Genomic DNA, 57,671 nt, shown 5'->3' on the forward strand with positions numbered 1-57,671 from the left:
GTTCGCACGCGCCGCGCGGCCCGAGCGGCTCGCGTCCTGCGGCCGGCCGTTCCTGGAGTCACGCGTCGAGATCGTCGATGACGAAGGTCAGCCCGTCGCAGTCGGCGAGATCGGCGAGATCGTGGTCAGCGGCCCCGACGTCTTCGCCGGCTACTGGCGCGCGCCCGAACTCACGGCCGAAGTGCTGAAGAACGGCGGCTATCACACCGGCGACCTCGCGCGTGCCGACGACGACGGCTACATCTACATCGTCGACCGCAAGAAGGACATGGTGATCACCGGCGGCTTCAACGTCTATCCGTCGGAGGTCGAGGCGGTGCTTTACCAGCACTCGGCCGTCGCCGATGCCTGCGTGTTCGCAGTGCCAGACGACAAATGGGGCGAGGCCGTCGCCGCGCACATCGTGCTCAAGCCCGGCGAGGCGCCCGATGCGGCCGTGCTCGACGCCTTCTGTGCCGACCGGCTCGGCGGCTTCAAGCGGCCTCGGATGATCGAGTTCGTTTCGGCGCTGCCCAAGAACGCCAACGGCAAAGTGGCGCGCAAGACCATCCAGGCCCCGTACTGGGCCGACCGCGCGCGGCGCGTCAATTGAAGAACAGAGGACCCATGACTTCATCTACCCCGGCAACGGCCCCGTTCGAAGGCTCGGCAGAGGCCGCCGAACTCTCCGCGCGCATCGGCGATTTCATCCACGGCGAACTGGCCGCGATCGTCCGCGAGCACGGCATCAACCACGAGCGAAGCCCCGACCGCGAGACGCTGCGGCGCGTCTGGCGGCGCTCGAACGAACTCGGCTTCTACGGCATCACCTTGCCCAAGGCGATGGGCGGCCTCGGCCTGTCCGTGCTCGACCATGTGCTGATCAAGGAGGCCATCTACGCCAGCGGCTCGCCGCTCGCACCGCACGTGTTCGGCGAACTCAGCGGACCGCCCCGGGTGGGCGCGTTGGCGCGGCAGGCCACGCCCTACCAGCTGGAAGCGTTCATCCAGCCGGTGGCGAATGCAGACAAGGCCATCTGCTTCGCGTTGACCGAGGCCGAAGCCGGCTCCGACGCCGGCGCCGTCCAGACGCGCGCCGAGCGGCAGGGCGACGACTACCTGCTCACCGGCCGCAAGCGCTTCATTTCGGGATCGCCGTTCGCGGACTTCGCGCTGGTCATGGCCTCGACCGCGACCGATCCCGCCCAGCGTGAGATCTCGGCCTTCTTCGTCGACCTGGGCCAGCCGGGTGCGCGTGTGGAGTCCGGCTACAAGACCATGGCCGGGCAGTCGCACACCGGCGACATCGTGCTGGAAGCCTGCCGCGTGCCGGCGCGCAACATGATCGGCGAGCCGGGGCGCGGCCTCGCACTCGCACTCGGGCGCATCACGGTGAACCGGCTGCTTCATTGCCCCGCGATGGTCGGGCTCGCGCGCGTGGCGTTGAACGATGCGCTGGACTATGCGCGCGGCCGGCGCCAGTTCGGCCGCGCGATCTCGCAGTTCCAGGCCGTGCAGCACATGCTGGCGAACATGGCGACGGACCTTGCCGCAGCGCGCGGATTGATGATCGCCACCGCGCGCCAGATCGATGCCGGCGGCGAGGCGCGCGCCGAGGCTTCCATGGCCAAGCTCTTCTGCTCCGAAGCCGCGTTCCGCATCGCGGACTCGGCCGTGCAGATCCATGGCGGCGAAGGCATCGTGCAGGGCCGGCGCGTGGAGTTCCTGTTCCGCATGCTGCGCATGTACCGCGTGCTCACCGGCACCAGCGAGATCCAGCGCAACACCATCGCGCGCGAACTGCTGGGCGATCCAGCCGCCTGATTGCAAGCGCCGCGCCTCCTACAAGAACCAGATCGAGAGACAAGACAGACATGAATCACCAGGATCACCTCGCCACCCGGCGACAACTGTGCAAGGCACTCGCCGCGTCGCTGCTGCCCGCCGCATGGCCGGCGTTCGCCGCGGACGCCGATTGGCCCAGCCGCCCCATCAAATGGGTGCTTCCCTATCTCGCGGGCACGGGCCCCGACAACACCGCGCGTGCGCTGGCCGAGGCGGTCGGCACGCTGCTCGGGCAACCGGTGGTCATCGAGAACCGCGGCGGCGCCGCCGGCAACATCGGCGCGCGGCTGGTGGCGCGCGCGCCGGCCGATGGCTACACCTGGATCTACTCGGCCGCACCAATGGCGGCCAACATGCGCATGTACGCGAACCCCGGCTACGACGCGATCAAGGACTTCCGCCACATCATGCGATTGACGACCTCGGACATCCTCCTGATCGTCCATCCCTCGTCGGGCATCGACACCGTGCGCGATCTCATCGAGCGCACGCGCGCCAACCCGGGCAAGCTCGACTACGCGTCCGGCGGCGTGGGCACGCCGTCGCACCTGGGCATGGAGCTGTTCCTGAGCGCGGCCGGTGTGCAGGCGATGCATGTGCCCTACAAGGGCGCCTCGGAGCTGGTCAATGCGGTGCTCGGCAAGCAAGTGCTCTTCGCGATGCCGATCTTCAGCGTCGCCTATCCGCACGTTCAGGCCGGCCGGCTCAAGGCGCTGGCCGTGGCCGGCAGCCAGCGCAACCCGGCGCTGCCCGAGTTGCCCACGCTGGCCGAGGCGGGCGTGCCCGGCGTGTCGCTCACGTCGTGGGGCGGCATCTCTGTGCCGGCGCGCATGCCCGATCCGATCGTCGCGAAGATCCATGCGGCATTCGAAGAGGCGCTGCGCAAGCCGGCCGTGCGCACCATCATCGAGGTCTCGGGCGGGAGCGTCAGCCCCTCCAGTTCGCAGGAGTACGCCAAGGGCTTCGTGCAGGAGATTGCGCTGACCGAAACCATGATGAAGAAGGCGCAGCTCGCGCCGATGTGAGGCCCGATCGGACCCTCAAAGCCTTCTTGAAAATAGAAGGCTTACGCGATTTCAGGACCAAGCAGAGTTATCAATTTCCTCGGCAATGCGCTCGTAACGCCTTCTGATATTGGCAATACAAAGTACGTGCCAACCCCGATCCTGCGGCACGACTCCTGCTTCTAGACTTGCTCGCGAAACAGTCTTCAAGCAGGTACTCGATGCAGCAAAGAAAACACAGAATCGCCGTCATTCCGGGTGACGGCATCGGGATCGAAGTGGTGCCCGAAGGCCTTCGCGTGCTCGATGCGGTGAGCCGCAAGTTCGGCATCGAATTCAGCTTCGATCACTTCGACTGGGGCTCCGACCACTATGTGCGGCACGGTCTCATGATGCCGGCCGACTGGGACGAGCGCATCAAGGGCCACGACGCCATCTACTTCGGCGCCGTCGGTGCGCCCGACAAGGTGCCCGACCACATCGCCGTGTGGGGCCTCCTCATCAAGATCCGCCGCGAGTTCGACCAGTACGTGAACCTGCGTCCCGTGCGCCTGATGCCCGGCGTGCCCGGGCCGCTCGCGCACCGCAAGCCCGGCGACATCGACTTCCTCGTGGTGCGCGAAAACACCGAAGGCGAATACACCTCGGTCGGCGGACGCCTCTTCGAAGGCACGCCGCGCGAAATGGCGATCCAGGAGGCCGTGTTCACGCGCCATGGCGTCGACCGCATCCTCAAGTACGCCTACGAGCTCGCGAGCAAGCGCCCGCGCAAGAACCTCGTGGCGGCGACCAAGTCGAACGGCATCTCGATCACCATGCCGTACTGGGACGAGCGCCTGGCCGAGATGGCCAAGCGCCATCCCGACATCGCGACGAGCAAGTACCACATCGACATTCTTTGCGCGCACTTCGTGCAGCACCCCGACTGGTTCGATGTGGTCGTGGCCTCCAACCTCTTCGGCGACATCCTGTCCGACCTGGGCCCGGCATGCACCGGCACCATCGGCATCGCGCCGTCGGCCAACCTGAATCCAGAGCGCGCGTTCCCGTCGCTGTTCGAGCCGGTGCACGGCTCGGCGCCCGACATCGCGGGCAAGGGCATCGCCAACCCGATCGGCCAGATCTGGTCGGCCGCGCTGATGCTCGACCACCTGGGCAACGGCGACCCCGTGTATGCGCAGGCTTCGGCCGCCGTGCTCGCGGCCATCGAGACGGTGCTGAGCGAAGGCCCGCGCACGCGCGACATGGGCGGCACGGCGAACACGGTCGACGTGGGCCGCGCCATCGCGAGCTGCATCGGATGACGCGCCGGCTCCGCACGAAGCATCGAGACCGATAGATGGGCCTCTTCCTGCTCAAGCGCCTGGCCACGCTGGTCGGCACGCTGATCGGCGCGTCGGTCATCGTGTTCCTCGTCCTGGAGATCCTGCCCGGCAACGCCGCGCAGATGCTCATGGGCCCCGATGCCTCGCCCGATGCGGTGGCGGCACTCGCCACCAAGCTGGGCCTCGACCAGCCGGCGTGGACGCGCTACTGGCACTGGATCGGCGGCATCCTCACCGGCAACCTCGGCGACAGCTATGCCTACGGCTCGCCGGTGCTCGACCTGATCCTCGAACGCCTCGCGCTCACCGTGCCGCTGGCCGTTCTCGCGATGACGCTCACCACCGTGCTCGCGCTCGTCGTGGGCGTGACGGCGGCCGCGCGCCACAACAAGATGGGTGATGTCGGCCTCATGGGCATGACGCAGGTGGGCATCGCGATCCCGAACTTCTGGTTCGCGATCCTCTTGATCCTCGTGTTCTCGGTGAAGCTGCAGTGGTTCTCCGCGGGCGGCTTCGATGGATGGGGCGAGGGCGTGCTGGGTGGCGTGAAGTCGCTGCTGCTGCCGGCGCTGTCTCTCGCGGTGGTGCAGGCCGCGATCCTCGCGCGGATCACGCGTTCGGCGGTGCTCGAAGTGATGCGCGAAGATTTCGTGCGCACCGCCCGCGCCAAGGGCGTGTCGCAGCGCGCCGTGCTGTGGCTGCACGTGCTGCGCAACGCGATGATTCCCGTCATCACCGTGATGGGCATGCAGTTCTCCGAACTGCTCGCGGGCACCATCGTGATCGAGAACGTGTTCTACCTGCCGGGTCTCGGCCGGCTGATCTTCCAGGCCATCAGCAACCGCGACCTCGTCGTCGTGCGCAACTGCGTGATGTTGCTCGCGGCGCTTGTCGTCATCGTGAATTTCGTGGTCGACGTGCTCTATGCCGTGATCGACCCGCGCATCAAGGCGAGCGACATATGAACACCATCACCGCTCCCGCGGTTCCCAGCGCAGCCGCGCTCACCATGCCGGGCTTCTGGCGCCGTGCGCGGCACCACCGCAGCTTCGTCATCGGCGCCGTCCTCGCGCTGCTGCTGCTCCTGGCTGCGCTCGTGTCGTTCGTGTGGACGCCGTGGTCGCCGTACGAGATGGACATGGCCAGCAAGATGCAGGCGCCCTCGGCCGCGCACTGGCTGGGCACCGACGCCTTCGGGCGCGACGTGGCCTCGCTGCTGCTCGTCGGCGCGCGCGCTTCCATCCTCGTGGGCGTGATCGCCGTGGGCATCGGCCTCGTGGTCGGCACGGCGCTCGGTTTGCTGGCGGCCGCACGGCGCGGCTGGGTCGAGGAGGCGATCATGCGTTTCGCCGATTTCTCGCTGGCGTTCCCCGCGATCCTCTCGGCCATCATGATGACGGCGGTGTTCGGCGCGGGCATCGTCAACGCCATCGTCGCGATCGGCATCTACAACATCCCGACCTTCGCACGCATCACACGCGCCTCGGCGAACGCTATCTGGTCGCGCGAATACATCGCTGCGGCACGCGCCTGCGGCAAGGGTTCGTTCTCGATCACGATGCAGCATGTGCTGCCGAACATCTCGGCCGTGCTGATCGTGCAGATCACCATCCGCTTCGCCATCGCGATCCTCGCGGAGGCGGCGCTCTCTTACCTCGGCCTAGGCACGCAGCCGCCGCAGCCTTCGTGGGGCCGCATGCTCAGTGAGGCGCAGACGCTCATGTTCCAGCAGCCGCTGCTGGCGGTGTTCCCCGGCATGGCCATCGCGCTGGCGGTGCTCGGCCTCAACCTGCTCGGCGACGGTCTGCGCGACCTGCTCGACCCGCGCCTCGCACGGGCCCGCTGAACCATGCCTCTTCTCGAAGTCAACGACCTGCGCATCAGCCTGCAGACGCAGCGCGGCCCCGCCGAAGCGGTGCGCGGCATTTCCTTTTCCCTGGAGCGCGGCGAAACGCTGGGCATCGTGGGCGAGTCGGGCTGTGGCAAGTCGATCACCGTGATGTCGCTCATGGGGCTTCTGCCCTCGACCGCGAAGGTCGGCGGCAGCATCCGCCTCGACGGGCAGGAGCTCGTCGGGTTGCCCGAGAAGGCGATGTGCCAGATTCGCGGCAACCGCATCGGCATGATCTTCCAGGAGCCGATGACGGCACTGAACCCGGTGCACACCATCGCGCGTCAGGTCGGCGAGCCGCTGCGGCTGCATCGCGGGCTTTCGAAGGCCGAGGCGCGAAAGGAAGCACTGGGCCTGCTGGAGCGCGTGGGAATTCCCGACGCCGCCTCGCGGCTCGACGCCTACCCGCACCAGTTCTCTGGCGGCCAGCGCCAGCGCATCGGCATCGCGATGGCGCTCGCCTGCGGCCCCGACCTCCTGATTGCCGACGAGCCCACCACCGCGCTCGACGTGACCATCCAGAAGCAGGTGCTGGACCTGATCCAGAGCCTGGTCGCCGAGATGGGCATGGCGCTCATCCTGATTTCGCACGACCTCGGCGTGATCGCCAACAGCGTGCAGCGCATGCTCGTGATGTACGGCGGCAGCATGGTCGAGAGCGGCCCGACGAAGGCCGTGTTCGCCGAGCGCGCGCATCCCTACACGCGCGGCCTGTTTGCTGCTCGTCCGGTGCTCGGTGCGCCGCGAACCGGCCGCCTTGCCACCATCCGCGGCAGCGTCCCTGAGTTGGTGGACCTGCCGCGCGGCTGCGCGTTCGCAGGGCGTTGCAGCTTCACGGCCGACATGTGCTACACGACGAAGCCGCCGCTGGCCATGAAGCCGAGCGGCCATGCGGTGCGGTGCCTCCGTCTCGAAGAAATCGCGGCGCAAAGCGCTGTTCCTGCATGAGCAGATCCGCCACAACCCAACCGCTGCTGCAGGTGACCAACCTAGTGCGGCACTACGACCTGCCGCGCGAAAAACTCTTCGCACCGCCGCCGACCGTCAAGGCGCTCAACGGCGTGAGCTTCAAGGTCGAAGCCGGCCGCAGCCTCGGCATCGTCGGCGAATCGGGCTCGGGAAAGTCGACCATCGCGCGCTTGGTGATGGCGCTCGACACGCCCACTTCGGGCAGCGTGAAGCTGCTTGGGCGGGATCTGCACACGCTGCCGAAGAGCGAGTTGCGCAACGCGCGACGCGATTTTCAGATGGTCTTTCAAGACCCCTACGGCTCGCTCGACCCGCGCCAGACCGTCGCGCGCATCGTCGCCGAACCGCTCGAAGCATTGGCCGAGGTTTCCCGCAAGGAACAACGCGAGCGCGCCGCCGAATCGCTCGCCGCCGTGGGCCTGCGCACCACCGACATGGACAAGTACCCGCACGAGTTCTCGGGCGGACAAAGACAGCGCATCGCCATCGCGCGTGCGCTCATCACGCGGCCCAAGCTCATCGTCGCCGACGAACCCGTCAGCGCGCTCGACGTGTCGGTGCAAGCGCAGGTGCTCAACCTGATGCAAGACCTGCAGCAGCAGTTCGGCATCAGCTACCTGCTCATCAGCCACGACCTCGCAGTGGTCAACCACCTGTGCGATGACGTCGCCGTCGTCTTCAAGGGCCAGATCGTGGAGCAGGGCGCGCCAGGCCACCTGTTTCGCCACGCGCAGCACCCCTACACGCGGACGCTGCTGTCCGCGGTCTTGCAGACACCCGCCGGTTGAGCCGCGCGGGGTCGTTTCCCCTTACTTTCAGGAGAGATATCGAATGTTGAAGCGACGCACCCTCATGGGCACCGCGATGGCCGCGGCGATCCCGGGCGCCTTTCTCCCGCTGGCGCAGGCGCAGACGGGCAAGAACACGTTGAACATCGGCATGCCGCTGGAACCGCCGGGCCTGGACCCGACCGCCGGTGCCGCATCGGCCATTGCCGAGATCACGCAATACAACATCTTCGAGACGCTCACCAAGGTCAACGCCGACGGCTCGGTCACGCCGATGCTCGCGGAGAGCTGGTCGTCGTCGCCCGACATGAAGACCTTCGTCTTCAAGCTGCGCCGCGGCGTGCGCTTCGAGAACGGGCAGCCCTTCAACGCCGCCACGGTCAAGTTCTCGTTCGACCGTGCGGGCGGCGCCAAGAGCACGAACAAGGACAAGCGCTTTTTCAGCGAGATCGGCACCGTGGTGCTCGACGAATACACGGTGGGCGTCAACAGCACGCTGTCGAATCCCGACCTGCCGTTCATGCTGGGCCAGTCCACGGCCTGCATCGTCGAGCCCAAGAGCGCTGAGACGAACGCGACCGCGCCCATCGGCACCGGCCCCTACAAGCTGGCCGCATGGCAGCGCGGCGCCTCGTGCACGCTGGTGAAGTCGCCGACGTACCGCGACCCGGGCCTCGCGAAGGTCGAGAAGTTCGTCTTCCGCTTCATGTCCGACACCGCCGCGCAGACTGCGGCGCTGATGGCGAACGACATCGACATCTTCCCGCGCGCGGGCACCCGCTCGGTCGCGCAGTTCAAGGGCAACCCGCGCTTCCAGGTGCTGGAGGTGGGCACGCGCGGCAAGGTGATCCTCACCATCAACAACCGCAAGAAGCCGCTGGACGACGTGCGCGTGCGCCGCGCGATCCTGGCGGCGCTGGACCGCAACACGATCATCCAAGGCGCAGCCGACGGTTTCGGCAAGCCCATCGGCAGCCACTACGCGATGGGCGCGCCGGGCTTCATCGACACGACCGCGATGAACCCCTACGACATCGAGAAGGCCAAGCGCCTGCTGGCAGAAGCCGGCGTGAAGACGCCGCTCGAGTTGCGCCTGACGCTGCCGCCGCCTTCGTACGCACGGCAGGGCGGCGAGATGATCGCCGCGCAACTGGCGCAGATCGGCATCCACGTGAAGATCCAGAACGTCGAGTGGGCGCAGTGGCTGAGCGGCACCTTCGGCGGCGCGCACGACTTCGACTTGACGATGGTTGCGCACGTCGAACCCTTCGACCTGGTGAAGTACACCGAGCCCGACTATTACTGGGGCTACGACTCGAAGAAGTTCCGCGACACATTCGTCGCGATCCAGAACGAAGAGAACAAGAAGCGCCGCGCCGATCTGCTGGCCGACGCGCAACGCCAACTGGCGACCGACGCCGTCAACGGCTTTCTCTACCAGGCTGTGTTTCCCACCATCGCGCGCAAGGAGGTCAAGGGCCTGTGGGCGAGCATGCCGATCGTGGTGAACGACCTGGCCGCGATTTCCTGGAGCTGATGCCATGACGAAACCTCTGTATGCCCTGAGCGCGGCCGAGCTCGGCACGGCCTATCGCAGCAAGGAACTCTCGCCGGTCGAGGTGGTGCACGCGGTCAACGAACGCATCGCGGCGCTGGAGCCGAAGCTGCACGCGACCTGGCTCTTCCGCCCAGAGTTCGCGCTCGAACAGGCGCGAGCTTCCGAAGCGCGCTGGCTGGCCGGCACGCCGCGCGGCGCGCTCGACGGCGTGCCCGTGACCATCAAGGACAACCTCGCGACAGCGGGCGACCCGATGCCGTTGGGCACCGCGTCCTACGACCTCGTGCCGATGCCGGAGGATTCGCCGCCGGCCGCGCGCCTGAAGGAAGACGGCACGGTGCTCGTCGCCAAGACCACGATGCCCGACGTCGGCATGCTGTCGTCCGGCCTCTCGACCTTTCACGAACTCTCGCGCAACCCGTGGGACCTGTCGCGCACGCCGGGCGGCTCCAGTGCGGGGGCAGGTGCGGCCGCTGCCGCGGGCTATGGCCCGCTGCACGCGGGCACCGACATCGGCGGGTCGCTCCGCCTGCCCGCGAGCTGGTGCGGCATCTTCACGCTCAAGCCCAGCTTCGGCCGCATTCCGCTGAGCACGCCCTACATGGGCCGCTGCGCCGGGCCGATGACGCGCACGGTGGAAGACGCGGCGCTGATGATGCAGTCCGTCGCGCAGCCCGACAGCCGCGACTACTCCGAGCTGCCGCCGCCCGCCATCGACTGGCTGGCCTTTGATGTCGATGCCTCCTTCCTCGCGGGCAAGCGCGTGGGCCTCCTGATGGACGCGGGCTGCGGGCTGCCGCTCGATCCGCAGATCCGCAAGGCGGTGCTCGCTGCCGCGAAGAAGATCGAGGCGGCCGGCGCCCACGTCGAGGAAATGAAGCCCTTCATGACGCCGAAGATGCTGCAGGGCATGGACCACTTCTGGCGCATGCGTTCGCTGGGCGACCTGCGCGCCATGGCGCCCGAGCGCCGCGCGAAGATGCTGCCCTACATCGATGCCTGGGCCGAAAGCGCGGCTGGCTTCTCGGGCGAGCACATCTTCGATGCCTACACCCAGTTCGTGGCCACGCGCGCCGCCACCGTCGCCGCGACCGTGGGCTTCGACTTCGTGATCTCGCCGGTGTCGCCCAACATGCCCGCACCCGCGGAGCACGCCTCGCCGACGAACGACCCGCTGCGCTCGCTGGAGCACATCGGCTTCACCGTGCCCTACAACATGTCGGAGCAGCCGGCGTCGTCGGTCAACTGCGGCTACTCCGATGCGGGCTTGCCCATCGGCTTGCAGGTGGCGGGTCGCCGGTTCGACGACCTGGGCGTGCTGCAGTTCAGCCGCGCCTTCGAGCTGATCCGCGACGCGCAGAAGCCCTGGCCCGAATTGCAGTGATCCGCCTGCCAAGAGGAGACAAGAAATGACAGCAACCCATTACATCGACGGCGGCCGCGTGGCGTCACAAGGCACCGAAACCATCGCCGTGATCGACCCGAGCGACGGCCAGCGTTTCGGCGAGATCGCACGCGGCAACGCAGCCGACGTGGACGCCGCGGTCCGCGCCGCACGCAAGGCCATGGGCGAGAACTTCGACGGCCCCTGGGGCGCGATGACCGCGCTGGAACGCGGCCGCCTGCTCGCGAAGCTCGGCGCCGCGGTGATGCAGCACCACGAGGAGCTTGCGCAGCTCGAAGCGCGCGACACCGGCAAGGCGCTGCGTGTGGCGCGCAACGACGCGACCGCGCTCGCGCGCTACTTCGAGTACTACGCCGGTGCCTGCGACAAGCTGCACGGCGACACGCTGCCCTACGAGCGCGGCTACACGGTGCTGACGGTGCGCATGCCACACGGCGTGACCGGGCACATCATTCCCTGGAACTACCCGATGCAGATCGCGGGCCGCAGCGTGGGCGCTTCGCTGGCCGCGGGCAACGCCTGCGTGGTCAAGCCGGCGGAGGACGCGAGCCTCTCGCTGCTGCGCCTCGCGGAAATCGCGACCGAGGTGGGCTTTCCCGCCGGCGCGCTCAATGTGGTGACGGGCTACGGCAAGGAGGCGGGCGCCGCGCTGTGCGCGCATCCGGGCATCGACCACATCTCGTTCACCGGTTCGACCGTCACGGGCCGTAGCGTCGGCCTCGCGGCGGCCGAGCGGCATTGCCCCGTCACCCTGGAGCTGGGCGGCAAGTCGCCGCAGCTCGTCTTCGCCGATGCCGACCTCGATGCGGCCGTGCCCGTGCTGCTCAACGCGATCATCCAGAACGCCGGCCAGACCTGCTCGGCAGGCAGCCGCGTGCTGGTCGAGCAATCGGTGTACGAAGAAGTCGTGAAGCGGCTGGCCGAGCGCTTCTCGGCCGTGCGTTCGGGCCCGCCCGCCGACGACCTGGACATGGGCCCGCTCATCAACGAAAAGCAGTTCCGCCAGGTGCGCGACATGGTTGCGACCGCCGAGGCGAGCGGCGTGAAGGTGGCGGCGCGCGGCACGGTGTCTTCGAACGCATCTGCAAATGGCTACTACCAGGAGGCCGTGCTGTTCCGCGATGTGCCCATGGACAGCGAACTCGCGCAGCGCGAAGTCTTCGGCCCCGTGCTGGCCGTGATGCCCTTCGCCGACGAGGCCGAGGCGATTCGCCTTGCCAACGGCACCGACTTCGGCCTGGTGGCCGGCGTCTGGACCCGCGACGGCGCGCGGCAATTGCGCGTGGCGAACAAGCTGCACTGCGGTCAGGTCTTCATCAACAACTACGGTGCGGCGGGTGGCGTGGAACTGCCGTTCGGCGGCGTCAAATCGAGTGGCTTCGGTCGCGAGAAGGGTTTCGAAGCCCTGCTAGGCTTCACGACCCTCAAGACCATCGCCATCAAACACGGATGAATCCATGAACACGAACGCACAACAAGTACAAGAGCCCCGCCGCGTCGGCCTGGTCGGCGTCGGCCTGATGGGCAGCGGCATCGCGCAGAACATCGTCAAGCACGGCCACAAGCTGACCATCCTCGATCACCCCGGCAACCAGCCCGTGGGTGCGCTGCTCGCGGCGGGCGCCACTGCTGTGTCGGACGTGACGGCACTGGCCGCCGATGTCGACGTGCTGATCCTCTGCGTCACCGGCACGCCGCAAGTCGAGGCCGTGATGCTGGGCAAGGATGGAAAGGGAGGCGCGCTGACCAGCCTGCGCCCCGGCACCGTGGTGATCGACTGCTCGACCGCCGTGCCCGACTCCACCACCAAGGTCGCGCAAGCCGTGCTGGCCAAGGGCGGCAAGTTCCTCGATGCGCCGATGACGCGCACCGCCAAGGAAGCCGCCGAAGGCAGGCTCAACCTGCTGGTGGGCGGCGATGCGGATGTGCTGGCCTCGTGCCTGCCGCTCCTGCGCTGCTTTGCCGAGAACATCACGCACGTGGGCGGCATCGGCGCGGGCCATGCGATGAAGCTGCTGCACAACTTCGTCTCGCTCGGCACCGTCGCGCTGCTGTGCGAAGCGGCCGCCTGCGCGGAGCGCGCGGGCGTGGCGCCCGATGTGTTCATCGATGTGCTCGCCAAGGGCGGCGGCAACGGTGTGGCGCTGGAACGCGTCAAGCCCAAGCTGCTGACCGGCAGCACCGATTCGCTGAAGTTCTCGATGGCCAATGCCAAGAAGGACCTGGGCTACTACAACGACATGGCGCAGCAATCGTCGGCCAGCCACGGCATCGCAGAGGCCGTCGAGAAGCTTCTGACCCACGGCATCGACACCTTCGGCCCCGACCGCATGGTGCTCGACCTGGTGGAAGCGCTGAAGAAGTAAAGGACGCGCCCGTGCCTCGCGCTACGGCACGTAGCGCGAGAGCAGGTGATCGACCAGGCGGCGCTGCGGAAACGTCAGGGTCTCCTGCCGCGTGCAGAGGTACATGCGGCGCGACGCCCAGGCGTCGGACAGATTCAAAAATCGCAGGCCCATCTCCTTGCGGTAGGTGGCCGCCGCGCCCTCGGGCAGGATGCCCACGCCCATGCCGGCTTCGATCATGCGGCACACCGCCTCGAAGCTCTTGACCTTCACGCGCAGGCGCAGCACCTTGCGCGCGGCGACCGCCGCATCCTCGATGGTGCGGGCGATGGCCGAGTCGTTTTCCAGACCCACGAAATCGAAGTCGAGCAACTCCGCGAACGACACCTCGCGGTTGCGGTACGGGTGCTTGCGATGGACGATGGCCACCAGCCTGTCCATGCGGTAGGGAATGAAGTTGAGCGTCGTGTCCGCGGTGTCGCCGGTGATCACGCCGACATCGGCCTGCCGGTCGCGGATCGCCTGCACGATCCACACGCTGCGGTGCTCCTCCACGTCGACGCGAATCTCGGGATAGCTGCGGCGAAAGCTCGCCACGTCGTCGGGCAGGAACTGGCCCATGGCCGATGCATTGGCCTGCAGCCGCACGCGGCCGGTCGCACCCTGTGCGTAGTCCGAAAGATCGGCGCGCATGCGATCGACGTCGCGCAGGATGAGCCGCGCATGGATGGCCAGCGACTCGCCCGCACCGGTCACCGTCACGCCCTTGGAGGTGCGCTGGAAAAGCGGCACGCCGAACTCGGTCTCGAGGATGCGGATGCGGCGGCTCGCGGCCGACAGCACCATGTGGTGCTCCTCGGCAGCCTTCGAGAGGCTGCCGGATTCGAGGGCGCTCAGGAAGAGCGCGAGGGAATCGAGGTCGGGCCGCATTGGTCCGTTCAGTGCAGGGTGATAGCCAGCGAGTGGAAGAGGGCCTCGAACTCGGCAGGGCCGCGGACAGGGCGGTCGGCGGGCCAAAGCGCGGCCTTGTCGTAATGGGCGAGCAGGGCTTCGGGGGTCATCGAATCAGTCTACCTGCGACGAGGGGACGGTCACAACCGTGTCACGCGGCGCATGGCACCCTCGCGGCTTGGAACCACCACGCCGCATTCACCTGCGACCCGCCCTCATCGCATCGGCGGTTGCCTGCCTGATTGTCCTGGCCGCCGCATGGCACTTCACCGCGAGAACCTCGCAAGCGACAGGCCCGCCGCTCGAGATCCGATGGCACGGCAACGGCATCATCCTGCAGGGCCAGGTGAGAGACGTAGCCACGCAGCGCGCACTGGCCGAAGGCGCGGCCGCACGGCTCGGCGGGGAGGCCGACCAGGTGGTGGACTGGCTCGACATCGTGCCTTCCGCAATGCCGGTGGCGGACGCCGCGGCGCTCGCCGAACTCATTCTTCTCGGGCAGGAAGGCTGGCACCTGCAGCGGCGGCCGAAGGACGGATGGCTGGCTGTGCAGTCGCTCACCGACGAGCGCAGCGCGAAAGCTCGCACGCTGCTGCGCACTGCGTTCGGTCCCGGGGTTTCGATGGAGCTAGTGGCGCTTCCCTGAGTCCCGTAGGGACGAGGGACGGTCACGCCGTCGTCATGTCGTGTTGCCAGCATGCGCTGCATTCCAAACGGAGGAGAAGATCCATGCATGCATCGCTGAAACATCTCGCGCTCGCGGGTGTCGTCCTGGCCACCTTGTCCGCTTGTGGCGGCAGTGGCAGTTCGAGCAACTTCTTTCCCTTTCTTCCGTCGGCACCACCGCCCGCACCGGTGCCTCCGCCTGCTCCGGCCACGCCCGGCAGCATCGACGTGAAGCTCATCGCCTTCAACGACCTGCACGGCAACCTCGAGCCGCCCAAGCTCTCGATCACCGCGCCTGCTGCCGGCGGCGGCACCGTGCCGGTGCCCGCGGGCGGCGCGGCCTACCTGGCCTCGGCCGTCGCATCGCTCAAGGCGAAGAACGAGAACAACGCGGTGGTATCGGCCGGCGACATGATCGGCGCCTCGCCGCTGGTGTCGGCGCTGTTTCTCGACGAGTCGACCATCGAGGCGGTGAACGCGATGAAGATCGATTTCAACGCCGTCGGCAACCACGAGTTCGACAAGGGCCAGACCGAACTGCTGCGCATGAAGAACGGCGGCTGCGCCAAGAACACCGCGCTCGAACCGTGCCGGGTGAACAAGGCCTTCCCGGGCGCGAACTTCGGCTTTCTCGCGGCCAACACGGTGAAGACCGACGGCAAGACGCTGTTCCCCGCCACCGGCATGAAGAGCTTCACCAAGGACGGTGCCACGGTGAAGGTCGCCTTCATCGGCATGACGCTCAAGGGCACGCCCAACATCGTGACGCCCGCCGGCGTTGCGGGCCTGAGCTTCAAGGATGAGGCAGATACGGCCAACGCGCTGATCCCGCAACTGAAGGCGCAGGGCGCGGACGCCATCGTCGTGGTGATCCACGAGGGGGGCACCACCACCGTCGGCTACAACGACAAGAGCTGCGCCGGTTTGAGCGGCGACATCCTGCCGATCCTGAACAAGCTGGACGCGGCGGTCGATGTGGTGATCTCGGGCCACACGCACCGTTCGTACGTCTGCGACTACGGCAAGACCAACCCGGCCAAGCCCTTCTTGCTGACGAGCGCGGGCCAGTACGGCACGCTGCTGACCGACATCAACCTCACCATCGACACCCGCACCCGCAAGGTGACTGCCAAGGCGGCCGACAACGTGATCGTGCAAGGCGAGGCCTTCACGAGCGGCGCGAACACCGTCGCGCTGACCGACCAGTACCCCGTGTTCGGCAAGAACCAGGAAGTGGCTGCGCTCATCAGCCAGTACCTCGCGATTGCCGGGCCGCTGGTTCAGCGCGTCGTGGGATCGCTCACCGCGACGGCCACGCGCACGCAGGTGGCCTCTAAGGAAAGCGCGCTGGGCAACCTGATCGCCGATGCGCAATTGGCGGCGACCAGCCCGGCCGGCAAGGGCGCGGCGCAGATCGCCTTCATGAACCCGGGCGGTGTGCGCGCCGACCTCGCACCGGCACAGGATGGCAGCGTGACCTACGGGCAGATCTTCGCGGTGCAGCCCTTCGGCAACAGCCTGGTGGTGAAGACGATGACGGGCGCGCAGATCAAGGCGGTGCTCGAGCAGCAGTTCAACAGCGGCTCCAACACGGTGGCCGCGCCGAAGGTGCTGCTGCCCTCGCGCGGCCTGACCTACAGCTACAGCGCCTCGGCGCCCGGCGGCGCGCGCATCGGCAACCTGGCGCTGAACGGCACGGCCATCGATCCGGCGGCGAACTACCGCGTCACGATGAACAGCTTCCTGGCCACCGGGGGCGACAACTTCACCGTGTTCAACCAGGGCACCGACACGCTCGGCGGCGACCAGGACGTGGATGCGCTGGAGGCCTACATCAAGGCGAACAGCCCGCTCGCGCCGCCGGCGACCGACCGCATCACGGTGCTTCCCTGAGCGGGGACGGCCTTGGCCGGGTGATTCGTTGAAGGCGCCTCGGCGATCGCGGCATTGCCGCGACATTGCGTTTCTTGCATCGATGCTGCGGTGCAAAAATCGGGCTCCAGAGCTCTCCTTTTCACCCGGCGGAAGTGCTTGCGCAGGTACGCGGCCTGACTTCGCGTAGGCGAGATTCCCACGTCGGATTTTTCGTGTTTTGGCCGCCGTAGCATGGATCGACCTGCCGCTGCAGGCAGAGAGCTTTACCGCCGATCCATGTTCTTTCTTTTGCAAAGGAATTCATCATGCGCACCATGAACCTCCGCACGCTCGCGCTCTCGTCCGTCGTGGCAGCGTGCAGCCTTGCCTTTGTCGGATGCACCACGACGCGCCCGCAGGCCCAGGGCAGCAGCGCAAGCTCGCGCACATCGATCGATGCACAGGTCGATGCCTCGCTGTCCAAGCTGTACGACACGGTGAAGGGATCGCGCGAACTGGTCGCCAAGTCGAGCGGCGTGCTGGTGTTCCCGGCGGTGGTCGGGGCGAGCCTGGGTGTCGGTGCCGAATATGGGCGCGGCGCTTTGCGCGTGAACGGCCGCACGCAGTCGTACTACAGCACCACCGCGGGCTCGGTGGGCTTCCAGGCTGGCGCGCAATCGAAGGCCGTGATCTACCTCTTCACCACGCAGGCGGCGCTCGACAAGTTCCGCAACAGCAGGGGCTGGACGGCCGGCGCCGATGCCACGGTGGCGCTTGCCACCATCGGCGCCAACGGCAGCGTCGACACCAACACGATCCGGCAGCCGGTGGTGGGCTTCGTGCTGACCAATGTGGGGCTGGAGGCCGGCGTCTCGCTGTCGGGCGCGAAGATCACCGAGATCCAGCTGTAAGAGAGTCGATGGCGGGGCTCGCGCCCCGTCGTCAATCGGCCAACTGCACAGCCAGTTGTGCCTGCAGATCGGCGACCTGCTTGCGCAGGGCGTCGTTCTCGCGCGTGAGTTCGGCCACGCGATGCTCCAGTGCTTCGACCGCATCGGGCTTGGCGGACTGATCGTTCGATGCGGACTCGGGCGATTCTTCGCGCGGCTTGCGCTTGGCCTCGCGCACGCGCTTGGCGGCCTGCTTGAGTTCGTCCTTGCCCGCGTTCGCCGCGGAAACTTGTTCTTCGGCGGGCAGGCTTGCCACGGCCGCGGCGGTGTTGATCGAGATCACACCCGACTTCACGGCCGCCACCAGTTCGGGCGCAGCCTGCTTCTGGATCTTCTCGATCATCACGACCTGGCTGCTGCTCAGGCGCGCGGCCTTGGCGATGGACTCGCGGCTGTTCAGCGGCGCGGGCGGCGGCAGGGCGTTGGCGTTGTCGGCGGAGGATTCGCCGGCGGGTGTGTCGACATCGAAAGGCGGATCGTCCGATGACGACGTTTCCGACAGCGCGCGGGAGCGTTGGTCGTCGACGATGACTTTCTTGCGCAGTGCCAGCACGCCGCGCTGGTAGTCCGAGATGCTGCGCCGGCCGAGGTGCTGGTCGATCATCCAGAGGTGCACGTCCTCCATGGTCTTGAAGTGCGTGTTCTGCACCGTCTGGAACGGCAGGCCGTGCTTCTGGCAGATGCCGTAGCGGTGGTGGCCGTCCACCAGTACGTCGCCCCACAGCACCAGCGCGTCGCGGCAGCCCTCGGTGAGGATGCTGCGCTCCAGCGCCGCATATTCCTCCGGCGACATGGGATCGATATAGGCTTTGAGTTCTTCGTTGACGACGATGTTCATGAGGGAGGGATCGGGGAAAGGGGCGAAATTCTAGATGCGCGCGTCGTGCGGACTTCCACCTCGCGCTCCCATTGCAGGGGCGCTGTTTCGTGGCAAACGATGCGCGCGTCGGTCGAGGTGCAGAGGGCCACCATGTGGTCGGGCGTGGCCTGCAGTTGCTGGAAATGCCATGCGGCGTTGCCATGCGGATCGGCGAGCGCGAATCCGACGTCGCCGGGGGTGTCGAGCGCAAAAGCGAAACTGTCGAGCGGTATCTGCAGGCCCATGCCGCGTGCCTTGATGTAGCTTTCCTTCAAGGTCCAGAGTTCGAAGAAGCGGTGTGGCTGCAAGGCGGTTGGCAATGCACCCAGTGACTTGGCCTCGGCTGCTGCGAAGAAGTGATCGACGGCCTCGAGCACGGCGGGGCGGCGGATGTTCTCGACATCGACACCGAGCTCGATATTGCGGGCAATCGCCAGCACGATGAGGCCGGCGGTGTGGCTCACGTTGAAGTCCAGGCCGCGTGTTTCTTCGATGTCCGGGCTGACATCGATGCGGGGGCGGCCGAAGGGGCCACTGGCGAAGCGCCAGTTCTGCGCCCCGATCGGTGCGTAGCGCGAGAGGATCGTGCGCACCAGCACTCGGGTCAGCAGGTAGCGGTACCGGTCGCGCGGGAAGTGGAAGCGATCTTTTTGTTGCAGCTCCTGCGGCGTCAACAGTGCGCGGTAGGTGGCATCGAGCGCGGGATCGCCGGAGTCGCCGTGCGGGCAGAACCAGAGATGGATATCGCCCGCGGGCAGAGGAAGGAGGGGAGCGGCGCGATGCATGTTGGGCGTCGGCGCTTCGCCGCAATCTTGTTGTTCAAATGATTGCACGAAGCGCAAGTCGGCTATTATCGCGACCCCCTGTGCCGGGTTCCGCGTTCTCTCGTTGATCGCTCGGCCATCCGATTCGCCGCGGCGGATTTTCTCGGGGCTCCTCATGTCGTTTGTTTGAGTGTCGATCCGGAAGGGTCATGGAAATGCCTCAAAATCCGCCTATAAATAGCAATGATTCTTATTTCGATTTGTGCATCGAAAGTAGTAAATCGGATCTGCGGCCCGTCTCGGCTCGCTCACTGGAACTGGAGGAAGAGGTGTTGAACATGCCGTTGCCGCATTCATCCGAGCCTTCGCTCGCCGAGGTTTTCATCGCCCACCGCGCGCAGCTCTGGCGGGTAGCCCGGAAGATCGTCAACACGGCGGACCTGGCCGACGACGTCGTGCAGGACGCCTACCTGAAGATCGCCGACGGCCCCTGCGTGCGCCAGGCCGAACGTCCCATCGGCTATTGCTGCCAGGTGGTGCGCAACATGGCGCTGGACTACTGCCGTCGCCACCGCGTCGAGGCCAGCTATCGCACCTTCGACGTGGATGTGGAGCTGCTCGACATGCCGACAACCGCTTCGACACCCGACCGCATGATGTGCGAACGCCAGGTGATCACTGCCATCGACAAAGTGCTGGCCGGCCTCTCGCCCCGCACGCGGCTGGTGTTCGAGCTCTACCGTCTCGAGGGCCTCACGCAGCGCGAGATTGCGGCGCGCCTGGGCTGCGCGCTGGGCCTGGTGAACGGGCTGATCGCCGAGGCCGCCAACGCGATCAAGTCATGTGGCCACCTGCTGCTGGAGAGCGACGCGCACTAGCTGCGGCTTCTACGCAGCGGGGCCACCCCGGTTTCCCGCGAGAATGCGCGTTTGGACCGGCCGGGTCCGTTCAACAGTAACGACAGCACCCGGCCTCGACGGACAACGCGAACAGCTGGCTTCACGAATGACACAGGAAACGGGCGATCCCATCTGGAACACCGCATGGGACTGGGTGCAGCGCGAGCACGACAGCGAGAGCTTCGACGAAGCCGCGCGCGCCGAAATGACTGCCTGGCTCCTCGCCGAGCCCGCACACCGCCGGGCCTATGACAAGGCCGCCCGGCTCTGGCTCCTCGCAGGATTCGTCCCGCCAGCCAACCACTTCGGCGACGACCTGCCGGACGACGACGCCGAGCCTCGCGCCGGCAAGTAAAAAACCGCATCCAGCGCGAACGCGTGCCTCCCGCGCGCGTTTCGGCATCGGCACGCCTGCGGCGCTCGCCGTCCTGCCGTGAAAAATGAACAGATCGACCTCTGAAGCGTCCTCTTGGCAGGGGCGCTGAGATTCCGTCCGGTCCGCGACCGGCTGCGGTGCGCTCCTTTCTCTCTCTGTTCAATCACACAAGGATGCACCGATGTCGACCAGCTGTTTTGACCGCGAAGACGAGACCTTCATCGTTCTGGTCAATCAAGAAGACCAGTACTCCATCTGGCCGCACTGGAAGGCCGTCCCGGGCGGATGGACCGCCGTTGCGGGCTTGCAGGGCGACAAGAAGACTGTGCTCGCCTACGTCGAGAGCCACTGGACCGACATGCGTCCCAAGTCGCTGCGCGACTGGATGGCGCAACAGGCGGACGCAGCACCGGCCACGGAATCCGCGGCAGGTTGATGAGCGCCCCGGCGCCCTTGGTGCTGCTGTGCCTGCCCTGCGCAGGCGCCAGCGCCTCCATGTATCTGCGATGGCGGCGTTTCGTGCCGTCGTGGGTTCGCATCGTGCCGGTGGAGTTGCCGGGGCGCGGCGCGCGCATGGGCGAGGCCTTCGTCGAAGACTTCGATGCGCTGGTCGTGCGCCTCTGCGTCGAGCAGGCCGACGCGATGTGCGGCGACTTCGCAGTCTTCGGCCACAGCATGGGCGCCTTGCTCGCACACGGCGTGACTCGCAGGCTTCAGTCCTTGCATCGACCGTTGCCCCGCGCGCTGCTGGTGTCCGGCTGCGCAGCCCCCTCGCGGCGCGATCCTGAACGTTTCGATGGAGGCGAAGACGACGCCTCTCTGACTGCAGAACTGCGCAAGCAAGGCGGCACGCCCGAAGAGGTTTTCGCGAGCGAAGAGCTCATGCGCATCACCCTCGACACGCTGCGTGCCGACCGCCGCGTCTGCCGCAGCCACGCCCATGTCGCCGCCTGGCCGCCGCTTCCGCTGCCGATCCATGCCTTTGCGGGACGCCAGGACGACATCGAGATGCCTGCGATGGCGGCCTGGTCCGAAGAGACTGGTGGCACCTGCACGCTCGACTGGTTCGACGGTGGGCATTTCTTTCTCCGGCACCACGAGACCGCATTTCTCGCGGCGCTTGCATGGCGTCTGCCGACGCACTTTCATCAAGCGCCTCTTCCAGCGCATCAAGGCCAGATATGAATGAACTGCTCGCGACGGCATCCGCCGGCCGGCAACCGCGCAATTTCGTGGCGCACCTGCGCGCGTTGGCCGAGGGGCGTCCGCACGATGTCTGGCTCACCGTGGTCGACGAGGTCGATGGTGCCTACAGCGAGCTGCCTTTCACCTATGCCGTCTTCGAGCAGCGCGTGCGCGCGCTCGCGGCCCGCCTGCAGCAGCAGTTCGCCAAGGGCGACCGCGCGCTCGTCATGCTCGACAACGGCGACCACTATGCGGTGAGCATGCTGGCCTGCTTCTACTGCGGCGTGATCGCGGTGCCGGTGTTTCCACCCGAATCGACGCGACCGCAGCACCTGGCGCGGCTCACCGGCGTGGCGAGCGATTCAGCGGCGCGCTGCGTGCTCACGTCTTCTGCCTTGAGCGCCGCGATGTCGGCGGCCGGCAACCAGTTCGGCGATGTGCAGATCGTTGCCGTCGATGCGATCGACATCGCGCTCGCCGACGCCTGGCAACCCTTCGAGCCAAGCGACGACGACGTCGCCTTCCTGCAATACACCTCGGGCTCGACCTCGGCGCCCAAGGGTGTCATCGTCACGCACGGCAACCTGATGGCCAACGAGCATGCGATCCAGGTCGGTATGGGCATCGGGCCCGACGACAAGTTCGTCTCGTGGGCGCCGCTTTATCACGACATGGGCCTCATCGGCGGCCTGATGCAGCCGCTGTACAGCGGCATCCCGCTGGTGCTGACTTCGCCGCGCTATTTCCTCGAGCGTCCGGTGCGCTGGCTGGAGCTGATCTCGCGCCACCGCGCCACGCTCAGCGGCGGTCCGGACTTCTCGTTCCGCCTCTGCTTAGAGCGGGTGAAGGACGCGCAGATCGCGCAGCTCGACCTCTCGAGCTGGCGCGTGGCCTATACCGGCGCCGAGCCGGTGCGCGCCGACACCGAATTCGATTTCATCGAACGCTTCGCCCTCGCGGGCTTCGATCCCGGTGCGGTCTATGCCTGCTACGGCCTCGCCGAAGCGACCCTGTTCGTGACCGGCGGAAAGCGCGGCTCCGGCATGGTCGCGCGCGGCTTCGGCGCCGACGGCCTGGCATCCGGCAAGGGCACGCCGAGCGAAGACGGCACGCTGCTCGTCGGATGCGGCGCGGTAGCGGTCGAGCATGTAGTCGAGATCGTCGATCCCGCCACGCTGTCGGTGGTGGCCGAGCCCGGACGCATCGGCGAAATCTGGGTGAGCGGCGCGAGCGTCGGGGCGGGCTACTGGGGCAAGCCGCGCGAATCCGCCGAGACCTTCGTCGAGCGTGCGGGCCGCCGTTGGCTGCGCACCGGCGACCTGGGCTTCGTCTGCGATGGCGAGCTCTACGTGACCGGCCGCATCAAGGACCTGATCATCGTCCGCGGCCACAACATCTATCCGCAGGACATCGAGCGCGTCATCGAGGCCGAGGTCGATGCGGTGCGCAAGGGCCGCGTGGCGGTGTTCGCGGCCAGCGGGCCCGACGGTGAAGGCATCGGCGCCGCGGCCGAGGTGTCGCGCAGCATGCAGAAGCTGGTGCCGCCGCAGGTGCTGGTCGAGGCGCTCAGCGCTGCGGTCAGCGAAGTGTTCGGCGAGGCGCTGTCGGCCGTGCTGCTGCTCAACCCGGGCGGCATGCCCAAGACCACCAGCGGCAAGCTGCAGCGCAGCGCGTGCCGCGCGGGCTGGCTCGATCGCAGCGCGGATGCGTATGCGATCTACGAGCGTGGCGCATTCGTCAAGGGCGGTCCTGCCGAGGCACAGGCCGAAGCGCCGGTGCTCGATGAGACCGAGCGCGCCGTCGATGCGATCTGGTGCGAAGTGCTCCGGCCCGCCGACGCGAAGCCTTTCGCGCGCGACGCCCATTTCTTCACCCGTGGTGGCAGTTCGCTCACCGCCACCCAGGTCGCGGCCCGAATGTCGGATCACTGGGACATCGACTTTCCGGTGCGCCTGATGTTCGAGCATCCGCGGCTCTCCGAGTGCGCCGCCGCCGCGCGCCAGCGCCTGGCCGAAGGCGCGCGTGCGCGGCCCGCGCCCATCGCGGTGCTGCCGGCCGAGCGCCGGCTGCATGCGCTGCCGCTGTCCCACGCGCAGGAGCGCCAGTGGTTCCTCTGGCAGCTCGACCCGACGAGCGCGGCGTACCACATGAGCGGCGCGCTGCGCCTCACCGGTGCCTTGCAAGCCGATGTGCTGCGCGCGGCGCTGGACGATCTCGTCGTGCGTCACGAGTCGCTGCGCACCGTGTTCCGCGCGGGCAGCGACGGTGTTGCAGCGCAATGGATCCAGCCGTCCGGCACGTTGCCGCTCGAAGTGGTCGACCTGCGCGACGTGCCCGCCGATGAGCGCGACGGACGCCTCGAGAGCGAGACCCGCCGCATCAAGAGCGCGCCCTTCGACCTCACCCAGGGCGGCCTGCTGCGCGCCGCGCTGCTTCGTCTGGCGAACGACACGCAGGTGCTCGCCGTGGTGATGCATCACATCGTGTCCGACGGTGCCTCGATGCAGGTGCTGATCGACGAACTGGCCGCCGGCTACGCGGCGCGCCTGCAGGGCCGTGCCGCGGCGCTGCCCGTGCCGCGTGTGCAGTACGCCGACTACGCGGTGTGGCAGCGCGAATGGCTGGCCGCCGGCGAGGCAGAGCGGCAACTCGCCTGGTGGCAGAAGGAACTCGGCGACGAGCACCCGGTGCTCGAGCTGCGCACCGACCGACCGCGCAAGCCGCAGGCCAGCTACCGCGCCGCGCGCCACGCCTTCGAGTTGTCCGCGCCCCTGCTGGGCCAGCTGCGCGGCGTCGCGCAGGCCGACGGCGGCACGCTGTTCATGGTGCTGCTCGCTGGCTTGCAGGTGCTGCTGCACCGCTACACCGGGCAGGAAGAAATCCGCGTCGGCGCCGCGATCGCCAACCGCAACCGGGTGGAGTTCGAAAACGTCATCGGCCTGTTCGTCAACACGCTGGTGCTGCGCAACCCGATCAACGGCCGCACGCCGTTGTCGCGCGCGCTCGCGCAAGCCCACGAGGCCGTGCTGGGCGCGCAGGCGCACCAGGACCTGCCTTTCGAACAACTGGTGCAGCGCCTGCAGCCCGAGCGCAGCATGAGCCACAGCCCGCTGTTCCAGGTGATGTTCAACCACCTGTTCGAGGATCACCGCGCACTGCAGCGGCTGGACGGCATCCAGGTGCAGGACCACGCGCTGCCCGACCTGCAGACCCAGTTCGACTGGGTGCTGGAGGCCCGCGAGCGACCCGATGGCCGGCTGATGCTCGACGTGATCTATGCCCACGACCTGTTCGAGCGCGAGACCATCGCGCGCATGGCGCAGCACTACGTGGCGGTACTCGGCGCGCTCTGTGCCGACGCCGGCCGCGCGGTGGGCGACATCGCCTTGCTCGACGCCGCGGAAAGCGCGCAACTCGCAGGTTGGAGCATCAACGCGCGCCGCGAGCCGCAACCCCAACCCGTGCACCACACCATCGCGCAGCATGCGAAGCAGCAGCCCGACGCCGTCGCGCTGCTGTTCGGCGAACAAGCGCTGAGCTTCGCTGAGCTCGACCGCCGCGCCAACCGCCTCGCGCACCGCCTCGTCGCGCTGGGCGTGAAGCCCGACATGCGCGTGGGCATCGTGATGGAGCGCTCGGTCGAGATGGTGGTGGGGCTGCTCGCCATCCTCAAGGCCGGCGGCGCCTACCTGCCGCTGGACCCCGACTACCCGCTGCAGCGCCTGGCCTACATGGTGGAAGACAGCGGCATCGCACTGCTGCTGACGCACCGCGCCACGCGCGAGCACATCGCCGAACGCGCGGGCCTTGCGCGGCTGGAGGTAGACAGCACCGATCTCTCGAACGAGCTCGACACCGATCCCGGCATCGCGCTGCACGGCGAGAACCTCGCCTATGTCATCTACACCTCCGGCTCCACCGGCAAGCCCAAGGGCGCGGCCGTGCGCCACGCGGCGCTGCACAGCTGCATGGCCTGGATGCAGGACACCTACCGCCTCGGCCGGGAGAACACCGTGCTGCACAAGGCGCCGTTCGGCTTCGACGTGTCGGTGTGGGAGATGTTCTGGCCCCTGACCGCAGGCGCGCGGCTGGTGGTGGCCAAGCCCGGCGACCACCGCGATCCGGCGCGACTGGTCGAGCTGATCCGGCGCCACCAGATCACCACGCTGAATTTCGTGCCCTCGATGCTGCAGGCTTTCCTGGCGCACAAGGACATCGAGTCGAGCACGCGGTTGCAGCACATCATCTGCGGCGGCGAGGCCATGCCCGCCGAGACACAGAAAGAGACGCTGCAGCGCCTTCACGGCGCCACGCTGCAGAACCTCTACGGCCCGACGGAAACCACCATCCACGTCACGCGCTGGACCTGCCGCGACGATGGCCAGAGCCTGGTGCCGATCGGCCAGCCGATCAGCGACACCCAGTGCCACATCCTCGATGCCGAGCTCAACCAGGTGCCGCGCGGCGTGGCCGGCGAGCTGTACCTCGGCGGCGTGAGCCTGGCACGCGGCTACCTCAACAAGCCCGGCCTCAGCGCCGAGCGCTTCGTCGCCAACCCCTTCGGCGCGGGCGATCGGCTCTATCGCACCGGCGACCTCGTGCGCTGGAACACCGAGGGCCAGATCGAGTACCTGGGCCGCATCGACCATCAGGTGAAGATCCGGGGCTTCCGCATCGAACTCGGCGAGATCGAGGCGCAGATCCTCGCGCAACCCGCCGTGCGCGAGGCCGTGGTGGTGGCGCGCGAAGGCGCTGCCGGCGCCTCGCTCGTGGCCTACATTGCCGCGCATGCGCAGCAGGCGGTCGACACCGCCGCGCTGCGGGAGCAACTGGGCCAGGTGCTGCCCGACTACATGGTGCCGTGCGCCGTGGTGGTGCTCGAAGCCCTGCCGCTGAACGCCAACGGCAAGGTCGACCGCAAGGCGCTGCCCGAGCCTGAAGGCCTTGGCCGCGCGAGCACTTACGAGGCACCGCAGGGCCATGTGGCGCGCACGCTCGCGGCCATCTGGTCGGAGGTGCTGCAGGTCGAGCAGGTCGGCCTGCACGACAACTTCTTCGACCTCGGCGGGCACTCGCTGCTGCTCATCCGCGCGCACCGCCTGCTGGAAGACCGGCTGCAGGGCAGCTTCCCGCTGGTCAATCTCTTCAAGTACCCCACCGTCGAATCGCTCGCGCGCTGGATCGAGCAGGGCGGCGCGCAAGCCGCGGCCGTTTCCGCGGCAAGCGCCGACGACCGCGCGCTGCGCCAGCGCGCGGCCATGCTTCAACGCCGCAAAGTGGCAGAGAGAGTCAATTGATGACCACCGCCTTCAACGAATCCGCCGAACCGACCGGCCTGGAAATCGCCATCGTCGGCCTCTCCGGCCGCTTCCCCGGCGCCGACGATGTGGACGCCTTCTGGCGCAACATCGAGGGCGGCGTGGAATCGGTGGCGCGCTTCACCGATGAGCAACTGCGCGAACGCGGCGTGCCGCAAAGCCTGCTGGACGATCCCGACTACGTGAAGGCCGGCGTGATGTTCGAAGGCTTCGACCAGTTCGATGCCGGCTTCTTCGGCTACACGCCGCGCGAGGCCGAGAACCTCGATCCGCAGCAGCGCGTCTTTCTCGAATGCGCCTCGGCGGCACTCGAGCACGCCGGCTGCGATCCCGAGCGCTGGCCGGGCAAGGTCGGCGTGTATGCGGGCGAGGGCGCCAATGTCTACCTGATCCGCAATCTGTTGCCGTCTTTCGGCCTCGGTGCGCACACGGGCATCGCCGACCTGCTCGGACTCATGAGCGGCAACTCCGGCGGGTCGCTGTGCACGCGCGTGGCCTACAAGCTGAACCTGCGCGGCCCGGCCGTGAGCGTGCAGACCGCCTGTTCCACGTCGCTCACCGCCGTGCACACCGCCTGCCAGGCGCTCCTGAGCCACGACTGCGACATGGCCCTGGCCGGCGGCGTGTGGCTCAACCTGCTGCAAGAAGGCGGCTACCGCTACCAGGCCGGCGCGATCCTCTCGCCCGACGGCCATTGCCGCGCGTTCGATGCAGATGCCCGCGGCACGGTGATCGGCAGCGGCGCCGGCGTCGTCGCGCTCAAGCGCCTCGACGAAGCGCTGCGCGACGGCGACACCATCCATGCGGTCATCAAGGGCACCGCGGCCAACAACGACGGCTCGGCCAAGGTCGGGTTCACTGCGCCCAGCATCGACGGGCAGGCCGAGGTCATCCGCGCGGCGCAACTGATCGCGGGCGTCTCGGCCGACACCATCGGCTACATCGAGGCGCACGGCACCGGCACCACGCTGGGCGATCCGATCGAGATCGCGGCGCTCACGCAGGCCTTTCGCGCCGACACCGAGCGGCGCGGCTTCTGCGCGGTCGGATCGGTCAAGACCAACATTGGCCACCTCGATGCGGCGGCCGGCGTGGCGGGGCTCATCAAGGCGACGATGGCGCTCAAGCACGGCGTGCTGCCGCCCAGCCTGCATTTCACGAAGCCCAACCCGCAGATCGATTTCGCGAGCAGCCCGTTCTATGTGAACGCGCAGCGCCAGCCCTGGCCCGAAGGCCGCACGCCGCGCCGCGCGGGTGTGAGCTCGTTTGGCATCGGCGGGACCAATGTGCATGTGGTGCTCGAAGAGGCCCCGGTGGCCCGTCCGTCTGCACAGGCAAAGGCACCAGCCTGGCAGATCTTGCCGCTCTCCGCCCGCAACACCGATGCCCTGCAGCAGGCTGCGCAACGGCTCGCCAGCCATCTCGAAGAAGCAGGCTCCGGCACATCGCTTGCCGATGTCGCACAGACGCTGCAGACCGGCCGGCGCGCGCTGGCGGTTCGCGGCGCCGTCGTTGCCGACGGCTCGGCAACCGCCGTCGAGGCGCTGCGCGCGCCCGAGAGCGACTTCGACCAGGCGAGCGGCATTCCCGCGTCGGCACCCGAGGTCGCGTTCCTGTTTCCGGGCGGCGGCACGCAGCACGCGAACATGGGGCTCGCGCTTTACCGCGACCATCCGGTGTTCCGCCAGGAGATCGATCGCTGCTGCGACGCGCTGCGCGATGCGATGGGCATGGACCTGCGGCAACTGCTCTACCCGGCGGCCGGCGGCGAAGCTGCTGCCGACGAAAAGCTCGGCCGCATCGAATACACGCAGCCGGTGCTGTTCATCGTGGAGTACGCGATGGCGCGCCTGTGGATGTCGCGCGGCGTGCAGCCGGCCGTGATGCTGGGCCACAGCCTGGGCGAGTACGTTGCCGCGTGTCTGGCCGGCGTGTTCAGCCTGGAAGACGCGCTGCGCATCGTCGCCACACGCGGGCGGCTGATGCAGTCGATGTCGCCGGGTGCGATGACCGCCATCGCGCTTTCGGAATCCGAACTCGCGCCTTTCCTGGCCACCGGCTGCGATATCGCGGCGATCAACGGCGAGCAACTGTGCGTGCTCGCCGGACCGATGGCGGCCATCGAGGCGGCCGAGCAGCAGCTGTTCGCGCGCGGGCTGATGCCGCGCCGCCTGCTGGTCTCGATCGCTTCCCATTCGGCGATGACCGAGTCCATCGTGGCCGAGTTGCAGCAGGTGGTCGCGTCCGTGCCGCGGTCCGCGCCTCGCATTCCGTTCATCTCCAACGTCACGGGCAAGCCCATCACGGCGCAGCAAGCGGTCGATCCGGCCTACTGGGGCCAGCACCTGCGCGGCACGGTGCGCTTCGCGGACGGCGTGGCCGAGCTGCTGCGTGTCGAAGGCCGCGTGCTGCTCGAAGTCGGTCCCGGCGAGACGCTGGCCGGCCTCGCGCGCCAGCACCCGCTGGCCGATTCGGCGGCGGCCATTTTGTCGAGCCAGGCCCATCCGCAGAAGCAGGCGCAGAACGAACGCCAGATGGCGAGCGCGATCGGCCAGCTCTGGTGCGAAGGTATCGACATCGATTGGGCCGCGTGCCATCCAGGGCGGCAGGCGCGCCGCGTGCCGCTGCCGACCTATCCGTTCCAGCGCCGCTCCTATTGGACGGACATGCCCGAGGCGGGCAGCGAAGCGGCGACCTCGTCCGTGCAGAAGCCGGGCGATGCATTCCATGTGCCGGTCTGGCGGCGCACGGAGCCTGCGAGTGCGCCAGTGGCTCCCGCGCCGACCGAAGGCTGCACGCTGGTGTTCGCTGAAGCGAGCGGCTTGACCGATGCATTGATTCGCCAATTGCAGGCCGAAGCGCCCGCACACCCGGTGTTCCGCGCGACGCCGGGGAGCGGCTATGCCGAAGCGGGAGCGCGCCAGTTCACGGTACGCCCGGGCGAGCGTGCGGATCACGAAGAGCTCCTGCGCAAGGTGCAGGCCGAATCCGGGTCGGTCGCCAAGGTCTATCACCTGTGGAGCGTGGATGAGCAGCCGTTGTCTTCGGCGCAATCCGAGCAAGTCATGGAGCGCGGCTATTTCAGCCTGCTGGCGCTGGCCCAGGCCATCGACAGCACCTCTGGCGGGCGCACGCGCAAGCTCTCGATCGAAGTCGTCGCGAACCAGATGGAAGACGTCGCCGGCCTCGAGCCGCTGTGCCCCGAGAAGGCGACGCTGTTCAGCCTCTGCAAGGTGATCGCACAGGAGTATCCGCACATCGCTTGCCGGGTGACTGACATCGTCTTGCCCGTGCCGGGCAGCGCCGCCGAGGCGTGGCTGGCACGGCAGCTCGCTGCGCCGGCACAGGCGCCGCACGACGAAACGCTCGTGGCCTATCGCGGTCCGCATCGCTGGGTCAAGACCTATGCGCCGTTGCCGTCCGGCTCCGCGCCGCAACAGCGCCTGCGCTCCAAGGGCGTGTACCTGATCACCGGTGGTCTCGGCGGCGTGGGGCTCGCGGTCGCGCGGCACCTGGCCGAGTCATGGCAGGCGCGGCTGGTGCTGCTGGGGCGCACATCGCTGCCCGAACGCAGCGAGTGGGAAGCCATCGCTGCCGACGCCGCGCAGCCGCAGGCCCTGCGGACCCGACTCGCGCAACTGATCGAACTAGAAAACCTGGGCGGCGAAGTGCTCGTCGTCGCGGCCGACGTGGCCGATGCGGCCTCGATGCAGGCCGCCGTCTCAGAGGCCCGCGCCCGCTTCGGCATGGTGCAGGGCGTGGTGCATGCGGCCGGTCACGCGAACAGCGGAATGATCGCAACCCGCACCCGCGCCGCAATCGACGAAGTCTTCGCCCCCAAGCTGCAAGGCACGCGCTTTCTGCTCGACGCACTGCGCGACGAGCCGCTCGACTTCGTGCTGCTGTGCTCGTCGATCTCCAGCATGGCCGGTGGCTTGGGCATGAGCGACTACGCCGCCGCGAATGCTTACCTCGATGCGTTGGCCGCGCTGTGGCAACGCAGTGCGACGTACCCCGTCATCTCGGTCAACTGGGACGCTTGGCGCGACCTCGGCATGGCCGCGGGCCGCGTGCTGCCCGACGGCATCGGCATGGACGGACCCGAGGGCGCGCGGGCGGTGGAACGCATCGTCAACGGCCCGGCGTTCGCGCAGGTCGTGATCTCCACCACCGACCTGAACCAGCGGCTCGGCGAACTGGACAACGGCATGCTCGGCCTGCTGGAGACCGGCCCGGTCGCGAAGAAGAAGCGCCGTGAACACCCGCGCCCCGCGCTGGCCACCCCTTTCGTCGCGCCGGAAGGCGAGTTGGAGAACGTGCTCGCCGGCATCTGGCAAGACATGCTGGGCATCGCCAGCGTCGGCATCGACGACAACCTGTTCGAGCTGGGCGGCGATTCGCTGCTCGCGATCCAGATCCTGGCGCGCGCCCGCAAGGCCTACGAGGTCGAACTGCATCCGGCTGCCTTCTTCAAGGCACCCACCCTCCGCGACCTTGCGATCCTGGTCGAGACCAAGCTGATCGAGGAAATCGAGGCCGCCGCACCCCTCGATGCGCCGGCCGATGCCGAACCCGATCGCTCGCCCGCAACCGTCTGAAAAATCCATGTCCGACATCCAAGACATTTCCACGCGCCGTGCCAACCTGACGGCGGAACAACGCGCGAAGCTGGCGCAGCGCCTGCGCGGCGCGGGCGGCGCTGACCGTGCCGAGCAATCCTCGATTCCGCGGCGCCCGGCGGGCGAGCGCATCGCCTTGTCCTTCGCGCAGCAACGGCAGTGGTTTCTGTGGAAGCTGGACCCGGCGGGCACCGCCTATCACCTGAGCGGCGGCCTCGTCCTCGATGGCAGCCTCGACGCCGAGGCGCTGCGCGCCAGCGTGCAGGCGCTGGTCGATCGCCACGAATCGCTGCGCACTGTCTTCCGCGAGGCCGGCGACGGCGAGGTGGAACAGATCGTTCAAGACACGACCGACATCGCGCTGCCCTGCATCGACCTGAGCGCGCTGGCCGGCCCGGCACGCGAGGCCGCGATCCGCCAGAAGGTGCAGCGCATCCGCACCGAAGCCTTCGACCTCACGCGCGGCCCGCTGATGCGTGCCGTGCTGCTGCGCACCGGCGCGCAAAGCCACCGGCTGCTGGTCGTGATGCATCACATCGTGTCGGACGGCTGGTCGGTCCAGCTCATCCTCGACGAGCTGGCCGTGCAGTACGCGGCGCGCGTGCAAGGCCAGGCGCCTGTGCATGCCGAGCTGCCGATCCAGTACGCCGACTATGCCCGCTGGCAGAGCCAGTGGCTGGCCGAGGGCGAGGGCGAGCGCCAGCTCGACTGGTGGCGTGGTCACCTAGGCGCGGAGCAGCCGGTGATCTCGCTGCACACCGATCACCCGCGCAAGGCCGATGGCCGCTATCGCGCGGCGCACCACACCTTCGCGCTGCCCGCCGACACCATCGAGCGGCTGCGGCAGCAGGCGCAAGGGCAGGGCGCGACCTTGTTCATGGCGCTGCTCGCCGGCTTCAACGCGCTGCTGTTCCGCCACACGGCGCAGACGGATGTGCGCGTCGGCGTGCCCATCGCCAACCGCAACCGCGCAGAAACGGCGGGCGTCGTCGGCTTCTTCGTCAACACCCAGGTGCTGCGCTCGCGGATCGATGCGCGCATGACGTTGGCCGAGCTGCTGGTGCAGACCCGCGACGCCGCCATCGGCGCGCAGACGCACCAGGACCTGCCTTTCGAGCAACTGGTCGGCGCGCTGCAGCCCGAGCGCAGCCTGAGTGCCAATCCGCTGTTTCAGGTGATGTTCAACCACCTGCGCCGCGACCATCGCTCGCTGGCCGAGTGGCCCGGCGTTGCCGTGCAGCGGCTGGGCTTCGAGGAAGAGGGCGCGCAGTTCGAGCTGACCTTGCAGACGCTCGAACTCGAGGACGGCCGGGTCGACGCGACCATCCTCTATGCGTCGGAGTTGTTCGACGTGCAGACCATCGAGCGCATGGCCGGGCACTACCTGGCGGTGCTGCAGGCGCTGGCGCATGAACCGCAGCGGGCGGTGAGCGATGTCGCGCTGCTCGACACGTCCGAGCGCGCGCAGCTTGCGTCGTGGAGCGAGAACACGCGCAGGCACGACGGCGCGCAGCCGGTGCACCGGCAGATCGAGCAGCACGCGCGGCAAACGCCTGATGCGACCGCGCTGCTGTTCGGCGATGAAGCGCTGAGCTACGGCGAGCTCAACGCCCGGGCCAACCGTTTGGCCCACCACCTGATCGCGCTGGGCGTGAAGCCCGAGGCCCTCGTGGGCATCGCGGTCGACCGCTCGGTCGAAATGATGGTGGGCATCCTCGCGATCCTGAAGGCCGGGGGCGCCTATGTGCCGCTGGACCCTGAGTACCCGGCCGACCGCCTGGCCTACATGGTCGAAGACAGCGGGTTGTCGCTGCTGCTGACCCAGCGGCATCTGCGGCCTCTGCTGCCAACTGGCGAAGCCCTCCGCGTGCTCGAACTCGACAGCCTGGACGTCGGTGCCGAATCCGCGGCTGACCCCCAGATTGCACTGCACGGCGAGCACCTGGCCTACGTCATCTACACCTCCGGCTCCACCGGCAAGCCCAAGGGCGCGGCGATCCGCCACGACGCCCTGTACAGCTGCATGGCCTGGATGCAGGAGACCTACCACCTGACCGAAGCCGACACCGTGCTGCACAAGGCGCCGTTCGGCTTCGATGTTTCGTGCTGGGAGATGTTCTGGCCCCTGACCACCGGCGTTCGGCTGGTGATCGCCAATCCCGGCGACCACCGCGACCCCGAGCGGCTGGTGCAGTTGATCCAGAAGCATCAGATCACCACCCTGAACTTCGTGCCCTCGATGCTGCAGGCCTTCCTGGCCCACGAGGGTATCGAGGCCACCACGCGGCTGCGCTACATCATCTGCGGCGGCGAGGCCATGCCCGCGGCCACGCAGCGCGAAGCCCTGCAGCGCCTGAAGGGCGCCTCGCTGCAGAACCTGTACGGCCCGACCGAGACCACCATCCACGTCACGCAGTGGACCTGCCGCGACGACGGGCTGAGCCAGGTGCCGATCGGCCGGCCCATCAGCGACACGCAGGCGTACGTGCTGGATGCGCAGCTCAACGAAGTGCCCGCTGGCGCGGCGGGTGAGTTGTACCTGGGCGGGGTCAACCTCGCGCGGGGCTATCTGAATCGCGCGGGCCTGACGTCCGAGCGCTTCGTGGCCACGAACAACGGCCAGCGGCTGTACCGCACGGGCGACCTCGTGCGCTGGAATGCGGAAGGCCAGATCGAGTACCTGGGTCGCATCGACCACCAGGTGAAGGTGCGCGGTTTCCGCATCGAACTGGGCGAGATCGAGGCGCAGTTGCTGGCGCAGCCCGAGGTGCGTGAAGCGGTTGTGGTGGCCGACGAAGGTCCCTCGGGGGCGCGGCTGGTGGGTTATGTCTCGGCGCACGCGGGCCAGCAGATCGACGTGACCGCGCTGCGCGGGCGGCTGGGCCAGGCGCTGCCGGACTACATGGTGCCGGGTGTGGTGATGGTGCTGGAGCGCCTGCCGCTGAATGCCAACGGCAAGGTGGACCGCAAGGCGCTGCCCGCGGTGGAGTTCGCGAGCGATCGGGCCTACGAAGCGCCCGAGGGCGGTGTGGAGCAGACACTGGCCGCGATCTGGGCCGAAGTGCTCGGCGTGCAGCGCGTGGGTCGCAACGACAACTTCTTCGAACTCGGCGGCGATTCGATCCTGAGCCTGAAGGTGGTCGCGCGCGCCCATCGGCAGGGCATCCGGATGAGCCCGCGTCAGGTGTTCGAACACCAGGGCCTGGCGTCGATCGCCCGTGCGATCCGTGGCGACGATGCCGCGGACGTTCCCTCGATCTCGGCGCTGTCGGCATCGCAGCGCGCGGGCGGTCTCGCGCTGTCGCATGCGCAGGCGCGCCAGTGGTTCCTGTGGCAGCTCGATCCGCAGAGCACGGCCTACCACGTCAGCGGCGCGCTGCGGCTCGCCGGTGCACTGGACAAGAATGCGGTACGCGCAAGTTTGAATGAACTGGTGCAGCGCCACGAGTCGCTGCGCACGGTGTTTCGCGCCGATGCCTCGGGCATGGCCGCGCAGATGATCCGTGAAACCGGTGGCATCGATTTCTCGCTGATCGATCTCGGCAACGTCGCCGAAGAGGGGAAGCGCGAGGCCCGCGCCAGGCAAGAGGCGCGCCGCCTCAGCGACACGCCCTTCGACCTGGGCGAGGGCCCGCTGCTGCGCGTCGGCCTGATCCGCCTGGCGGCCGAAGTACATGTGCTGGTCGTCGTGATGCACCACATCGTGTCCGATGGCTGGTCGATGCAGATCATCGTGGACGAGTTCGTGGCGTGCTACCGCGCACGCGTCCTGGGCCATGCGCCCGAGCTGCAGCCCCTGCCGCTCCAGTACGCGGACTACGCGGCCTGGCAGCGGGCCTGGCTCGAAGCCGGCGAGAAGGAAAGGCAACTCGCGTACTGGGCGGCGCATGTGGGAACCGAGCAGCCCGTGCTGCAACTGCCCACCGACCATGCGCGGCGCGCGGATGGGCGCTACAGCGCCGTGCGCCACGGCTTTGCCTTGCCCGAGGCGCTCGTCAAGGCGCTGCACCGTCGCGCGCAGGGCCAGGGCGCGACGCTGTTCATGGCGCTGCTCGCGGGCTTCCAGGTGCTGCTCAGTCGCTACACGGGCCAGTCGGACATCCGCCTGGGCGTGCCGGTGGCCAACCGCCATCGGGCGGAGGTCGAAGGCGTCATCGGCTTCTTCGTCAACACGCAGGTGCTGCGGGGCGTGGTGGACGGCCGCGCGACGCTGTCGCAGGTGCTGGCACAGGCCCGCGACACGGCGCTGGGCGCGCAGGCGCATCAGGACCTGCCGTTCGAGCAGCTCGTGGAAGCGCTGCAACCCGAGCGCAGCCTCAGCACGAGCCCGCTGTTCCAGGTGATGTTCAACCACCAGCGCGGCGACTTCCGCGCGCTGCAAAGTTTGCCCGGCCTCACGCTGACGGATTACGAACTGGAAGCGCAGGCCGCCCAGTTCGAGCTGGCGCTGGACACCAGCGAGGACATGGACGGCCGGGTGCAGGCGAGCCTGCGCTATGCGGCCGAGCTGTTCGACGCAGAGACGATGGCGCGCATGGCGGGGCACTACCTCGCGGTGCTGCAGGCGCTGGCGGATGCCCCGCAGCAGGCCGTGGGCGACGTGGTGCTGTCGGGCGAGGCCGAGCAGGCGCAGCTCGCGGCGTGGAGCGAACATGCGCCGCGCGCAACGGACACCGGACCGCTGCATCGCCGGATCGAACAGCAAGCGAAGCTGCGGCCAGATGCACCCGCGCTGGCGTTCGATGGCGCGACGCTCAGCTACGGCGAGCTCAATGCACGCGCGAACCGCCTGGCCCATCGCCTGATCGCGCTGGGGGTGAAGCCCGAAGCGAAGGTGGGCATCGCGGTGGAGCGTTCGACCGCGATGGTGGTGGGGATCCTTGCGATCCTGAAGGCCGGCGGTGCCTATGTGCCGCTGGACCCGGAATACCCGGCGGACCGGCTGGCCTACATGGTCGCCGACAGCGGCATCGGGCTTTTGCTCACGCAGGGCCACTTGGACGTGCCCGGCATCGAGACCTTGCAGGTGCTCGCGCTCGACACGCTGGACACGCGCAATGAATCCGACACCGACCCGCAGGTCGCGTTGAGCGGCGAGAACCTCGCCTACGTCATCTACACCTCCGGCTCCACCGGCCGCCCCAAGGGCGCGCAGCTGTGCCATCGCAACGTGACGCGGCTGCTCGACGCGACCGCGCCGTGGTTCCACTTCGGACCCGAGGATGTGTGGACGATGTTCCACTCCTACGCCTTCGATTTTTCGGTGTGGGAAATCTTCGGGGCGCTGTGCACCGGCGGCAAGCTGGTCATCGTGCCGTTCTGGGCCAGCCGCTCGCCCGCGGACTTCCTGCAACTGCTGCGCGAGCAGCGGGTGACGGTGCTCAACCAGACGCCTTCGGCCTTCGGCCAGCTCACGAGCCTGCCGCAGGCCCATGAAGGCGGCCTCGCGCTGCGCACGGTGATCTTCGGCGGCGAAGCGCTGGAGCCGCAAAGGCTGCGAACCTGGATCGAACACCATGGCGACCAGCATCCGCAGCTGGTCAACATGTACGGCATCACCGAGACGACGGTGCACGTGACCTGGCGCCGGATCACCGCGGCCGACATCGGCCGGCAGCGCAGCCCCGTCGGCTTGGCCATTCCCGACCTGGGCCTGCGCGTGCTCGATGCGCAGATGAACCCGGTGCCGATCGGCGTGGCCGGCGAACTGCATGTGTCGGGCGAAGGCCTGGCACGGGGCTACCTGAACCGCGCGGGCCTGACGGCCGAGCGCTTCGTGGCGGCCGACCATGGGGAGCGGCTGTATCGCACGGGCGACCTCGTGCGCTGGAGCGTCGAAGGTCAACTGGAATACCTGGGCCGCATCGACCACCAGGTGAAGGTGCGGGGTTTCCGCATCGAGCTGGGGGAGATCGAGGCGCAACTGCTCGCGCTGCCCGAGGTGCGCGAAGCGGTGGTGGTGGCCAACGAAGGCCCGGCCGGCACGCGGCTGGTGGGTTATGTGTCGGCGCAGGCGGGCCTGGCGATCGACGTCGCGGAACTGAAAAGCAGGTTGGGCACGGCACTGCCCGACTACATGGTGCCGACGGCATTGGTGGTGCTCGACGGCCTGCCGCTGAACGCCAACGGCAAGGTGGACCGCAAGGCGCTGCCGGCTGCGGAGTTCGCGAGCGAGCGAGCCTACGAGGCGCCCGAAGGCGAGGTGGAAGAGAAGCTCGCCGCAGTCTGGGTCGAGGTGCTGGGCGCCGAGCGCGTGGGCCGGCACGACAACTTCTTCGAGCTCGGCGGCCATTCGCTGTTGGTCGCGCAGTTCGTGGCCCGAGTGCAGGGTCTTGCGCGCGGGCAGCTCACGATCCGCGACGTCTTCCAGCACCCGACGCTGGCCGCGCAGGCGGCGCTGCTGGCGGGCGCGCACCAGGAGGGCGCCACCGACCAGGCACTTTCGGAAATCGATTCACTGCTTGACAGCATGGAGGCTGTTTGATGGAAACAACCGCGACCCGTCGCATTGCAGAGCGCTTCTCCCGGTTGCCCACCGAACAGCGTCGTGTCGTGTACCAGGGGATTCGTTCGAAGGGCCTGACGCTCGACCAGTTTCCGATCCTGGCGCGCGAGAGCGAGACCCCGGGCCGCTGCCATGTGTCCTACGCGCAACTGCGCCAGTGGTTCCTGTGGCAGCTCGACCCGACGAGCACGGCCTATCACATCAGCGATGCGCTGCAGCTCTCCGGTGCGCTGGACGTGGACGCGGTGCGCGCGAGCTTCGAAGCGCTGGTCGCACGCCATGAGTCGCTGCGCACGGTGTTCCGCGCCAATGCCGACGGACTCGCCGAGCAGGTGATCGGCGAAGACGGCGCGTTCGACTTCTCGCTGGTGGACCTGAGCCTGGCCGATGCGGGCCAGCGCGACGCGAAGGCGCGCGAAGCGGCGCAGCGCATCGGCGGCACGCCCTTCGACCTGACGCAGGGCCCGCTGCTGCGCGTGGGCTTGATCCGTCTCGCGCCCGAAACGCATGTGCTCATGCTGGTGATGCACCACATCGTGTCGGACGGCTGGTCGCTGCAGATCATCGTGGACGAGTTCGTGGCGCAGTACCGCGCCCGCGTGCGGGGTGAGGCAGCGGCGCTGGCGCCGTTGCCGATCCAGTACGCCGATTACGCCGTGTGGCAGCGGCACTGGCTGGAGGCCGGCGAACAGGACCGCCAGCTCGGCTACTGGAAGACGCAGCTCGGCGAGACGCAGCCGGTGCTGCAGTTGCCGCTGGTCCGGCTGCGCAAGGCCGATGCCCGCTACAACGCCGTCGCCCATCGGGTCGAGCTGCCCGCGTCGCTGGTCCAGGGCCTGCAGAAGCAGGCGCAGGCACAAGGCGCCACGCTGTTCATGGTGCTGCTGGCCGGCTTCCAGGCGCTGCTCGGCCGCTACAGCGGCCAGGAAGACATCCGCGTGGGCGTGCCGATCGCGAACCGCCACCGCGTGGAGACCGAGAGCGTCATCGGCTTCTTCGTCAACACCCAGGTGCTGCGCAGCGTGGCGGACGAGCGCACCAGCCTGTTGCAATTGCTGGCACAGGCCCGCGAAGCGTCGCTGGGCGCGCAGATGCATCAGGACCTGCCGTTCGAGCAATTGGTCGAGGCCCTGCAGCCCGAGCGCATCGTCGGCGTGCATCCGCTGTTCCAGGTGATGTTCAACCACCAACGCAGCGATTTCTCGGGGTTGAAAGGCCTTTCGGGCCTCGCGCTCGAGCCCTACGACCTGGGGGGACAGGCCGCGCAGTTCGAGCTGATGCTGCTCACCGACGAAAGCCCCGACGGCCGGCTGCATGCGAAGTTCAGCTATGCGGCGGAACTGTTCGATGCCGCGACCATCGCGCGCATGGCAACGCACTACCTGGCCGTGCTGCAGGCGCTGGCCGACCGCCCGGAACAGACACTGGGCGAGATCGCATTGCTGGGCGAAGCCGAGCGCGCACAGCTCGCGGCGTGGGGCACGAACCTGCAAGGCCATGCCGATGCGACGCCGGTGCATCGCCTGATCGAGCAGCAGGTGTCGCGGCACCCCGATGCCGAGGCATTGGTTTTCGGAGAGCAGACGCTGAGCTACGGCGAGCTCAATGCGCGCGCCAATCGCCTGGCGCACCATCTGATCGCCTTGGGCGTGATGCCCGAGACCAAGGTCGGCATCGCGGTGGAGCGCTCCATCGAGATGGTCGTGGGCCTGCTGGCGATCTTGAAGGCCGGCGGCGCCTACGTGCCGCTGGACCCGGAGTACCCGGCCGAGCGGCTGGCCTACATGGTGGCCGACAGCGGCATCGCGCTGCTGCTCACGCAAAGCCATCTGAGCGTCCCCGGCCTCGAAGGCTTGCGGGTGCTGTCGCTCGACACGCTGGCGCTCGACGCCCAGCCCCCGCACGACCCGCAGGTTGCGCTGCATGGCGAGAACCTCGCCTACGTCATCTACACCTCCGGCTCCACCGGCCGCCCCAAGGGCGCGGCCAACCGGCACCGTGCGCTGCACAACCGGCTGGCCTGGATGCAGGCTGCCTATGGCCTGGACGGCGGCGACACCGTGCTGCAGAAGACGCCGTTCAGCTTCGACGTCTCGGTGTGGGAATTCTTCTGGCCGCTGATGACCGGCGCGCGCCTGGCGCTCGCCAATCCGGGCGACCACCGCGATCCGTCGCGGCTGGTGGCGCTGATTCGCGAGCACCGCATCAGCACGCTGCACTTCGTGCCGTCGATGCTGCTGGCCTTCCTCGCGCACGAAGGCGTCGAGGCCTGCGAGAGCCTGGAGCGCATCGTCTGCAGCGGCGAGGCCCTGCCGGCCGAAGCGCAGAACGCGGTGTTCCAGCGGCTGCCGCGTGCGCGGCTGTACAACCTCTACGGCCCGACCGAGGCGGCGATCGACGTGACGCACTGGCAGTGCCGTGCGGACGGGCGCAGCCAGGTGCCGATCGGTCGTCCCATCGACGGCCTCAAGACCTGCGTGCTCGACGGCGCCCTGGGCCTTGTGCCCGAGGGCGTGGCCGGCGAGCTGTACCTGGGCGGTGTCGGCCTGGGACGCGGCTATCTCGATCGTGCGGGGCTGACCGCCGAGCGCTTCGTGGCCGATCCGTTCGATGGCGCGGGTGGTCGGCTGTATCGCACGGGCGACCTCGTGCGCTGGAACGGCGAAGGCCAGCTGGAGTACCTGGGGCGCATCGACCATCAGGTGAAGGTGCGGGGCTTCCGCATCGAGCTGGGGGAGATCGAGGCGCAACTGCTGGCGCAGCCCGAGGTGCGCGAAGCGGTGGTGGTGGCCAACGAGGGCCCGGCCGGCACGCGGCTGGTGGGTTATGTGTCGGCGCATGCCGGCCAAGCGATCGACATTGCCGAACTGAAAAGCAAGTTGGGAATGGCGCTGCCCGACTACATGGTGCCGTCGGCGATCGTGGTGCTCGAAGGCCTGCCGTTGAATGTCAACGGCAAGGTGGACCGCAAGGCGCTGCCAGCAGCGGAGTTCACGAGCGAGCGAGCCTACGAGGCGCCCGAAGGAGAAGTGGAAGAGAAGCTCGCCGCGATCTGGGCCGAGGTGCTGGGCGTGGTGCGTGTGGGCCGGCGGGACAACTTTTTCGAACTGGGCGGGCATTCGCTGTTGGCGCTGCGGCTGCTCGAGCGCATGCGCGCACAAGGCTGGACGACGCAGGTGCGCACGCTGTTCCAGCAGCCCGAGCTGGGCGCTTTCGCGCAGGCGCTGGCGGTCGAGCCAGTGCGCCGCGAGGTGGTGGTACCGCCCAACGGCATTCCGGCGGATTGCCAGGCGATCCAGCCGGAGATGCTGACGCTGGTGGACCTGGATGCACGGCAGATCGCGCGCATCGAAGCGGCGGTGCCAGGCGGCGCGGCCAACATCCAGGATATCTACCCGCTGGTGCCGATGCAGGAAGGCATGCTGTTCCATCACCTGCTGCAGGCCGATGGAGACGCCTACGTCACCGAGCACGGAATGGGCTTCGACAGCCGCGAGCGGCTGGAACGCTTCATCGCGAGTTTCAATGAAGTGATCGCGCGTCACGACATCCTGCGCACGGCCGTTCTGTGGGAAGAACTCGACGAGCCGGTGCAAGTGGTGTATCGCCAGGCCGAGCTCACGCTGCAATGGCTGGATATTCCCGAAGACTCGCTGGGACTCGACGCGCTGGGTCGGCTCAACGCCTTCGCAGGACCGGACCACCACCGCATCGATGTGCGCAAGGCGCCGATGCTCAAGGCGACGGCGGTTCGCGATGTGCCCAACGGGCGCTGGCTGCTGCAGGTGCTCAGCCATCACTTGATCGACGACAACACCACGCTGCGGATGATCGGTGAGGAAATCGCGCAGATCCAGCAAGGCCAGGCGCAGGCCCTGCCCGAACCCGTGCCCTTCCGTCGCTTCGTGGCGCAGGCCAGGCTGGGCGTGAGCCAAGCCGAGCACGAGGCCTTCTTCCGCCAGATGCTGGGCGACGTGCAGGAACCGACGGCGCCCTTCGACCTGCTCGACGTGCAGGGCAATGGCGACGGAATCGAAGAAGTCAGGCTGTCGCTGGACAGCGGTTTCGCGCAAAAGCTGAGGCAGCAGGCACAGCGCCATGGCGTGAGCGCGGCGTCGCTGTTTCACCTGGCCTGGGCGCTGGTGGTCAGCCGCACCACGGGCAAGGACGACGTGGTGTTCGGCACCGTGCTGTTCGGCCGCATGAGCGGCGATGCCCATGCCGAACGGGCCATCGGCATGTTCGTCAACACGCTGCCGATGCGCGTGCGCATGGACGCGCAAAGCGTCTCGCAATGCCTGCGCCAGACGCACGCCGCCCTGAGTGCGCTGATGCACCACGAACACGCGAGCCTGGCGCTGGCGCAGCGCTGCAGTGCGCTTCCAGTCGCCACGCCGCTGTTCTCGGCGCTGCTCAACTACCGCCATGTCCCGAAGCGCGAAGAGGCGGCGGATTCCGGCGGGATGCATGGCATGGCGATGCTGAGCGAGAAGGAGCGCACGAACTTCCCCTTCACGATGTCGATCAACGACATCGGTGACGAATTCGTCCTGGTCGCGCAGATCGGCCGGCAGATCGATGCCCCGCGCATGTGCGATTTCATGCGCACTGCCGTCCACGGGATCGTCGAGGCCCTGGCCACGCGCCCCGAGCAAGCGGTGTGCGAAGTGGCGCTGCTGGGCGAGGCCGAACGCTCACAGCTCGCGGCCTGGGGCTCGAAGCCGCAGCGCCATCCCGATGCGACGCCGGTGCATCGCCTGATCGAGCGGCAGGCGGCGCAGCAGCCCGATGCCGTGGCGTTGGTCTTCGGTGACGAGACGCTGAGCTATGGCGAACTCAATGCGCGCGCCAATCGCCTGGCGCACCATCTGATCGCGCTGGGCGTGAAGCCTGAGACCAAGGTCGGCATTGCGGTGGAGCGCTCCATCGAGATGATGGTGGGCCTGCTGGGCATCCTGAAGGCCGGTGGCGCGTATGTGCCGCTGGATCCGGAGTACCCCGTGGACCGGCTGGCCTACATGGTGGCCGACAGCGGCGTGACGCTACTGCTGACGCAGAGCCACCTGGGCGCGCTGATCCCCGGCGCCGAAGGCCTGCAGGTACTCGCGCTCAACACGCTGGCGCTGAACGGGCAGCCCGCGCACGACCCGCAGGTCGCGCTGCATGGCGAGAACCTCGCCTACGTGATCTACACCTCCGGTTCCACCGGCCGGCCCAAGGGCGCGCAGCTGTGCCATCGCAACGTGACGCGGCTGCTCGCCGCCACCGATGCCTGGTTTCGTTTCGGCCGGCACGACACCTGGACCCTGTTCCATTCCTACGCCTTCGATTTTTCGGTGTGGGAGATATTTGGCGCGCTGTGCACCGGCGGCAAGCTGGTCATCGTGCCGTTCTGGGTCAGCCGCTCGCCCGAGGACTTCCTGCAACTGCTGCGCGATCGGCAGGTGACGGTGCTCAACCAGACGCCTTCTGCCTTCGGCCAGCTGACCAGCCTGCCGCAGACCTACGAGCAACCCCTGGCGCTGCGCGTGGTGATCTTCGGCGGCGAGGCGCTCGATCCGCAGCGGCTGCGCCAGTGGATCGAGCACCACGGCGACGAAAGCCCGCAGCTGGTCAACATGTACGGCATCACCGAGACGACGGTGCATGTGACCTACCGCCGGATCAGCGCGGCCGACATCGGCCAGCAACGCAGCCCCGTGGGCCTTGCGATTCCGGACCTCGGCCTGCGCGTGCTCGATTCGCAGCTGAACCTGGTGCCGATCGGCGTGGCCGGTGAACTGCATGTCTTCGGCGCCGGCCTTGCGCGTGGGTATCTGCGCCGGGCCGGCCTCACGTCGGAGCGCTTCGTTGCCGGGCCGGACGGCGAGCGGCTGTACCGCACGGGCGACCTCGTGCGCTGGAACGCCGATGGGCAACTGGAGTATCGGGGCCGCATCGACCACCAGGTGAAGGTGCGGGGCTTCCGCATCGAGCTGGGGGAGATCGAGGCGCAACTGCTGGCGCAGCCCGAGGTGCGCGAAGCGGTGGTGGTGGCCAACGAAGGCCCGGCCGGCACGCGGCTGGTGGGTTATGTGTCGGCGCATGCCGGCCAAGCGATCGACATTGCCGAACTGAAAAGCAAATTGGGAGCGGCGCTGCCCGACTACATGGTGCCGTCGGCGCTCGTGGTACTCGAAGGCCTGCCGTTGAATGTCAACGGCAAGGTGGACCGCAAGGCGCTGCCAGCGGCGGAGTTCACGAGCGAGCGAGCCTACGAGGCGCCCGAAGGAGAAGTGGAAGAGAAGCTCGCCGCGATGTGGGCCGAGGTGCTGGGCGTGGCGCGCGTAGGCCGCAACGACAATTTCTTCGAACTCGGCGGCCATTCGCTGCTGGCATTGCGGCTGCTCGAACGCATGCGTGCACAAGGCTGGACGACGCAGGTGCGCACGCTGTTCCAGCAGCCCGAGCTGGGCGCTTTCGCGCAGGCGCTGGCGGTCGAGCCAGTGCGCCGCGAGGTGATGGTTCCGCCCAACGGCATTCCGGCGGATTGCCAGGCGATCCAGCCGGAGATGCTGACGCTGGTGGACCTGGATGCACGGCAGATCGCGCGCATCGAAGCGGCGGTGCCAGGCGGCGCGGCCAACATCCAGGACATTTACCCGCTGGTGCCGATGCAGGAAGGCATGCTGTTCCATCACCTGCTGCAGGCCGAGGGCGATGCCTACATCACGCTGAACTGCGTGGCCTTCGACAGCCGCGAGCGGCTGGAACGCTTCATCGCGAGCTTCAACGAAGTGATCGCGCGCCACGACATCCTGCGCACGGCCGTGCTGTGGGAAGACCTCGGCGAGCCGGTGCAGGTCGTGTATCGCCAGGCCGAGCTCACGCTGCAATGGCTGGAGGTGGCGCCGGGCGAGGATGCGCTGGCGCGCCTCAACGCCTTCGTGGACCCGGGCCGCTACCGCATCGACGTGCGCACGGCACCGATGCTGCGCGCGGTGGCGGTCCACGATGCGGCGAACACGCGCTGGCTGCTGCAGATCCCGCAGCACCACATGGGCGTGGACCACACGACGCTGGAACTGATCGTCAAGGAGATCGCGCTGATCCAGCAGGGGCAGCGAGAGGCGTTGCCCGAGGCGGTGCCGTTCCGGCGCTTCGTCGGGCAGGCAAAGCTCGGCATGGGCCGGGCCGAACACGAGGCCTTCTTCCGCAAGATGTTGGGCGACGTGCAGGAGCCGACGGCGCCCTTCAACCTGCTCGACGTGCAGGGCGACGGCACCCAGGTCCGCGAGGCCCGGCGCGCGCTCGAGCCCGCGCTGGCGCTGCAGGTGCGGCGCGAGGCGCAGCGCCATGGCGTGAGCGCGGCGACGCTGTTCCACCTGGCCTGGGCACTGGTGGTCAGCCGCACCACGGGCAAGGACGATGTGGTGTTCGGCACCGTGCTGCTCGGCCGCATGCAGGCGGGTGCCCATGCCGAACAGGCGCTGGGCATGTTCATCAACACGCTGCCGCTGCGTGCGAAGCTGGGGCCGCGCAGCGTGGCGCAGTGCCTGCGCCAGATGCACCAGAGCCTGAGCGGCCTGATGCACCACGAGCACGCCAGCCTGTCGCTGGCGCAGCGCTGCAGCGGCGTGCCCGAAAGAACGCCGCTGTTCACCGCGCTGCTGAACTACCGCTACAGCGCCGCCGAGGACGACGCCGCGCAGGCCCCGGCCTGGGAAGGCATGCAGATCCTCGATCGGCAGGAGCGCACCAACTACCCCTTCGACCTGTCGGTGGACGACCTGGGCGAAGGCTTCGCGCTGTCGGCCCAGGTCGATGCGGCACTCGACCCCGAGCGCGTGTGCGGGCTGATGTACGCGGCCACCGAGGCGATCGTGCAGGCACTGTCGACGCAACCCGAGCGGCGGATCTGCGAGATCGAGGTGCTGCCCGACGAGGAGAGGCGCGAACTGCTGTCGTGGGGCGCCGGCGAAGCGCCGGATGCAGCGGATGCGCCGACGATGGCCACGCACGCGGTGCACCGTCTCGTGGAACGCCAGGCGCTGGCGAGTCCGGATGCGGTGGCGCTGGTGTCGCAGGGCACGAGCCTGAGCTACCGCGAAGTCAACGCGCGCGCCAATCGTCTGGCGCACCGGCTGATCGCGCTGGGCGTGAAGCCTGAGGCCAAGGTGGGCATCGCGATGGCGCGCAGCGCCGAGGTGTTCATTGGGCTGTTGGCGATCCTGAAAGCCGGCGGCGCCTACGTCGCGCTCGACCCCGAGTACCCGGCCGAGCGGCTGGCCTACATGGTGGTCGACAGCGGCGTGCGGCTGGTGCTGACGCGTTCGGACACCGGCATCGGCGAGCGGCTGGCACAACAGGTGCCGGACCTGGTGCAGCTCGCGCTAGACGGCATCGACATTGACAACGAGGCCGCCAGCCATCCCGCGAGCAACCCCGAAGTGCCGCTGCACGGCGATCATCTCGCCTACGTCATCTACACCTCGGGCTCCACTGGGCGCGCCAAGGGCGTGGCCGTCACGCACGGTCCGCTGTCGATGCACATGCGCAGCATCGTGCGCCGCTACGGTTACGGCCCGGGCGACCGACTGCTGCAGTTCGCTTCCATCAGCTTTGATGCTTCGGCCGAACAGTGGCTGGCGCCCTGGACGGTGGGTGCGGCGGTGGTGGTCGCCGCAGCCGGCCGGCAGTCGCCGCAGGAGCTGCTCGCGCTGGCGCGTGCCAGCGGCGTGAACGTGCTGTATTTCGCGCCGGCTTACCTGCGCCACATCGCGCAGGCCGCACGGGACGCGAAGGCCGAGCCGCTGGCCGTGCGCCTGTGCATCGCCGGCGGCGAAGCCTGGAGCCAGGCCGATTTCCGTGCCGCCTGCGAGGCCTTCGCGCCGGAAGAGCTGCACAACGCCTACGGGCCCACCGAATGCGTGATCACGCCCTGCGCCTGGAGCGCGGGCGTGGATGTGGATGTGGATGTGGAGGGGACGTGGCCCTATGCGCCCATCGGACGCGTCGTGGGGAATCGCAGGGCGCTCGTTCTTGGCGCCGACATGGAGCCCGTGCCTCTGGGTGCGATGGGCGAGCTGTACCTCGGCGGCGAAGGCCTGGCGCGCGGCTACCTCGACCGCGCGGCGCTGACGGCCGAGCGCTTCGTGGCCGATCCCTTCGATGACGCGGGTGGTCGGCTGTATCGCACGGGCGACCTGGTGCGCTGGAACGGCGAAGGCCAGCTGGAGTACCTGGGGCGCATCGACCACCAGGTGAAGGTGCGGGGCTTCCGCATCGAACTGGGCGAGATCGAGGCGCAACTGCTGGCGCAGCCCGAGGTGCGCGAAGCGGTGGTGGTGGCCGACGAAGGCCCGGGCGGCGCACGGCTGGTGGGTTATGTGTCGGCGCATGCGGGCCGTGCGATCGACGCCGCGGCACTGAAGGACAGGCTGGCCCGGGTGCTGCCGGAATACATGGTGCCAAGCCTTTTCGTGGTGCTGGAGGCGCTGCCGCTGAGCCCGAACGGCAAGGTCGAGCGCAAGGCGCTGCCGCAGCCGGAACTCGCGCAGCAGCAGCAGCAGGCCTACGAAGCGCCCGAGGGCGAGGTGGAAGAGAAGCTCGCGGCGATCTGGGCTGACGTGCTGGGCGTGGCGCGCGTGGGACGCCACGACAACTTCTTCGAGATCGGCGGCCATTCGCTGGCCGTGCTGCAGGTGCAGACGAAGACGCAGGTCGCGTTCGCGGTGCAGCTGCCGTTGCGCACCTATTTCGAGCGGCCGACCCTGGCCGCCATCAGCGAGGCCATGCGCGAGGCCCGATCGGCCGACACAGGCGATGAAGTGGCGGAGCTGGACCAGATGGACAGCCTGCTGGAAGCACTGGAGGATTGATGGACACCAAGAAACAGGAGATCGCGGAGCGCTTCGCCCGCCTCCCCACCGACAAGCAGAAGGCCTTCCTGGGCCTGCTGGCGCAGCAGAAGATCGACTTCGCGCGGCTGCCGATCGTCAAGGCGCAGCCCGAGCGGCGCCGCCTGCTGTCCTATGTGCAGGCCAGGCAATGGTTCCTCTGGCAGCTGGATCCGCAGAGCACGGCCTATCACATCAGCGGTGCGCTCGAACTCAAGGGCGCGCTGGACGTGGCGGCCGTACGCGCCAGCTTCGAGGCGCTGGTAGCGCGCCACGAATCGCTGCGCACGGTGTTCCAGGTCGACGCCGAAGCGCAGGTCGCGCAGCGGATCCACGAGGACGGCGAGCTCGACTTCGTGCAGATCGACCTCGCGGCTGACGCCGCCGCCGACCGCGAAAAGGCGCGGGCCGCGGCGAACGAGGCTGCGCGCCGCATCGCCAACACGCCCTTCGACCTGGCGCAGGGGCCGCTGCTGCGCGTGGGCCTGATCCGGCTGGCGCCCGAAACGCATGTGCTGGTGCTGGTGATGCACCACATCGTGTCGGATGGCGGGTCGCTGCGCATCGTGATGGACGAGTTCGTGGCGCAGTACCGCGCATGCGTGCAGGGCGAAGCGGCGGCACTGCAGCCGCTGCCGATCCAGTACGCCGACTACGCCGTGTGGCAGCGCAACTGGCTGGAGGCCGGCGAGAGGGAGCGTCAGCTCGCCTACTGGACCACGCACGTGGGCCGCGGCCAGCCGGTGCTGCAGGTGCCGGCCGATCGGCCGCGGCGCACGGACGGCCGCTACGCTGCGATGCACCATGGCCTTGTGCTGCCGGACAGCTTGGTGAAGGCGCTGCACAAGCGCGCCCATGCCGAAGGCGCGACGCTGTTCATGGCGCTGCTGGCGGGCTTCCAGGCGCTGCTGCACCGCTACACCGGGCAGCAGGACCTGCGCGTCGGCGTGCCGATCGCCAACCGCCACCGGCCGGAGACCGCAGGCGTCATCGGCTTCTTCGCCAACACCCAGGTGCTGCGCGTAGCGATCGACGATCGCGCCAGCCTCTCGCAACTGCTGGCGCAGACCCGCGAAGCGGCGCTGGGCGCGCAGATGCACCAGGACCTGCCGTTCGAGCAATTGGTGGAGGCGCTGCAGCCCGAGCGCATCCTGGGCACCAACCCGCTGTTCCAGGTGCTCTTCAACCACCAGCGCAGCGGCGCTGACGTGCTCAAGGGGCTACCCGGGCTTGCGCTGGAGGAATACGCGCTCGGCGGACAGGCCGCGCAGCTCGAGCTGGCGCTGGAGACCGTCGAGGATGCCCAAGGCCGCGTGCATGCGAGCCTGCGCTATGCGGCGGAGCTGTTCGATGCCGCGACCATCGAGCGCATGGCCGGGCACTACCTGACGGTGCTGCAGGCACTGGCGGACCATCCAGAACAGGCAGTGGGTGACGTCGACCTGCTGGGCGCCGCCGAACGCGCGCAGCTCGCCGCCTGGGGCTCGAATCCGCAGCGCTATCCGAATGAGACGCCCGTGCCGCAGTTGATCGCACAACAGGCCGCGTTGCGCCCCGATGCCGTGGCGCTGGTCTTTGGCGACCAGAAGCTGAGCTATGGCGAACTCAATGCGCGCGCCAATCGCCTGGCGCATCGCCTGATCGCGCTGGGCGTGAAGCCCGAGACCAAGGTGGGCATTGCGGTGGAGCGCTCCAACGACATGATGGTGGGCCTGCTGGGCATCCTGAAGGCGGGTGGCGCCTATGTGCCGCTGGACCCGGAATATCCGGTCGAGCGGCTGGCCTTCATGGTGGAAGCCAGCGGGATCGGCCTGCTGCTCGCGCAGCGCCACCAGACAGCGCTGGTGGCGCGCCTGGCTTTCGGTACGCACAAGCCGGCCGTGCTGCTGGTGGACGACCCCGGCGCAATGGCGCAGTTCGGGCCCGACACCGATCCGCAGGTCGAACTGCATGGCGAGAACCTCGCCTACGTGATCTACACCTCGGGCTCCACCGGCAAGCCCAAGGGCGTGATGGTTCGCCATGGCGCATGGAGCCACCTGATGGCGAGCATGCGCGAGCGGCCCGGCATGACGGCCGACGATGTGCTGGTCGCGGTGAGCTCGCTGTCCTTCGACATGGCGTCGCTCGAGCTCTACCTGCCGCTGGTGTGCGGCGCGCGCATCGTGCTGGCGCCAAGGGGCGTCGTGCGCGACGGCGAAGCCCTGGGTCGCCTGATCCGCGAGCAGGGCGTAACCGTGCTGCAGTCGACACCCGCCGGCTGGCGCCTGCTGGAAGCCGACTTCCGCGCGCACGGCCTGCCCGCCAGGTTCAAGGCCCTGTGCGGTGGCGAAGCGATGCACCCGGACCTGGCGTTGAGCCTGCGCGCGCTCGGCATCGAACTCTGGAACATGTACGGACCGACAGAGGCGACTGTCTGGGTGACGGCCGACCGGGTGGAGCGCGAGCCGAGGTTCGGCAGCGCCATCGCGGCCACGCAACTGCACGTGCTCGACGGTGCGCTCAACCCGACCCCACCCGGCGTGGCGGGTGAGCTGTACCTGGGCGGCGTCGGCCTGGCGCGCGGCTATCTCGCGCGCGCGGAGTTGACGGCCGAGCGCTTCGTCGCCAACCCGTTCGATGATGGGCAGGGCGGGCGGCTCTACCGCACCGGCGACATGGTGCGCTGGCGCGGCGACGGCCAGCTCGAATACCTGGGGCGCACCGACCACCAGGTGAAGGTGCGGGGCTTCCGCATCGAGCTGGGCGAAATAGAAACCCAACTGCTCGCGCAGCCCGAAGTGCGCGAAGCGGTGGTGGTGGCCATCGAAGGCCCCGCGGGTGCGCGGCTGGTGGGCTATGTGTCGGCGCAGCCGGACCGGGCCATCGAGGTGGCGGCGCTGAAGGACCGGCTGGCCGAGGTCCTGCCGGACTACATGGTCCCCGGAACGCTGGTGGTGCTGGACGCATTGCCGCTGAACCCGAACGGCAAGGTCGACCGCAAGGCCTTGCCCGAGCCGGAGCTTGCCCAGGTACAGGCCTACGAGGCACCCGAGGGCGAGGTCGAAGAAAAGCTCGCCGCGATCTGGGCCGAAGTGCTGGGCCTGCCGCTCGTGGGCCGCCACGACGACTTCTTCGAGATCGGCGGCCATTCGCTGCTCGCCGCGCAGGTCGCTTCGCGCGTGCGCGTTGCCTACGACGTCGCGCTGCCGTTGCGCCGGCTCTTCGAGCATCCAATGCTGCGCGCGCTTGCCGCTCATGTGCGCGAGACGTTGCTGGCTGCACAGCAGTCCGGCAAACAGGTGCCCGCGTTGCGACCGGTCGCGCGTACCGCGGACATGCGCCTCTCGCCGTCGCAGCAGCGCCTGTGGCTGGTGGACCGGCTGTTCGCCGCCTCCGATGCGCAGAGCCGCGCGGCCTACAACGTGACGGCGGCGCTGCGGCTGTCGGGTGCACTGCACGTCGATGCGGTGCGCGCCACGCTCGACGCGATCATGCAACGGCACGAGGCCTTGCGCACCAGCTTCCCCGAGAACGAGGATGGCGATCCGGTCGCACGCATCGCGCCGCGGGGCGGCCTCGTCGTCGCGCTGCACGATCTGTCCGCGCTGCCGGACGACCGCAAGGCCGCCGCGGTGCAGGAGGCGCTCGCCGCGCATGCGCGCACCGTCTTCGACCTGGCCAATGGGCCGGTGTTCGCCGCCTCCATGCTGCAGCTCGCGCCGCGAGAGCACATGCTGCTGCTGTGCGTGCACCACATCGCCTTCGACGGCTGGTCGGAGGCCGTGTTCGTGCGCGACTTCATCGCGTTCTATACCGCGCTGCGCGAAGGCCGCGAGGCGCAACTGCCGCCGCTGGCGATCCAGTACGCGGACTACGCCGACTGGCAGCACCGCAAGCTCGAAGCGACGTTCGACGAGCAGGCCGCGTTCTGGCGCGGCTACCTCGACGGCGTGCCGGCGGTGTCCACCCTCGTGCCTGATCTGGCGCGGCCGAAAGTCGCATCGACAGCGGGCGACAGCGTCAACCTCGCGCTCCCGAAGGCGCTGTCGGATGCACTCGGCGCGCTGGCGCGCCAGCACGGCACCTCGCTGTACACGATGCTGCTGGCCGTGTTCCTGCTGGTGCTGCATCGGCAGTCGGGCCGCGACGACGTGGTGGTCGGCGCCGACGTCGCCGGTCGCAACCACCCGGCGCTCGAGCCGCTCATCGGCTTTTTCGTCGGCGTGGTGCCGCTGCGCTCGCGCCTGGCGCCCGGCACGGGCTTCGCGCAATGGCTCGCCGGGGTCAAGGAGAGCACGCTGTCGGCTTTCGAGCACCAGGACCTGTCGTTCGAGCAAATTGTCGAGCTGGCGGGCGTGCCGCGCAGCCAGCAGCACAACCCGCTGGTGCAGGTGCTGTTCGTGATGCAGAACATGCCCGCGAGCCGTTTCGAGATCCCGGGCGTGACCCTCGAGAGCGTGCCGCCGCCGACGATCGCCTCGAAGTTCGACCTGGCCGTGTTCGTCACCGAGGGCGAGACCGAGCTCACGGTCAATTGGGTCTACGCCACCAGCCTGTATCGGCGCGAGACGATCGAACGGGCATCCGCCGCATGGCGCGATCTTCTGCAGCAGGTAGCCACATCGCCGACCGACGCGCTGGAGAGTTTTTTCATTTCCTCCTCTTCGTCCTCTTTGGAAAGCAAGACCATGTCTTCCTCGACGCCCGCACTGGGCAAACTGCAGAAGCTCAAGAAGATCGTGGGCAAGGAGCGCGGCGCCGCCGGGTCCGCGCCGCGTTCGCCGATCCGCATGTCGTTCCTGTCGCCGGCGCGCGAATTCCCACTCGTAATCGAAGCCACGGGCAGCGACCTCGATCCCGTGGCCTGGGCACGGGACCAGCGCGAGTTCATCGAGGCCAAGCTGCGCCAGCACGGCGGCATCCTTCTGCGCAACTTCGGCCTGGAGACGCCGCAGGACTTCGAGGCCTTCGCCGAGATGATCGAGCCCGAGTTGTACGGCAGCTACGGCGACCTGCCGAAGAAGGAGGGCGGCAAGAAGACCTACCGCTCCACGCCGTACCCCGAGCGTCAGATGATCCTGTATCACAACGAGAGCTCGCACATGGACCGCTGGCCGCGCAAGCAGTGGTTCTTCTGCGAACTGCCGTCGCCCGTGGGCGGCGCCACGCCGATCGTCGATTGCCGCGAGATGCTGCGCCGCCTGCCCGCCGAACTGGTGGCCGAATTCGAGCGCAAGGAACTGCTCTATGTGCGCACCTTCGTACCGCACTTCGACGTGAGCTGGCAGGAGTTCTTCAAGACTGAAAGCCGTTCCGAGATCGAGGTCCGGCTGGCTGCTGCCGGCATCGCTTGGCGCTGGCTGGATCAAGACACGCTGCAGACCCGCACGCGCTGCCCGGCCGTGATCACGCACCCGGTCACGGGCGATCGCGTGTTCTTCAACCAGGTCCAACTGCACCACACGAGCTGCCTCGAGCCGGAGGCACGCGAGGACCTGCTGGGCGTGGTCGGTGCGGACCGCATGCCGCGCCATGTCTGCTTCGGCGACGGCTCGCCGATCAGCGACGAGACCATGGCGCTCATCGGCCGCGCGTATGAGGAATGCGCGGTGCGCTTCGACTGGCGCCGCGGCGACGTCGTGATGCTCGACAACATGCTCGCCGCGCATGCGCGCGATCCGTACGAGGGGCCACGCAAGATCGTGGTGGCGATGGGCGCGATGTGCGATCGCGCCGCGCTGTCCGGACCTTCGCCTTCGCAGGCCGACGCCCGCGACGACTCCCTGCTTGCCGTCGAATCCTGAGGTCGGACCATGTCTGTGATTCTTGAACCCACGCCAGCCACGCTGGCACTGAGCCCCGAGCAACGGGCCGCCGGCGCGATGTCGCAGGCAGCCGGCGCGGCATTGACGCTGCGCGCCCGCATCGACGGACCGCTCGACGCCTCGCGATTGCGCGACGCAATCGAAGCAGCATCCCAGGTCCACGGCGCGCTGCGCTCGGCAGTCGTGCAGTCCGCGGGATTTCGCGGACTGCGGCAGCAGCAACTGGACGAAATGCCGGCGCTCGATTGGCGCAGCGCCGATCTCGGTGGTCGCGCCGATCGCGACGCGGCATTGGCCGGCTGGCTCGTGGCCTTCGCGCAGGAGCCGCTGGACATCGCACGCGGTCAGGTGTTGCGCGCCGGGCTCGTCCGACTCGGCGACGCGCAGCACGCGCTGGTGCTGGCGGCCAGCCCCTTTGCCGCCGACAAGGGAAGCCTGCAGAACCTGTTCGAGCAAGCCGCTGCCCGTTACCTGGGCGAGCCCTTGCCCGATGAAGACGACGTTTTCCAGTATGAGCAGTTCGTGGAGTGGCGGCTTGACCTCGAAGGCGGCGACGAGGCTCCGCAGGGGCGTGCCTACTGGGATGGGTATGTCGGCGAGGCAGTCACGCTGGCGGCACCGCAACTGCGCGTCAGGAGCGAAGGCGTTGCGACGGCTAAGGATGGGCAAGGTCGCCTGCTCGCCACCGACAGCATCGATGCCGCGCTGCTGGAGCGCGTCGACGACGCAGCCGCCAAGGCCGGCACCACGCCGCAGGTCGTTCTGCAGGCGACCTGGTGGCTGCTGCTGGCGCGCCTGACCGAACTGACCGAAGGCGGCGCCTTCGCCGGCGGCTGGCAGCACGATTGCCGACACGACTACGAGGTCATGCAGGGATCGGTCGGCGTGTTCGAGAAGATTCTTCCCGTCGTCGTGCAGGTCGCACCGTCGCAAGGGTTTTCGCACTGGCTGTCGCAATTCGGCGCGACCCTCGCCGCGCACTCCGAGGCGCAGGAATACTGGCCGATCGACGCGCCACCGACGTCCGCGCACCTCTGCGTCGGTTTTGCGTTCAACGCGCGGCATGGCGCGCGCGCGGGCTGGCAGGTGGACGCCGTGCCCGGCCCGATGCCGTGCTTCGAACTGGCATTGCAGGCCGATCGCGGCAACGACGGCGTCGGTCTCTCACTTCATGGCGACGCATCGCGTTATTCGGCGGCTGCGGCGCAGCGCCTGCTGTGGCAGTTTCACACGTTGCTCGGTGCCGCGCTGGCGCAACCCGATGCCCCTGTCTCGGCCCTGCCGCTGGTAGGAGATCGCGAACGCGTGCTGCTGCTGGCGTTTCGCGGTGCGGCGCTCGATGTGGCGGTACCGTCGCTCTCGGCGCGGATCGACCATTGGGCCGACACGACGCCCGATGCGCCCGCACTCGAAGCCGGCGACCTGCGCCTGAGCTACCGCGCGCTGCATGCGCGCATCAACCGCGTGGCGCACTGGTTCGCCGGCCAGGGCGTGGGCGCGGGGTCGCTGGTGGCGCTGAATCTTCCGAGATCGGCCGATCTGCTGATCGCGATGCTGGCGAGCTGGCGCATCGGCGCCGGCTACCTGCCGATGGACCCCGAGTGGCCCGCCGCACGCCGCGATGCGGTGCTGGCCGATGCGGCCCCCGCGCTCGTCGTGCATGCCGCGCCGGACGATGAACAGATCGACGCGTTGTCGCCCGACACGCCGACGCACGCAGCGTCGCCGCGTGACCTGGCCTACGTGCTCTACACCTCAGGTTCGACTGGCCAGCCCAAGGGCGTCGTGATCGAGCAGGGGCAATTGCTCAACTACGTGGCCGCCGCGTCCGCCGCGATGGACCTGGGCCGCTGCCGCCGCTGGGCGCTGACCAGCTCGGTGGTCGCCGACCTCGGCAACACGGCGCTGTTCGGCGCCTTCTTCAACGGCGCATGCCTCGTGGTGGCCGGGCCGGACGACACGCGCGACGCGCGGGCCTTCGCCGACTTCATGCGCACGCGTGACATCGACGCGCTCAAGATGGTGCCCTCGCACCTCGAAGCGCTGCTCGAGGACGATGCGCCCCGGCTGCCCGCCACCCTGGTGCTGGGCGGCGAGGCCACGCCGCGCGCGCTGGTCGAGCGGCTGCAGCGGCTGGCGCCGGCATGCGCGGTCTACAACCACTACGGCCCGACCGAGACCACGGTGGGCGTGATGGTGCACCGGGTGTCCGCGGGCGATGCCGCGTCGCCGGTCATGCCGCTGTCGCAGGTGCTGGCGAACAACCGGGTCCACGTGCTCGACGACGCGCTCGGCCTGGTACCCAGCGGCGGGCTGGGCGCGGTGTATGTCGGCGGGGCGCAGCTGTGCCGCGGCTACCTCAACCGCGAGCCCGGCGATGCCTTCGTGGCGGACCCGTTCCAACCGGGCGAGCGTCTCTATCGCACGGGTGACCTGGCCCACGTGCTGCCCGAGGGCGGCCTGTGCCTGGCCGGGCGCGCCGACCATCAGGTCAAGATCCGCGGCTTCCGCGTCGAGCCGGCCGAGGTCGAGGCGACGCTGCTGGGGCTACCCGGCGTGCGCCAAGCTGCGGTTCTGGCCGCGACCGGGTCCGATGGCGGGGTGCAACTGCACGCCTTCGTGGTCGGCAGCGACGAAGCGGCGCAGGTGGCTTCCGTGATCGCGCAACTGGGCACGCTGCTGCCGGCCCACATGGTGCCGGCGCATTGCACCGTGCTGGCGGAATTCCCGAGATTGCCGAACGGCAAGATCGATCGCCTCGGGCTGTTGCCGCTGGCCGCGCTCGACAGCGCGCGACCGCGACAGGCGACGGCGGCGCGCGATGCCCTCGAAGCCGTGCTGGCCGACAGCATGGGCAGGCTGCTGCAGCGCGAGAGCATCGGCATCGAGGAAGACTTCTTCGAGCTCGGCGGTCACTCGCTGCTGGTGATCAAGCTGGTGGCGCGCATCCGCAAGCTGCTGCGCATCGACGTGGCGCCGGGCGTGGTGTTCGACCACGCCAGCCCGGCCGCGCTGGCCGCGGCATTGCGCGCGCAGAGCGAGGACGTCGACGGGCTGGAACAACTCGCGTCGCAGGCACTACAGCCCGCGAGCCGGCTCGAGGCGGCCGCCGCGGCATGAGGAAATCCGCCGGCGGATGCGTTCCGTCGGCGGCGAAATGGTTGGACAACGGCCGGGAACCGGCTTGACATGTGCAAGGCAAGAAACTGATGAGCAGCATCGACAGGACAACGCCAACGCAGGCGAACACCGCATGGGACGACGAAGACGAGATCCGCCCGCAGGTGTCGGACGGCGACGAGGTGCCGTTGTCCTATGCGCAGGAACAGCTGTGGTTCCTGCAGAGCCTGGAGCCCCGGCTGACGGCGTACAACCTGCCGCGGACCTTCCGGCTGCGCGGCGCGGTCGATGCCGATGCGCTGGAGCGGGCGTTCCAGGCCGTGGTCGAGCGCCACGCTATCCTGCGCACGCGTTTCTTCGAGCGCGACGGCATCGCGCTGCAGGCCGTGCAGGCCAAGGTCGACTTCGTGCTGGAGCGCATCGACCTGTCGCAACGGCCCGAGGCCGAGCGCAAGGCCAGCCTCGACGACATCGTGCGCCGCACGACGCTGCATGTGTTCGATCTCGGCACTGCGCCGGCACTGGTCGCGCGGCTGGTCACGCTCGGCGACGACGACCATGTGCTGGCGGTGTGCATGCATCACATCGTCTCGGACGCCTGGTCCAACCCGATCCTGGCGGGTGACCTGAGCACGGCCTACGAACAGGCGGTGCGCAGCGGCGGCGCGGTGCACCTGCCGCCGCTGGCAGTGCAATACGCCGACTACGCGCTGTGGCAGCGCGAGCGTGTCCTCGGCAACGATCTCGCGCGCCAGCTCGAACACTGGAATGCGCACCTCGGCCCCGATGTGCCGCCGCTGGAACTTCCCAC

Annotated in this window: 30 protein-coding genes (2 of these 30 cut by a window edge); 26 read left to right on the forward strand and 4 right to left on the reverse strand. The window is 68.4% G+C overall.

Going from position 1 to position 57,671, the window contains the following annotated elements; genetic code table 11:
- From QFZ83_RS05665 to QFZ83_RS05720, 12 genes are all read left to right on the forward strand, one after another.
- Window positions 1-592, forward strand: partial view of an AMP-binding protein gene (locus tag QFZ83_RS05665; RefSeq protein WP_307503618.1) — the 3' end only. The gene continues 980 nt to the left of window position 1, outside the view; the window shows 592 of its 1,572 coding nt (coding positions 981-1,572); its start codon lies beyond the left edge, outside the window; it ends in the stop codon at window positions 590-592.
- Window positions 593-606: 14 nt separating this feature from the next.
- Entirely contained in the window at window positions 607-1,803 is a 1,197-nt protein-coding gene (locus tag QFZ83_RS05670; RefSeq protein WP_013542728.1) for an acyl-CoA dehydrogenase family protein, read from the forward strand.
- Between the two features lie 50 nt (window positions 1,804-1,853).
- Window positions 1,854-2,849, forward strand: coding sequence for a tripartite tricarboxylate transporter substrate binding protein (locus QFZ83_RS05675; protein ID WP_307503623.1), 996 nt, complete (start codon window positions 1,854-1,856; stop codon window positions 2,847-2,849).
- 200 nt (window positions 2,850-3,049) lie between these two features.
- A complete protein-coding gene (locus QFZ83_RS05680) occupies window positions 3,050-4,132 on the forward strand; it encodes a tartrate dehydrogenase (protein ID WP_307503626.1) in 1,083 nt (360 codons plus the stop codon).
- Window positions 4,133-4,167: 35 nt separating this feature from the next.
- Window positions 4,168-5,118: an ABC transporter permease gene (locus QFZ83_RS05685; protein ID WP_013542725.1), complete on the forward strand. Its 951-nt coding sequence runs from the start codon at window positions 4,168-4,170 to the stop codon at window positions 5,116-5,118.
- Window positions 5,115-5,999 carry an ABC transporter permease gene (locus QFZ83_RS05690; RefSeq protein ID WP_307503629.1) on the forward strand — a complete coding sequence of 295 codons (885 nt, stop codon included), beginning with the start codon at window positions 5,115-5,117 and terminating at the stop codon, window positions 5,997-5,999. Before QFZ83_RS05685 ends, QFZ83_RS05690 begins: the two co-directional genes overlap by 4 nt.
- Window positions 6,000-6,002: 3 nt before the next feature.
- A complete protein-coding gene (locus tag QFZ83_RS05695) occupies window positions 6,003-6,992 on the forward strand; it encodes an ABC transporter ATP-binding protein (protein ID WP_307503632.1) in 990 nt (329 codons plus the stop codon).
- On the forward strand, window positions 6,989-7,801 hold the full coding sequence (locus tag QFZ83_RS05700) for an ATP-binding cassette domain-containing protein (RefSeq protein WP_307503635.1): 813 nt from the start codon (window positions 6,989-6,991) through the stop codon (window positions 7,799-7,801). Before QFZ83_RS05695 ends, QFZ83_RS05700 begins: the two co-directional genes overlap by 4 nt.
- Before the next feature lie 43 nt (window positions 7,802-7,844).
- Window positions 7,845-9,338: an ABC transporter substrate-binding protein gene (locus QFZ83_RS05705; RefSeq protein WP_307503639.1), complete on the forward strand. Its 1,494-nt coding sequence runs from the start codon at window positions 7,845-7,847 to the stop codon at window positions 9,336-9,338.
- A 4-nt stretch (window positions 9,339-9,342) separates the two neighbouring features.
- Complete coding sequence (locus tag QFZ83_RS05710; protein WP_307503642.1) at window positions 9,343-10,743, forward strand: amidase; 1,401 nt, start codon at window positions 9,343-9,345, stop codon at window positions 10,741-10,743.
- Window positions 10,744-10,768: 25 nt separating this feature from the next.
- On the forward strand, window positions 10,769-12,217 hold the full coding sequence (locus QFZ83_RS05715) for an aldehyde dehydrogenase family protein (protein WP_307503645.1): 1,449 nt from the start codon (window positions 10,769-10,771) through the stop codon (window positions 12,215-12,217).
- Window positions 12,218-12,221: 4 nt separating this feature from the next.
- Complete coding sequence (locus QFZ83_RS05720; RefSeq protein ID WP_307503648.1) at window positions 12,222-13,130, forward strand: NAD(P)-dependent oxidoreductase; 909 nt, start codon at window positions 12,222-12,224, stop codon at window positions 13,128-13,130.
- Window positions 13,131-13,151: 21 nt separating this feature from the next.
- On the opposite strand, the gene QFZ83_RS05725 is transcribed toward QFZ83_RS05720, so the two are convergent.
- Window positions 13,152-14,039: a LysR family transcriptional regulator gene (locus QFZ83_RS05725; protein ID WP_013542717.1), complete on the reverse strand. Its 888-nt coding sequence runs from the start codon at window positions 14,037-14,039 to the stop codon at window positions 13,152-13,154.
- Window positions 14,040-14,047: 8 nt separating this feature from the next.
- Window positions 14,048-14,170, reverse strand: a complete 123-nt coding sequence (locus QFZ83_RS05730) for a hypothetical protein (protein WP_307503650.1) — start codon at window positions 14,168-14,170, stop codon at window positions 14,048-14,050.
- Between the two features lie 68 nt (window positions 14,171-14,238).
- Here QFZ83_RS05730 and QFZ83_RS05735 point away from each other — a divergent pair, with 68 nt between their 5' ends.
- From QFZ83_RS05735 to QFZ83_RS05745, 3 genes are all read left to right on the forward strand, one after another.
- Window positions 14,239-14,706 (forward strand): hypothetical protein, encoded by a 468-nt coding sequence (locus QFZ83_RS05735; RefSeq protein WP_307503653.1) that lies wholly within the window; start codon window positions 14,239-14,241, stop codon window positions 14,704-14,706.
- An 83-nt stretch (window positions 14,707-14,789) separates the two neighbouring features.
- The gene (locus tag QFZ83_RS05740; protein ID WP_307503655.1) at window positions 14,790-16,619 is read left to right on the forward strand and encodes a bifunctional UDP-sugar hydrolase/5'-nucleotidase; all 1,830 of its coding nucleotides are present in this window, start codon (window positions 14,790-14,792) and stop codon (window positions 16,617-16,619) included.
- Between the two features lie 287 nt (window positions 16,620-16,906).
- Window positions 16,907-17,491: a YSC84-related protein gene (locus tag QFZ83_RS05745; protein WP_306882821.1), complete on the forward strand. Its 585-nt coding sequence runs from the start codon at window positions 16,907-16,909 to the stop codon at window positions 17,489-17,491.
- A gap of 31 nt (window positions 17,492-17,522) precedes the next feature.
- On the opposite strand, the gene QFZ83_RS05750 is transcribed toward QFZ83_RS05745, so the two are convergent.
- Both QFZ83_RS05750 and QFZ83_RS05755 read right to left on the reverse strand, forming a co-directional pair.
- Complete coding sequence (locus QFZ83_RS05750; protein WP_307503658.1) at window positions 17,523-18,368, reverse strand: plasmid replication/partition related protein; 846 nt, start codon at window positions 18,366-18,368, stop codon at window positions 17,523-17,525.
- Entirely contained in the window at window positions 18,365-19,330 is a 966-nt protein-coding gene (locus QFZ83_RS05755) for a 4'-phosphopantetheinyl transferase superfamily protein (protein ID WP_307503661.1), read from the reverse strand. Before QFZ83_RS05755 ends, QFZ83_RS05750 begins: the two co-directional genes overlap by 4 nt.
- 161 nt (window positions 19,331-19,491) lie before the next feature.
- On the opposite strand from QFZ83_RS05755, the gene QFZ83_RS05760 reads away from it, so the two are divergent.
- The 11 genes from QFZ83_RS05760 to QFZ83_RS05810 form a co-directional block, all read left to right on the forward strand.
- Entirely contained in the window at window positions 19,492-20,031 is a 540-nt protein-coding gene (locus QFZ83_RS05760) for a sigma-70 family RNA polymerase sigma factor (protein ID WP_013542711.1), read from the forward strand.
- A gap of 127 nt (window positions 20,032-20,158) precedes the next feature.
- Window positions 20,159-20,407, forward strand: a complete 249-nt coding sequence (locus QFZ83_RS05765) for a DUF4880 domain-containing protein (RefSeq protein WP_307503665.1) — start codon at window positions 20,159-20,161, stop codon at window positions 20,405-20,407.
- A gap of 202 nt (window positions 20,408-20,609) precedes the next feature.
- Entirely contained in the window at window positions 20,610-20,864 is a 255-nt protein-coding gene (locus QFZ83_RS05770) for an MbtH family NRPS accessory protein (protein ID WP_307503668.1), read from the forward strand.
- A complete protein-coding gene (locus QFZ83_RS05775; RefSeq protein ID WP_307503671.1) occupies window positions 20,864-21,613 on the forward strand; it encodes a thioesterase II family protein in 750 nt (249 codons plus the stop codon). Before QFZ83_RS05770 ends, QFZ83_RS05775 begins: the two co-directional genes overlap by 1 nt.
- Complete coding sequence (locus tag QFZ83_RS05780; RefSeq protein ID WP_307503673.1) at window positions 21,610-26,910, forward strand: non-ribosomal peptide synthetase; 5,301 nt, start codon at window positions 21,610-21,612, stop codon at window positions 26,908-26,910. The genes QFZ83_RS05775 and QFZ83_RS05780 overlap by 4 nt, the downstream gene beginning before the upstream one ends.
- Window positions 26,910-31,529, forward strand: coding sequence for a type I polyketide synthase (locus QFZ83_RS05785; RefSeq protein ID WP_307503677.1), 4,620 nt, complete (start codon window positions 26,910-26,912; stop codon window positions 31,527-31,529). Before QFZ83_RS05780 ends, QFZ83_RS05785 begins: the two co-directional genes overlap by 1 nt.
- 7 nt (window positions 31,530-31,536) lie before the next feature.
- Complete coding sequence (locus QFZ83_RS05790) at window positions 31,537-38,034, forward strand: non-ribosomal peptide synthetase (RefSeq protein ID WP_307503679.1); 6,498 nt, start codon at window positions 31,537-31,539, stop codon at window positions 38,032-38,034.
- Entirely contained in the window at window positions 38,034-47,915 is a 9,882-nt protein-coding gene (locus tag QFZ83_RS05795) for a non-ribosomal peptide synthetase (RefSeq protein WP_307503682.1), read from the forward strand. Before QFZ83_RS05790 ends, QFZ83_RS05795 begins: the two co-directional genes overlap by 1 nt.
- Window positions 47,915-53,719 (forward strand): non-ribosomal peptide synthetase, encoded by a 5,805-nt coding sequence (locus QFZ83_RS05800; protein WP_307503685.1) that lies wholly within the window; start codon window positions 47,915-47,917, stop codon window positions 53,717-53,719. The genes QFZ83_RS05795 and QFZ83_RS05800 overlap by 1 nt, the downstream gene beginning before the upstream one ends.
- A gap of 9 nt (window positions 53,720-53,728) precedes the next feature.
- Entirely contained in the window at window positions 53,729-56,860 is a 3,132-nt protein-coding gene (locus tag QFZ83_RS05805; protein WP_307503688.1) for an amino acid adenylation domain-containing protein, read from the forward strand.
- 89 nt (window positions 56,861-56,949) lie between these two features.
- Window positions 56,950-57,671, forward strand: the 5' portion of a protein-coding gene (locus QFZ83_RS05810) for a non-ribosomal peptide synthetase (protein WP_307503691.1). It continues 6,625 nt past the right edge of the window; the window shows 722 of its 7,347 coding nt (coding positions 1-722); its start codon is at window positions 56,950-56,952; its stop codon lies beyond the right edge, outside the window.

Source organism: Variovorax sp. W1I1 (genome assembly GCF_030815625.1).
In the GTDB taxonomy this organism is placed as follows: domain Bacteria; phylum Pseudomonadota; class Gammaproteobacteria; order Burkholderiales; family Burkholderiaceae_C; genus Variovorax; species Variovorax paradoxus_C.

Coding starts and splice junctions, on each gene's coding strand:
- QFZ83_RS05675 (WP_307503623.1), top strand. CDS start 1,854: ATGAATCACCAGGATCACCTCGCCACCCGGCGACAACTGTGCAAGGCA.
- QFZ83_RS05800 (WP_307503685.1), top strand. CDS start 47,915: ATGGACACCAAGAAACAGGAGATCGCGGAGCGCTTCGCCCGCCTCCCC.
- QFZ83_RS05740 (WP_307503655.1), top strand. CDS start 14,790: ATGCATGCATCGCTGAAACATCTCGCGCTCGCGGGTGTCGTCCTGGCC.
- QFZ83_RS05685 (WP_013542725.1), top strand. CDS start 4,168: ATGGGCCTCTTCCTGCTCAAGCGCCTGGCCACGCTGGTCGGCACGCTG.
- QFZ83_RS05720 (WP_307503648.1), top strand. CDS start 12,222: ATGAACACGAACGCACAACAAGTACAAGAGCCCCGCCGCGTCGGCCTG.
- QFZ83_RS05745 (WP_306882821.1), top strand. CDS start 16,907: ATGCGCACCATGAACCTCCGCACGCTCGCGCTCTCGTCCGTCGTGGCA.
- QFZ83_RS05690 (WP_307503629.1), top strand. CDS start 5,115: ATGAACACCATCACCGCTCCCGCGGTTCCCAGCGCAGCCGCGCTCACC.
- QFZ83_RS05795 (WP_307503682.1), top strand. CDS start 38,034: ATGGAAACAACCGCGACCCGTCGCATTGCAGAGCGCTTCTCCCGGTTG.
- QFZ83_RS05790 (WP_307503679.1), top strand. CDS start 31,537: ATGTCCGACATCCAAGACATTTCCACGCGCCGTGCCAACCTGACGGCG.
- QFZ83_RS05730 (WP_307503650.1), bottom strand. CDS start 14,170: ATGACCCCCGAAGCCCTGCTCGCCCATTACGACAAGGCCGCGCTTTGG.
- QFZ83_RS05705 (WP_307503639.1), top strand. CDS start 7,845: ATGTTGAAGCGACGCACCCTCATGGGCACCGCGATGGCCGCGGCGATC.
- QFZ83_RS05775 (WP_307503671.1), top strand. CDS start 20,864: ATGAGCGCCCCGGCGCCCTTGGTGCTGCTGTGCCTGCCCTGCGCAGGC.
- QFZ83_RS05785 (WP_307503677.1), top strand. CDS start 26,910: ATGACCACCGCCTTCAACGAATCCGCCGAACCGACCGGCCTGGAAATC.
- QFZ83_RS05750 (WP_307503658.1), bottom strand. CDS start 18,368: ATGAACATCGTCGTCAACGAAGAACTCAAAGCCTATATCGATCCCATG.
- QFZ83_RS05700 (WP_307503635.1), top strand. CDS start 6,989: ATGAGCAGATCCGCCACAACCCAACCGCTGCTGCAGGTGACCAACCTA.
- QFZ83_RS05770 (WP_307503668.1), top strand. CDS start 20,610: ATGTCGACCAGCTGTTTTGACCGCGAAGACGAGACCTTCATCGTTCTG.
- QFZ83_RS05710 (WP_307503642.1), top strand. CDS start 9,343: ATGACGAAACCTCTGTATGCCCTGAGCGCGGCCGAGCTCGGCACGGCC.
- QFZ83_RS05680 (WP_307503626.1), top strand. CDS start 3,050: ATGCAGCAAAGAAAACACAGAATCGCCGTCATTCCGGGTGACGGCATC.
- QFZ83_RS05780 (WP_307503673.1), top strand. CDS start 21,610: ATGAATGAACTGCTCGCGACGGCATCCGCCGGCCGGCAACCGCGCAAT.
- QFZ83_RS05755 (WP_307503661.1), bottom strand. CDS start 19,330: ATGAGGAGCCCCGAGAAAATCCGCCGCGGCGAATCGGATGGCCGAGCG.
- QFZ83_RS05765 (WP_307503665.1), top strand. CDS start 20,159: ATGACACAGGAAACGGGCGATCCCATCTGGAACACCGCATGGGACTGG.
- QFZ83_RS05805 (WP_307503688.1), top strand. CDS start 53,729: ATGTCTGTGATTCTTGAACCCACGCCAGCCACGCTGGCACTGAGCCCC.
- QFZ83_RS05760 (WP_013542711.1), top strand. CDS start 19,492: ATGCCGTTGCCGCATTCATCCGAGCCTTCGCTCGCCGAGGTTTTCATC.
- QFZ83_RS05725 (WP_013542717.1), bottom strand. CDS start 14,039: ATGCGGCCCGACCTCGATTCCCTCGCGCTCTTCCTGAGCGCCCTCGAA.
- QFZ83_RS05695 (WP_307503632.1), top strand. CDS start 6,003: ATGCCTCTTCTCGAAGTCAACGACCTGCGCATCAGCCTGCAGACGCAG.
- QFZ83_RS05715 (WP_307503645.1), top strand. CDS start 10,769: ATGACAGCAACCCATTACATCGACGGCGGCCGCGTGGCGTCACAAGGC.
- QFZ83_RS05670 (WP_013542728.1), top strand. CDS start 607: ATGACTTCATCTACCCCGGCAACGGCCCCGTTCGAAGGCTCGGCAGAG.